Origin of the sequence: Streptomyces sp. NPDC008086 (genome assembly GCF_042957325.1) — a bacterium.
Lineage (GTDB): Bacteria > Actinomycetota > Actinomycetes > Streptomycetales > Streptomycetaceae > Streptomyces.
This window is the reverse complement of the sequence record NZ_JBIBIA010000001.1, coordinates 709,189-766,859: the sequence shown is the minus strand read 5'-3', so window position 1 is coordinate 766,859 and position 57,671 is coordinate 709,189. Positions and strand designations below refer to the sequence as shown.

At 70.1% G+C, this 57,671-nt stretch carries 45 protein-coding genes (2 of these 45 only partly in view); 24 read left to right on the top strand and 21 right to left on the bottom strand.

What is annotated here, in order from left to right; translation table 11 throughout:
* Positions 1–92 carry the 3' portion of an amino acid adenylation domain-containing protein gene (locus ACFZBP_RS03390; protein WP_391409576.1) on the top strand. It extends 4,258 nt beyond the left edge of the window, so only the last 92 of its 4,350 coding nucleotides appear in the window; its start codon lies off the left edge, out of view; the stop codon is at positions 90–92.
* Between the two features lie 325 nt (positions 93–417).
* A complete protein-coding gene (locus ACFZBP_RS03385; RefSeq protein WP_391409575.1) occupies positions 418–1,134 on the top strand; it encodes an LmbU family transcriptional regulator in 717 nt (238 codons plus the stop codon).
* Positions 1,135–1,174: 40 nt separating this feature from the next.
* Here the strand turns inward: ACFZBP_RS03385 and ACFZBP_RS03380 are convergent, their stop codons facing one another.
* Positions 1,175–1,906, bottom strand: coding sequence for a class I SAM-dependent methyltransferase (locus tag ACFZBP_RS03380; RefSeq protein ID WP_391409574.1), 732 nt, complete (start codon positions 1,904–1,906; stop codon positions 1,175–1,177).
* A gap of 270 nt (positions 1,907–2,176) precedes the next feature.
* Here ACFZBP_RS03380 and ACFZBP_RS03375 point away from each other — a divergent pair, with 270 nt between their 5' ends.
* From ACFZBP_RS03375 to ACFZBP_RS03345, 7 genes are all read left to right on the top strand, one after another.
* Positions 2,177–3,532: an AMP-binding protein gene (locus ACFZBP_RS03375; protein WP_391409573.1), complete on the top strand. Its 1,356-nt coding sequence runs from the start codon at positions 2,177–2,179 to the stop codon at positions 3,530–3,532.
* An 8-nt stretch (positions 3,533–3,540) separates the two neighbouring features.
* Complete coding sequence (locus tag ACFZBP_RS03370; RefSeq protein ID WP_391409572.1) at positions 3,541–4,275, top strand: SDR family oxidoreductase; 735 nt, start codon at positions 3,541–3,543, stop codon at positions 4,273–4,275.
* A 48-nt stretch (positions 4,276–4,323) separates the two neighbouring features.
* Positions 4,324–4,599, top strand: coding sequence for an acyl carrier protein (locus tag ACFZBP_RS03365; protein WP_383446739.1), 276 nt, complete (start codon positions 4,324–4,326; stop codon positions 4,597–4,599).
* On the top strand, positions 4,596–9,959 hold the full coding sequence (locus ACFZBP_RS03360) for an SDR family NAD(P)-dependent oxidoreductase (RefSeq protein WP_391409571.1): 5,364 nt from the start codon (positions 4,596–4,598) through the stop codon (positions 9,957–9,959). The genes ACFZBP_RS03365 and ACFZBP_RS03360 overlap by 4 nt, the downstream gene beginning before the upstream one ends.
* Positions 9,956–11,806 (top strand): condensation domain-containing protein, encoded by a 1,851-nt coding sequence (locus ACFZBP_RS03355; protein ID WP_391409570.1) that lies wholly within the window; start codon positions 9,956–9,958, stop codon positions 11,804–11,806. Before ACFZBP_RS03360 ends, ACFZBP_RS03355 begins: the two co-directional genes overlap by 4 nt.
* Positions 11,799–15,875, top strand: coding sequence for an SDR family oxidoreductase (locus ACFZBP_RS03350; protein ID WP_391409569.1), 4,077 nt, complete (start codon positions 11,799–11,801; stop codon positions 15,873–15,875). The genes ACFZBP_RS03355 and ACFZBP_RS03350 overlap by 8 nt, the downstream gene beginning before the upstream one ends.
* An 83-nt stretch (positions 15,876–15,958) precedes the next feature.
* Entirely contained in the window at positions 15,959–19,234 is a 3,276-nt protein-coding gene (locus ACFZBP_RS03345) for an aminotransferase class III-fold pyridoxal phosphate-dependent enzyme (RefSeq protein WP_391409568.1), read from the top strand.
* A 101-nt stretch (positions 19,235–19,335) separates the two neighbouring features.
* Here ACFZBP_RS03345 and ACFZBP_RS03340 read toward each other — a convergent pair whose 3' ends face one another.
* From ACFZBP_RS03340 to ACFZBP_RS03330, 3 genes are all read right to left on the bottom strand, one after another.
* Entirely contained in the window at positions 19,336–21,162 is a 1,827-nt protein-coding gene (locus tag ACFZBP_RS03340; protein WP_391409567.1) for an ATP-binding cassette domain-containing protein, read from the bottom strand.
* Positions 21,159–23,018: an ATP-binding cassette domain-containing protein gene (locus ACFZBP_RS03335; RefSeq protein WP_391409566.1), complete on the bottom strand. Its 1,860-nt coding sequence runs from the start codon at positions 23,016–23,018 to the stop codon at positions 21,159–21,161. The genes ACFZBP_RS03340 and ACFZBP_RS03335 overlap by 4 nt, the downstream gene beginning before the upstream one ends.
* A gap of 441 nt (positions 23,019–23,459) precedes the next feature.
* Entirely contained in the window at positions 23,460–24,062 is a 603-nt protein-coding gene (locus ACFZBP_RS03330; protein WP_391410336.1) for a hypothetical protein, read from the bottom strand.
* Positions 24,063–24,790: 728 nt separating this feature from the next.
* On the opposite strand from ACFZBP_RS03330, the gene gcl reads away from it, so the two are divergent.
* Complete coding sequence (gene gcl, locus ACFZBP_RS03325) at positions 24,791–26,575, top strand: glyoxylate carboligase (protein ID WP_391409565.1); 1,785 nt, start codon at positions 24,791–24,793, stop codon at positions 26,573–26,575.
* A gap of 662 nt (positions 26,576–27,237) precedes the next feature.
* Here the strand turns inward: gcl and ACFZBP_RS03320 are convergent.
* The 3 genes from ACFZBP_RS03320 to ACFZBP_RS03310 all read right to left on the bottom strand — a co-directional run bounded on the left by ACFZBP_RS03320 (position 27,238) and on the right by ACFZBP_RS03310 (position 30,768).
* Entirely contained in the window at positions 27,238–28,695 is a 1,458-nt protein-coding gene (locus tag ACFZBP_RS03320; RefSeq protein WP_391409564.1) for a catalase, read from the bottom strand.
* A 200-nt stretch (positions 28,696–28,895) separates the two neighbouring features.
* Positions 28,896–29,786, bottom strand: coding sequence for a 2-hydroxy-3-oxopropionate reductase (locus ACFZBP_RS03315; RefSeq protein ID WP_391409563.1), 891 nt, complete (start codon positions 29,784–29,786; stop codon positions 28,896–28,898).
* Between the two features lie 142 nt (positions 29,787–29,928).
* Positions 29,929–30,768 (bottom strand): TIM barrel protein, encoded by an 840-nt coding sequence (locus ACFZBP_RS03310; RefSeq protein WP_391409562.1) that lies wholly within the window; start codon positions 30,766–30,768, stop codon positions 29,929–29,931.
* A gap of 133 nt (positions 30,769–30,901) precedes the next feature.
* On the opposite strand from ACFZBP_RS03310, the gene ACFZBP_RS03305 reads away from it, so the two are divergent.
* The 8 genes from ACFZBP_RS03305 to ACFZBP_RS03270 all read left to right on the top strand — a co-directional run bounded on the left by ACFZBP_RS03305 (position 30,902) and on the right by ACFZBP_RS03270 (position 38,417).
* Entirely contained in the window at positions 30,902–31,153 is a 252-nt protein-coding gene (locus tag ACFZBP_RS03305) for a thiamine-binding protein (RefSeq protein WP_217207344.1), read from the top strand.
* Positions 31,150–31,518 (top strand): helix-turn-helix domain-containing protein, encoded by a 369-nt coding sequence (locus ACFZBP_RS03300; RefSeq protein WP_383446774.1) that lies wholly within the window; start codon positions 31,150–31,152, stop codon positions 31,516–31,518. Before ACFZBP_RS03305 ends, ACFZBP_RS03300 begins: the two co-directional genes overlap by 4 nt.
* Positions 31,519–31,650: 132 nt before the next feature.
* Complete coding sequence (gene uraD / locus ACFZBP_RS03295) at positions 31,651–32,163, top strand: 2-oxo-4-hydroxy-4-carboxy-5-ureidoimidazoline decarboxylase (RefSeq protein WP_383446777.1); 513 nt, start codon at positions 31,651–31,653, stop codon at positions 32,161–32,163.
* 3 nt (positions 32,164–32,166) lie between these two features.
* Positions 32,167–32,559, top strand: coding sequence for a hydroxyisourate hydrolase (gene uraH, locus ACFZBP_RS03290; RefSeq protein ID WP_383446780.1), 393 nt, complete (start codon positions 32,167–32,169; stop codon positions 32,557–32,559).
* A gap of 5 nt (positions 32,560–32,564) precedes the next feature.
* Entirely contained in the window at positions 32,565–33,488 is a 924-nt protein-coding gene (pucL, locus tag ACFZBP_RS03285; protein WP_383446785.1) for a factor-independent urate hydroxylase, read from the top strand.
* 136 nt (positions 33,489–33,624) lie between these two features.
* Positions 33,625–35,004: an 8-oxoguanine deaminase gene (locus tag ACFZBP_RS03280; RefSeq protein ID WP_383446790.1), complete on the top strand. Its 1,380-nt coding sequence runs from the start codon at positions 33,625–33,627 to the stop codon at positions 35,002–35,004.
* A gap of 223 nt (positions 35,005–35,227) precedes the next feature.
* On the top strand, positions 35,228–36,628 hold the full coding sequence (locus tag ACFZBP_RS03275) for a solute carrier family 23 protein (protein ID WP_391409561.1): 1,401 nt from the start codon (positions 35,228–35,230) through the stop codon (positions 36,626–36,628).
* Positions 36,629–36,770: 142 nt separating this feature from the next.
* Positions 36,771–38,417 (top strand): serine/threonine-protein kinase, encoded by a 1,647-nt coding sequence (locus ACFZBP_RS03270; RefSeq protein ID WP_383446800.1) that lies wholly within the window; start codon positions 36,771–36,773, stop codon positions 38,415–38,417.
* A 27-nt stretch (positions 38,418–38,444) separates the two neighbouring features.
* Here the strand turns inward: ACFZBP_RS03270 and ACFZBP_RS03265 are convergent, their stop codons facing one another.
* Positions 38,445–38,894 (bottom strand): spore-associated protein, encoded by a 450-nt coding sequence (locus ACFZBP_RS03265; RefSeq protein WP_391409560.1) that lies wholly within the window; start codon positions 38,892–38,894, stop codon positions 38,445–38,447.
* 73 nt (positions 38,895–38,967) lie between these two features.
* Positions 38,968–40,398, bottom strand: a complete 1,431-nt coding sequence (locus ACFZBP_RS03260) for an MFS transporter (RefSeq protein ID WP_391409559.1) — start codon at positions 40,396–40,398, stop codon at positions 38,968–38,970.
* 119 nt (positions 40,399–40,517) lie between these two features.
* Here ACFZBP_RS03260 and ACFZBP_RS03255 point away from each other — a divergent pair, with 119 nt between their 5' ends.
* The gene (locus ACFZBP_RS03255; RefSeq protein ID WP_383446809.1) at positions 40,518–40,913 is read left to right on the top strand and encodes a winged helix-turn-helix transcriptional regulator; all 396 of its coding nucleotides are present in this window, start codon (positions 40,518–40,520) and stop codon (positions 40,911–40,913) included.
* A gap of 190 nt (positions 40,914–41,103) precedes the next feature.
* Here ACFZBP_RS03255 and ACFZBP_RS03250 read toward each other — a convergent pair whose 3' ends face one another.
* The 6 genes from ACFZBP_RS03250 to ACFZBP_RS03225 all read right to left on the bottom strand — a co-directional run bounded on the left by ACFZBP_RS03250 (position 41,104) and on the right by ACFZBP_RS03225 (position 47,135).
* Positions 41,104–41,526: an acyl-CoA thioesterase gene (locus ACFZBP_RS03250; RefSeq protein ID WP_383446812.1), complete on the bottom strand. Its 423-nt coding sequence runs from the start codon at positions 41,524–41,526 to the stop codon at positions 41,104–41,106.
* A 51-nt stretch (positions 41,527–41,577) separates the two neighbouring features.
* Positions 41,578–42,207: a hypothetical protein gene (locus ACFZBP_RS03245; RefSeq protein WP_391409558.1), complete on the bottom strand. Its 630-nt coding sequence runs from the start codon at positions 42,205–42,207 to the stop codon at positions 41,578–41,580.
* A gap of 110 nt (positions 42,208–42,317) precedes the next feature.
* On the bottom strand, positions 42,318–42,917 hold the full coding sequence (locus ACFZBP_RS03240) for a histidine phosphatase family protein (protein ID WP_391409557.1): 600 nt from the start codon (positions 42,915–42,917) through the stop codon (positions 42,318–42,320).
* Positions 42,918–43,042: 125 nt separating this feature from the next.
* Entirely contained in the window at positions 43,043–43,444 is a 402-nt protein-coding gene (locus ACFZBP_RS03235) for a DUF5955 family protein (RefSeq protein ID WP_383446821.1), read from the bottom strand.
* A gap of 11 nt (positions 43,445–43,455) precedes the next feature.
* A complete protein-coding gene (locus ACFZBP_RS03230) occupies positions 43,456–45,810 on the bottom strand; it encodes a hypothetical protein (RefSeq protein ID WP_391409556.1) in 2,355 nt (784 codons plus the stop codon).
* A gap of 116 nt (positions 45,811–45,926) precedes the next feature.
* Positions 45,927–47,135, bottom strand: coding sequence for an aminotransferase class I/II-fold pyridoxal phosphate-dependent enzyme (locus tag ACFZBP_RS03225; RefSeq protein WP_391409555.1), 1,209 nt, complete (start codon positions 47,133–47,135; stop codon positions 45,927–45,929).
* Between the two features lie 87 nt (positions 47,136–47,222).
* On the opposite strand from ACFZBP_RS03225, the gene ACFZBP_RS03220 reads away from it, so the two are divergent.
* The gene (locus ACFZBP_RS03220) at positions 47,223–47,849 is read left to right on the top strand and encodes a winged helix-turn-helix transcriptional regulator (protein WP_383446830.1); all 627 of its coding nucleotides are present in this window, start codon (positions 47,223–47,225) and stop codon (positions 47,847–47,849) included.
* A 48-nt stretch (positions 47,850–47,897) separates the two neighbouring features.
* On the opposite strand, the gene ACFZBP_RS03215 is transcribed toward ACFZBP_RS03220, so the two are convergent.
* The 3 genes from ACFZBP_RS03215 to ACFZBP_RS03205 all read right to left on the bottom strand — a co-directional run bounded on the left by ACFZBP_RS03215 (position 47,898) and on the right by ACFZBP_RS03205 (position 51,562).
* Entirely contained in the window at positions 47,898–48,701 is an 804-nt protein-coding gene (locus tag ACFZBP_RS03215; RefSeq protein ID WP_391409554.1) for a hypothetical protein, read from the bottom strand.
* Positions 48,701–49,969: a VWA domain-containing protein gene (locus tag ACFZBP_RS03210; RefSeq protein ID WP_391409553.1), complete on the bottom strand. Its 1,269-nt coding sequence runs from the start codon at positions 49,967–49,969 to the stop codon at positions 48,701–48,703. The genes ACFZBP_RS03215 and ACFZBP_RS03210 overlap by 1 nt, the downstream gene beginning before the upstream one ends.
* A 78-nt stretch (positions 49,970–50,047) precedes the next feature.
* Positions 50,048–51,562, bottom strand: a complete 1,515-nt coding sequence (locus ACFZBP_RS03205) for an IucA/IucC family protein (protein ID WP_391409552.1) — start codon at positions 51,560–51,562, stop codon at positions 50,048–50,050.
* Between the two features lie 165 nt (positions 51,563–51,727).
* Between ACFZBP_RS03205 and ACFZBP_RS03200 the strand changes: the two genes are divergently transcribed.
* From ACFZBP_RS03200 to ACFZBP_RS03190, 3 genes are read left to right on the top strand one after another with little or no spacing between them, the layout of a single operon-like run.
* Positions 51,728–53,221 carry an IucA/IucC family protein gene (locus ACFZBP_RS03200; RefSeq protein ID WP_391409551.1) on the top strand — a complete coding sequence of 498 codons (1,494 nt, stop codon included), beginning with the start codon at positions 51,728–51,730 and terminating at the stop codon, positions 53,219–53,221.
* A 20-nt stretch (positions 53,222–53,241) separates the two neighbouring features.
* A complete protein-coding gene (locus ACFZBP_RS03195) occupies positions 53,242–54,147 on the top strand; it encodes a HipA family kinase (protein WP_391409550.1) in 906 nt (301 codons plus the stop codon).
* Positions 54,144–54,443: a SelT/SelW/SelH family protein gene (locus ACFZBP_RS03190; protein WP_383446854.1), complete on the top strand. Its 300-nt coding sequence runs from the start codon at positions 54,144–54,146 to the stop codon at positions 54,441–54,443. Before ACFZBP_RS03195 ends, ACFZBP_RS03190 begins: the two co-directional genes overlap by 4 nt.
* Before the next feature lie 4 nt (positions 54,444–54,447).
* Here ACFZBP_RS03190 and aceB read toward each other — a convergent pair whose 3' ends face one another.
* Both aceB and ACFZBP_RS03180 read right to left on the bottom strand, forming a co-directional pair.
* Complete coding sequence (aceB, locus tag ACFZBP_RS03185) at positions 54,448–56,070, bottom strand: malate synthase A (RefSeq protein WP_391409549.1); 1,623 nt, start codon at positions 56,068–56,070, stop codon at positions 54,448–54,450.
* Between the two features lie 210 nt (positions 56,071–56,280).
* A complete protein-coding gene (locus ACFZBP_RS03180; protein WP_383446860.1) occupies positions 56,281–56,883 on the bottom strand; it encodes an NTP transferase domain-containing protein in 603 nt (200 codons plus the stop codon).
* Between the two features lie 185 nt (positions 56,884–57,068).
* Here ACFZBP_RS03180 and ACFZBP_RS03175 point away from each other — a divergent pair, with 185 nt between their 5' ends.
* Positions 57,069–57,380 carry a DUF5955 family protein gene (locus ACFZBP_RS03175; protein ID WP_383446864.1) on the top strand — a complete coding sequence of 104 codons (312 nt, stop codon included), beginning with the start codon at positions 57,069–57,071 and terminating at the stop codon, positions 57,378–57,380.
* A 221-nt stretch (positions 57,381–57,601) separates the two neighbouring features.
* Here ACFZBP_RS03175 and ACFZBP_RS03170 read toward each other — a convergent pair whose 3' ends face one another.
* Positions 57,602–57,671, bottom strand: partial view of an IclR family transcriptional regulator gene (locus ACFZBP_RS03170; RefSeq protein ID WP_383446867.1) — the final stretch only. Its footprint extends 728 nt past the window's final position; the window shows 70 of its 798 coding nt (coding positions 729–798); its start codon lies beyond the right edge, outside the window; its stop codon occupies positions 57,602–57,604.

Genomic DNA, 57,671 nt, shown 5'->3' with positions numbered 1-57,671 from the left:
ATATGGAACGCCACGACTCCGCCGGGCGGCCCGCGACCCCTCGTGCGCACAACGCCACAGCCGCGCGTCGTCGGCAGCGCCGCCGGCAGTGAGAGTCGCCCGCATCGGCCCGTCGGCGCCGGTGAGCTCGGCGAGAACCTGTTGGCATCCTGCCCTTGTTGAAGCGCTTCGACACTGATCGAGAGTCGAGGTTCGTATCGCTCAATTTGGGTGGCAATACTGGGTAGTTGAGCCCGTAATGTCCCCTTGACAAGCCTGAATCTCGATGTGAATCTGGCTCCGATTCAGTATTCAAGCGCTTGCGAGGCAAGGGGAACGACGCCGTTTGAGGGCTGGTGGTCGACGGCTCACGGCGGCCTGCTCGGTGGCGCCCAGGAGTTCGAGTGGCGGAGCATGGAGAGAGCCCAGGGGGTAACGATGCGCAAAGCTGTCAGCCCGGCAGGCCAGACCGCGCGGCATATGGCAGCAAGAGCCGCGCGGCAGCCGCGAGGCTCAGGTGTTCAGCTGTACAAGTCTGGCTTGCTGTTCACGGCCAAGCAGAGCTTCAGTACCTGGGAAGAGCTCGGTACCGAACTGTTCTCTTTTGCCGACTCCTCCACCTGGTGGATCGCCGATTGGCTGGTCTATGGAGAGGCCTTATTCCATGACCGCTACGAGGAAGCCATCAAGCGAACGTCGCTCAGTTACCAGACTCTGCGCAACTACAGCTGGGTCGCGCGCGCGTTTCCGCTGGCCCGCAGGCGTCAAGGTCTGAGCTTCAGCCACCACCTCGAAGTCGTGGCACTGGAGGAACCGGAGCAGGACTACTGGCTGCGGAAGGCGGAGGAACTGCGCTGGAGCAGAAACAAGCTGCGTCGGGAGATTCGCGGCAGTCTGCTCATGCGGCAGAGCGAACTCACGCAGTCAGGCGCCGGGTGTGACGAGGAGTCAAGTAGCCTCACCCGCACGGCAGACGGGTCCACGTCGACGCTGCTCCTGCGTGATGCCACCACCTCCACGGCTGAAGCCCGCTCGCTGATACTGCAGTTCTCGGCCGATGAGCTGGCAGGCATGGGGAGGGCCGCCAGGAGGGACAGTGAGTCGGTCGAGGCCTGGGTGGCGAAGATCGTACGGCGAGCCATCGACTGTTCCTGAAGGGGCTCGCTACCCGGCCCGAGCCGCATGACAAACGGGTTCAAGATACGGAGTCAGATCCAGCCGTATCCGTGCCACCGACGTGGACCGCGAAAAGACGCGCATCGAAGTAGTGGTCATCCGGTGACTGCACCACGGGGCCGAAGGGCACCCAAGGCGCTCGCCCTTCGATGACGGGAACGAGAGCCCGCCCCACCAGGCAGATGACGGCCGGTCGCGGGACGCGCCTGAGGGAGCGCTCGATATTCTCCAGCACCTTTTCTGTCACAGTAGAACTAAAGGGCTCATAGAAGTAGAAAACGCCCGCATCGTCCGGGATTTCAAATGATTCGGCACTCTGGTGGCGTATGTCGATGTCGTCGCACTTCTTTGCGGTGGAGTCGTATTGCGTCACATTCCGTGTGGCAATATCGCAGAGGTGCCCGGAGAGTTCGACCCCGATGATTCTCTTGAAGGGAAACTCGGAAGCCACGAGAAGCACACGGCCCTTACCGGAGCCGAAATCGATGAAGGCCACGTCCTCGTAGTTGACGGGAACCTGCGATATCACCGCCCTCAGGGTTCCGGCAGGTGACGGGGAGTACCGGTAGTTGTTCAGCAGGTCGAAATTGTCGGCCCCGCCGGCGTCCCAGCTTTCGAAGGGGGTACTTGTTTCGACTCCGAAAGACGTGTCGAATTTGTCGATCCGGTCGATCTCGGCGACCTTCGCGTCGAATGCTTCCTGGGCTTCCAGGTAATCGAGGAAGTTCCGCCGCTTGCCCTTGTCGGTCACTACGCTCTCCTGGGAATGGGTCGGCGTCAAAGGTAAGGCGAGTATGGACCTGGAACCGATGACATGGCCACGCTTCATCGCCTGTCTCGCCGGCGGGACAAGCTCGGCATGCCGCTCCCTGCGCGCTGGTGTCAAGAGGGAGCATCTTCGTCGAAAAGACTGCAGGTGTGCGGTTGGATTTGCCCTGGTCCGCAGTGAGAGATTTCATGCCTTGACCGCGGCGTGCATCAAGGTCTTTCGGGGCCTTTACATGACAATGGGGGAGGCGCGATGGATTGGCTGTTGTCGCAACTTCAGGGTCGATCCGACGCCGAGGCCATGGTCGGGCACGGCGGCAGGGTCACGTACGCCGAACTCGCGGAGCGGACCACCGGCTGGCTGGCCGAGCTGAGCCGGCTCGGAGTAGCGGCAGGCGAGAGTGTGGCGGTCGTCGGGAACGCCTCACCGAACACGGTCGCGCTCTTCGTGGCACTCGCCGTCCGAGGCGCCGTCGTGGTTCCCCTCGCCCCCGCCGATCCGCCGAGGGAACAGCGGGAGCACCGGATCGCGGCCGCGCATGCGACCCGTGTCATCGAGTTCAGCGGTCCTGACGAGTGGACTGTTCGGACCGTAGGGGCACCGGACGCGCCGACGCCACGCCTTCTGGCCGAGCTCGCCAGAAGCGGAGACGCCGGGCTGCTGCTGTTCTCCTCAGGCTCGACGGGCGAGAGCAAGGCGGTCCTGCTCTCGCTTCCGCGGCTGCTCGACGGCTTCCGCGCGTCGTCGCGCCCTCGGCGAACGCTGCAGTTCATGGCGCTCGACCACATCGGCGGAGTCAACACGTTGTTCCGCTCGCTCGTCGGCGGCGGCACGGTGGTCACCGAGCCGCGACGCACCCCACAGCACGCGTGCGAGGCCATTCACCGTCATGGCGTCCAGGTTCTCCCGACCACGCCGACCTTCCTCAACATGCTGCTGCTCTCCGGCGCTTACCGGAACTACGACCTGTCCTCGCTCGAACTGATCACCTACGGCACGGAGCCCATGCGCGAGATCACCCTCGCGCACGCGGCCAGAGAGTTCCCGCATGTGCAGTTCAAGCAGACCTACGGTCTCACCGAGACCGGCATCCTGCCCACGCGTTCGCTCTCGTCGGACTCGTTGCAGATGGACGTCGGCGGGCGGGGATTCCGGACGAAGGTGCGGGACGGGGTGCTCTGGATCAAGTCGCCGAGCGCCATGCTCGGGTATCTCAACGCGCCCAGTCCGTTCGACGACGAAGGGTGGCTCAACACCGGGGACGCGGTCGAGGTGGCCGAGGACGGGACGCTCCGCGTACTCGGGCGGCTTTCGACGCTGATCAACGTAGGGGGAGAGAAGGTGTCTCCGGCCGAGGTCGAGAATGTGCTGCTCCGGGCCGGCAATGTCTCCGACGTCATAGTGACCGGACGGTCGAACGCCGTCACCGGGCAGATCGTCACGGCCACGGTCCAGCTGGTCGAGCCGGAGGAGAAGAGGGCGCTGAACAGTCGGCTGCGCCAGTTCTGTGGCGAACACCTACCGCCCCACAAGGTTCCGGCCGTCATCACCGTCTCGGACGCTCCGTTGCACGGCGAGCGATTCAAGCGCATGGGGAGCGCCGTATGAACCGTGCCATGGACCAGCGTCCCGTGGCGCTCGTCAGCGGAGGCAGCCGAGGTTTGGGACTGGCTCTGGTGACGGACTTCCTGGAGCGCGGTTACCGGGTGGAGACCTTCAGCCGGACCGAGTCCGCCGAGCTCACCGCGCTGCGCGAATCCACCGCGTCGGACGCGCTGTTCTGGTCCTCGGTCGACGGAACGAACGACGAGGCGGTCGAAGAGTTCGTCCGTGCGGCCGTGCGTCGCCACCGGCGTATCGACGTGCTGGTGAACAACGCGGCGATCGGGCTGGAGGGTCTGCTGACCCTGACCGCCCCGACGGCCATCGACACGGCGCTGCGGACCAACGTGACCCTGCCGGTTCTGCTCACCCGGGCCTGCCTCAAGCCCATGCTCGCCCGCCGGACCGGCGTGGTGATCAACCTGTCCTCCATCAACGCGCTGCGCGGACAGACCGGCGTCGCCGTGTACGGAGCGGCGAAAGCGGCTCTCGACGGGCTCACCCGAGGTCTTGCCCGTGAAGTCGGTCCTGCCGGGGTCCGGGTGGTCAGTGTCGCCCCCGGCTACTTCGACAGCGAGATGACCGCGGGCATCAGCGAGGGCCAACGCCGCCGCATCGTCCGCCGGACGCCGTTGGGCCGCCTCGGGTCGGTGGAGGACGTGCTCGGCGTCATCAGGTTTCTCACCTCGCCCGGGGCGAGCTTCATCACCGGCCAGACCATCACCGTCGACGGCGGTTACACCTGCTGAACCCCTGCTGCGGGGCCGGGTGGTGCATAGGAACGGAGTGTGATTTCAATGAACAAGCGGGACACGGTCATGGCCGCACTGCTCGAGATCGTGAACGAGGTGGCCGGCCCGGTCGAGCACCTGGACGAGGACCAGCTCCTCGTCGACCAGCTCGGTCTTGAATCGCTGCACCTCGCGCGGCTCGTCGCCGTACTGGAGATGGAGCTGGACACCGACCCGTTCTCCGACACACTGCCCATCACCAGTGTGCGCACGGTAGGTGACCTGCTGCAGGCGTACGACCCCGTCGTCCTGCCTCGCCTCGGTGCCGGCGAGCCGTCATGACACAGCACGAACCGGACGGGCAGCCGATCGCCATCGTGGGCATGGCCGCCCGTTTCCCCGGAGCCACGGACGTGGACCAGTTCTGGGACGCGGTCCTGGCCGGACGCGAGACGATACGCGACCTGGGCCACGAGGAGTTGCTCCGTGGCGGTGCGAACCCGGAGTGGCTGAAGAACCCCGACTACGTGAAGGCGACCGCCTCGATCGACGACGTCGACCTCTTCGACGCGGCCTTCTTCGACATCTCCGGCCGCGAGGCCGCCGTCATGGACCCTCAGCAGCGGATCTTCCTGGAGACCTGCTGGCATGCCCTCGAGCACGCGGGTCTGCGCACATCCGCCGGGACCGGGACCTCGGTCGGTGTCTTCGCCGGCAGCGGAGGCGTTCTCACCAGTTACCTTCCCGAGGTACTGAACAGCGCCGGGCCACTGGAAGATCCCACGGCCTCTCTCGAACAGCTCGGGACCGACAAGGACTTCCTCGCCACCCGGGTGTCGTACAAGCTCAATCTGACCGGGCCCAGTCTGACGGTGCAGACGGCTTGCTCCACTTCGCTGGTCGCGGTGCACTTGGCCGTCCAGAGCCTGTGGCGCGGCGAGTGTGACGCCGCACTGGCCGGCGGCGTGAACATCAGGCTCCCCCGGACCGCCGGGTACTGGCACCGCCGCGGCGGCATCCTGTCACCGGACGGGCGTTGCCGCCCCTTCGATGTCGGTGCCCAGGGAACGATCTTCGGCAGCGGCGTGGGCGCCGTCGTCCTCAAGCCCCTGCCCGACGCGCTGCGAGACGGTGACACCGTCTACGCCACCATCCTCGGAACCGCCGTCAACAACGACGGTGGCGGCAAATCGAGTTACGGCGCCGCGAGTCTGTCCGGCCAGCTGACCGCGATGCGTCAGGCACTCCGGACATCCGGAGCCGATCCCGACACGGTCGGCTACATCGAGGCGCACGGAACCGGGGTACCGCTCGGTGATCCCACCGAGATCGGCGCGCTCAAGCAGATCTTCGGACGAGCCGATCCCTGCGCCATCGGGTCGGTGAAGGCGTTGATCGGGCACATGGAGGCGGCGTCGGGCATAGCAGGCCTGATCAAGGCCGCCCTGTCCCTGCATCGGGGACAGATCCCGCCCAGCCCGTACTTCACGGCGCCGCATCCTCGGCTGAAGCTGGACGATACGGGCCTGTTCGTCAACAGAGCGCCGCTGCCCTGGCCCGGATCGCCCGGAACTCCCCGCCGGGCCGCGGTCAATTCCCTCGGCATCGGCGGCACCAATGCCTTCGCCGTGCTGGAACAGGCACCGCAACTCACGCGGACGGATCGGCGTCCGGGGTACGAGCTCGTCACGATCAGCGCCAAGACCGCGGACTCGTTGCGGGAACTGGCGGACCGGTGGGCGAACCGCCTGCGCGAGCCGGACGCAGACCTACGGGACCTGGCCTATACCGGTCACGTCGGTCGCCGCGCGCTGCGACACCGGCTCAGCGTCATCGCCGACTCCCGGAACGCGGCAGCCGAGCGCGTGGAGACGTGGCTGAGGGACGGAACCGGGGCAGCGGACGAGGGGGAGTCCGCGCGGGCCGAGCCGAGGGTCGGTTTCCTCTTTCCCGGTCAGAGCTCCGAGTACGCCGGTATGGCCGTCGAGCTCCACCGTGCGCATCCGCTGTTCCGCGCCGCACTGGACCGGCACGCGGAAACCTTCCGCCGCCTCACCGGAGTCGGCCCCCTCGACGTGTTCGCCGACCCTGCGGCGCAGCAGCGGGCGGAACTGCTGCAGCCGGCGGTCTTCCTCCTGCAAGTCACGTTGGCAAAATTCTGGGCCTCGTGCGGGGTGCGGCCGGACGCGGTGGTCGGTCACAGCCTCGGCGAGTACGCGGCCGCCTGCGTGGCCGGCGTGTTCGGCGTCGAAGAGGGACTGGAGCTGGTCTGCGCGCGCGGCCGTGCCTTCGCGGCTGTGCCCGGAAGCGGCCGGATGGTCGCCGTCGGCAGCACCGACGAGGCCGAGCTGGAACGGCTGGTCAAGGCCAAGGGTGGTTCAGCGTCAGTCGCCGCGTACAACGCGCCGGAACGGTTCACGGTCTCCGGATCAGACACCGAGACGGGCGAGTTGGAAAGCGAGTTCCGGCAGCGGGGATGGGTCACCGTCCCGCTGGAGACGACGCATGCCTTCCACTCACCGTTGGTCGCTCCGGCCGTCCCCGCACTCGTCCAGGCCGCAGGCCGGATCACCCACCGGCAGCCCGGCGTGCCGATGGCACTGAACCTCACCGGCACATGGGCGGGCCGTGCGGAGATCGGGGCGGAGTACTGGGGGCGGCAGCTCACTTCACCGGTCAAGTTCACGCCCGGTGTACGCGAACTGCTCAGCGGGGGATGCACGCTCTTCCTCGAGATCGGCCCAGGACGGACGCTTACCACGGCCGGCCGTACGCAGTCCGACGGCGATGTCGTCTGGCTGCCCGGACTCGATCCCAGGACCCCGGATCCCGTCACGGTGCTCGCCCACCTGGCGCGTCTGGACCGGGCAGGAATTCCCGTCGACTGGGCGGAGTACTACGCGCCCCTGCAAGCGGGCAAGGCTTCCGCTCCTCTGTATCCCTTCACACGGGCCCGGCACTGGACCGCACCGGCGCCTTCCGGCGCAGAGCCGCCCGCGCGACCGGCCGCAGACCTGCCCGAGCTGACCCGACTCGCGCTGCCGCAGTCCACACAGCGGCGCTACGAGACCACCGTGGCCGCGAGCGCTCCGCGTGCGCTCGCCGATCACGAGATCTCCGGCCGCCTCGTCGTGCCCGGGGCGTACCACACCGCCTGCCTGGTGGAGGCGGTGGCCGCCGACTCCGCTGCGGTGGTCGAGGACCTGGTGTTCCCGCGAGCGCTGGAGGTCGACGAGGCGCGACGCCGACTCCAGCTCGTGCTCACCCCGTCCGGGGACCACAGGTTCGTCGCACAGTCGCTCAGCCTGGCCAACGCGGACGATCCGCTGGCCGACGAGTCCTGGCAGGTGCACGCGGAGGGACGGATCCAGCGGACCGACGCCCCCGCACAGCCGGTGGACCCGTCTGCCCACCGCGCAGGCCGGCCGGTTTCCCCGGCTGACCTCTACCCGCTGTTCGAGGCGGCGGGCTTGCGGTTCGGCCCGGCGTTCCAGTGGATCGAAGAGCTCCGGCTGGACGGTGAGGACAGCTCCGGCGACCTCGGCTTCGCGGCGGACTCGCCTCGGGAGCGCACCATGGCCCTGCTCGACTCCTGCGTTCAGCTGGCCATCGCGGCACGGATCGTCCGTGCCGCCCCCGAGGACGGCGTACTGCTGCCGTTCCGGATCGAGCGGGCCGTTTTCCACCCGTCCACCGACGCCGTGGAGTCAGGAGTCGCACGTATCCGGCACCGCGAGGCCGATGCCTCGGGAGCACTTGCCGATGTCTCCCTGACCGACCACGAGGGCAACCCGCTGCTCGAACTGACCGGCCTCCAGCTGAGAGCGGTCTCCTTCCGTGCGCCCGAGGCCGACATCTACGCGGACGAATGGGAGTTGGCCGAGCCCGCCGGGGGCACCTCGCCCAGCACCGGAACGTGGATCGTGCTCGCCGACCGCCAGGGCCACTGGCGTTGCGCGGTCACGGCGCTGGAGGCAGGCGGCAGCCGGTGTGTGATCGCCGAGGTGGGTACGGCCTTCACCCGTCTCGGCGATCACCGATACGTGCTGGATCCCGCCGACGCGGAACACCTGGCGCGACTGTTCCGCGACACCGGGCCGGCGAGCGTCCTGCATTGCCTCGGCCTGGACCCACGGAACACACGGACCGCCTGTGGCAGCGTGCCCGCACTCGTACAGGCCACCGAGCGCGCGCAGTGGACGCCAGGGTCCGTAGTGCTGCTGACCCGCGGAGCGGTGGCCGTGCACGAGCCCGGAGAGGTCAGCGACCCTTACGGGGCGATGCTCTGGGGCCTTGGCCGGAGCACCGCGCTGGAAGCACCTCAGCTGAACCTGCGGTTGCTCGACGCGGACCCACGCGACCTCACCGGCGCGCCGAGTGTCCCGCCCGAATGGCCCGGCGTCGAAGGCGCGATCCGCGACGGACAGCTGTACCGGCCCACGCTGCACCGACAGTCGGCGCCGCCGCCGAGCCCTGGCCGGCTCGGCACCGACGGGTGCTACCTGATCACCGGGGGGACCGGAGCGCTCGGTCTGCGTACCGCGGCGTGGCTGGCCAGGCGCGGAGTGCGTCACATCGTGCTCGCCTCGCGGCGCGCGCACGAGGCACAGATCGGAGAACAGATCCGCGAGCTGGAGCAGTCAGGGGCGAAGGTCACCCTGGCCGGCCTGGATGTCACGGACGAGGCCGCGGTCAACCACCTCGTCGCGCGGTTGCGCCGGGAGCCGGGCGGCCTCAGGGGGGTCGTCCACGCGGCCGGTGTGCTCGATGACGCGGTGCTGTCGCAGCTGACCTGGGGCCGCTTCCGGTCGGTCCTGGCCCCGAAGGTCGCCGGTGGCTGGCACCTGCACCGCGCCACTGTGGATCTCGACCTCGAACACTTCGTCCTCTTCTCCTCCACGGCCGCTCTGCTCGGTGCGCCCGGGCAGGCCCATTACGCGGCGGCCAACGCCTTCCTCGACGGACTCGCCCACTACCGGCGCGGGTTGGGACTGCCTGCGCTCAGTGTCGGCTGGGGGCCATGGGAGGCGGGTATGGCGGCGCAACTGAGTGAACGCCTGCAGACCCGGCTCGTGGAAGGCGGGTTCACTCCGCTGGAAGCCGATCCGGCGTTCGCCGCACTCGACCGGCTCCTGGCCGGCCCCGGTGGTCACTACGGAGTCTTCTCCGTGGACTGGTCCCGCTACCTGAACCGGTTCCCCACCGGGCGAGCGGTTGGCACGGGCGAGCAAATGCCTGCCGGGGACGGGGCGGAGGCGGGCAGGCGGCTGCGGCGGGACCGGGCCGGCGCCACGCCGGAACGCTGCCGAGAGCTGGTACTCGCCTACCTGCGCCCCATGCTGGCCTCCCGACTCGGCATGCCCGAGGCCGCCGTCGACGAGGACCTCCTGCTCCACGAAGCCGGGCTCGATTCGCTGGTGGCCGTCGAAGTACGCGGGCAGATCTTCCGCGACCTGGACGTCGACCTGCCGCTCACCGGTCTCCTCCAAGGCAAGGCCCTGCGCCTGCTCGTCGATGAGCTGACGGAACGCCTGATGCTCGACGCCCCGGTCCAGGCTGCCGTGTCCACGGCGGTGCCGGCCGCCGTGGAGCCCTTCTCACCCGAGGAGGCGGAACGCCTCCTGGCCAACCTCGACTCGTTGACTGAGGACCAGATCCAGGCCCTGCTGCCCTGGCTGGCCGATCAGGACGGACCTTCATGACCGACGACATTGAGAACTGGGGCATACGGAAGAGGCTGGAGGCGGCACTGCGGTCGCGCGCCGGCCAGGCGCGGAGCGAACACCCTCTCTCGTACACCCAACGCCCCCTCGTGCTGCTGCATCGGATGAACCCGGACAGCGCGTCCTACAACGTCGGGTTCACCGCCCGGTTCACCGGCGGATTCGACTCCGCCACGTTCGGCAGCGCGGTCGCGTCGCTGGTCGGGAGGCACGCGGCCCTGCGCACCACCTTCAGCGGCACCGACGGCCAGACCGTGCACGGGTGGCTCGCACCCGATGTCGCCGAACTGGACGCCCACCAGTGGAACCAGCAGCGGATCGAGGACGCGATACGCCGCGCATATCTCGCTCCGTTCGAACTGCAGACCGGACCGCTGGTCCGGGTGCGGACGTATGCGGTTGCGCCAGGAGAGGCCGTGGTGCTGCTGGTCGTGCACCATGTGGTGTGCGACTTCTGGTCACTCGGTGTCATGGTGGCGGAACTCGAACAGCTCTACCTGGCGGAGGCGGAACGGAGACCGTCCCAGCTGCCCGGAGGCAATGTCCCCTACAGCGATTTCGTCGCCCATCAGCAGGAGTTGATCCAAGGGGAGAAGGGCCGCAGAGCACGTTCCTATTGGCATGCTCAGCTCGCCGGCCGGCTGGAGCCGGTGGAATGGCCGCGCTGCGAACTCGGTCCGGATACCGACGGGGGCGGATCGATCCTGTTCCCCCTCGCCACAGAGCTCGTCGACGGTGTGTTCGCGCTGGCCAAGGAGGAGGGGGCGACGCCGTACGGCATCCTGCTGACCGTCTTTCAGGTCCTCGTCGGCCGCTACACCGGGCGGCAGGACGTCCTGGTGGGGTCTCCCTTCGCCGGCCGGACCAGCCCCGCGATGGCCGAGTGCGTCGGCAACTTCGTCAACCCCGTCGTGCTGCGCGCCGATCTGAGCGACGCGGCGGCGTTCCGGGAGCAGCTGGACCGTACTCGCCATAACGTCATCGACGCGCTCGAGCACCAGGACTACCCGTTCGAGCTGCTTGTCGCCGAGCTGGCGCCGCGCCGGGTGGACGACCGCAACCCGGTCTTCCAGGCGATGTTCAGCTACCAGAAACCCAGCCGGTACCCGGCGCTGGCCGGTCTCTACGTGGCCGACGAGGGGGCGGCCCCGGTCGGCTGGGCGGGGCTGACCGCGGTGCCGTTCCGGCTGGACCAGCAGGACGACCAGCTGGAGCTCGTACTGGAGGTCGTGCACGACGGCGACCGGCTCGTCGGGCTGCTCAAGTACCGCAGGTCCGTCTTCTCGGCACAGGCGGCTCATCAGGTGGCCGAGAACTATCTGGCACTGCTGCGAGCCGCGCTCGCGGACCCTGGCCGCAGTGTGGCGGAACTGCCGATGGCGTCCGAAGTCACCCCCGGCACCAGCCGGCGCACAGCCGCGGTCCATGAGCCCGTCGGCGCTGTCCCACGGAGCGGCACTGCGCTGCGGGGCATCGAGCAGCGGATCACGGCGATCTGGCGGAAAGCGCTCGGGCGCGAGGCGATCGGGCGGGATGACAACTTCTTCGACCTTGGCGGCAACTCCAGGCTGCTGGTGCAGGTGCACGAGATGCTCGCCGACGACACCGCGGGCGCTCCGCTGAAGATCAACGAGCTGTTCCGCTACCCGACCGTGGCCACTCTGGCCCGCCGCCTCGGCCAGACCGCCGCCGGAGCCGGACCGGCCCCTGACCGAGCCCGGGCGTCGAGCAGGCGGGCACAGTTGGCGGCCGGCACGGCCCGCAGCGCACGCCTGCGCGCACGAGAACGTCGTCAGCCGGATACCGACAGGGGCAACGATGACTGACGGGAGCATGGTCAACCCGGCGGTTCGGCCGAACGACGTGGCCGTGATCGGCATGTGCGGCCGATTCCCCGGCGCCGCGAGTGTGGCTCAGTTCTGGAACCGGCTACGTGCCGGAGACGACATGCTGACCACGTTCACGGACGCCGAACTCGTGGCCGCCGGGGTGCCGGAGCAGGTGCTGCGCGATCCCCGCTATGTCAATCGAGCCGCATCGCTGCCGGACGCGTTCGACTTCGACCACGAGTTCTTCGGCTTCACCAGGCGCGAGGCGAAGCTGCTCGACCCGCAGCAACGCATACTGCTCGAGGTCGCGTGGGAACTGCTCGAGACGATCGGCTACTCCGGGGAAACGGACGCTCAGGGCATCGGTGTGTTCGCGGGTGCGTCTATGAACACGTATCTGACGAATGCGGTGGCTCGTTCCTGTGACCCGCTGGGCTACGACGGGACCGAGCTCATGATTGCCAACGACAAGGATTACCTGACCACCAGGATCTCGTACAAACTCGGCCTCAACGGGCCGAGCGTCAATGTGCAGACCGCCTGCTCTACGTCACTGGTCGCGGTGCACATGGCCGTGCAGAGCCTTCTCACCGGTGAATGCGACATCGCCCTGGCAGGCGGAGTGTCGGTGATCGCCAACGACTACCCGGGCTATGTCTACAGCGAAGGAATGATCCTCTCCCCGGACGGGCGGTGCCGACCCTTCGACGCCGACGGAGCAGGGACGACATTCGGTGACGGGGTCGGTCTCGTCGCTCTGAAGCGACTGTCCGAGGCGATCGAGGACGGCGACCAGATCCTCGCGGTGGTGAAGGGCTCGGCGATCAACAACGACGGCTCCGACAAGATCGGATACACCGCCCCGAGCATCGGCGGGCAACGGGCCGTCATCGCCGAAGCGCAGGCGGTGGCCGAGGTGGACGCCGGCACCATCACCTACGTCGAAGCCCACGGCACCGCCACAGCTCTGGGCGACCCCGTCGAGTTCGCCGCGCTGAGCGAGGCCTTCGTCGACGGAGGTGCCCGGCCGGGCCAGTGCGCCTTGGGCTCGGTGAAGGCGAACATCGGGCACGTCGCCGCCGCGGCGGGAATCGCCGGTTTCATCAAGGCGGTGCTGGCGCTGCGGCACCGGGAGATCCCGGGGCACCCGGGATTCACCCGGCCCAACCCCCAGATCGACCTGCTGGGCAGCCCCTTCTACATCAACACCCTGCCGATGGCCTGGCCGGCGGGTGAGAACCCCCGCCGGGCAGGAGTGAGTTCGTTCGGCATCGGAGGCACGAACGCCCATGTCGTCCTGGAGGAGGCTCCGCCCACCACCGGCCGGCCGGCGAGGGCCGACGGCCCGCGGACCCTTGCGGTGAGTGCCCCCAGCGACGAGGCGCTGCGCGAGCTCGCCCGTCAGCTGGCCGACGCACTGGAGGTGCCGGACGCGCCCGACCTCGCGGACGTGGCCTTCACGCTGCGGCAGGGCCGACGCGGCGCCTCGCATCGCTACGCGGTCACCGCGGCGGATCACGCCGACGCCGCGGCCGGACTACGTGCGCTCACCGACGGCAACGGCACCGGCGGCAAGAGCACCGGTGGACGGGTGGCAGAGACCACCCCGCCCGTGGTGTTCCTGTTCGGCGACGTCCCGGCCGAGGAATTCAGTGTGCTGTCCGCGCGGCTGTCCGCAGTCGCTGACATAGCGGAGCGGAACACCGGGTGGGCCGTCCCGAACGCGGGCGACCCGTCGGCGGCCCTGCTGACCGCGAGCCGGGTGCTCGCGACGCTGTGGACGGAGTCCGGCGTTCGGCCGACGGCGGCCGGGGGAGCCGGGGTGGGTGAACTCCTCGCAGCTTGCTTCGCCGGGGTCCTCGAACCGTCTGACGCGCTGGCACTGCTGTCCTGGCGAGCGGGACTGACCGCGCCCGCCCCCGAGGTGCGCCCGAGAGTTCCGGACATTCCCCTCCTGTCGGCCGTCGTGGGCGGCGAACTGCCGCAGGCGCGGGCGCTCGACCCGCTGCACTGGACCCGGGACATCTGGGCGGGCGACCGGCTGTCCGAGGCGTTCACCGGCTGGGCAGCGGAGGGCGCGGCCGTGCTGGCCATAGGAAACCCCACAGTACTCCCGGCAGGTTCCGGCCTCGACGACGAACAAGTCCTGCCGCCCTTGGACCGGTTGCTGACCGCCGCGGGACGGCTGTGGACCGAGGGCGTGCCGGTGGACTGGTCCGCCTGGTACGGCGGGCATCAGCACCGAGTCCCCCTGCCGGTGCACCCGCTGGAGCGCACCTTCCTCCGTCTCGAACCGCCGGCTGCCTCCGTCCGAGCGGAGCAGGAACGTAGGCAGAACCCCGCAGAGTGGCTGTACACGCCGACATGGCAGCGCCTCGACCCAGGTGCCGGTGGGTACACCGAGAGCGCTCTGCCCACCGGCCCGTGGCTGCTGTTCGCGGACTCCGGCGGGGTCGGCGACACGCTGGGAGACTCTCTGCGCGCACAGGGCGCCGAGGTGGTGGTGGTACGTCAGGGCGGCGCCTTCAGCCGAGCCGACGCGACTTCCTTCACCGTCGACCCCATGGACTCCGGCGACCACGAGAAGCTGTTCGACGCCCTGGCCACGGACGGGCTGACTCCCCAGCGGGTCGTACACCTCTGGTCTCTTGACCTCGTTCCAGGGCACCTCACAACCGACAGCCTGGATCACGCCTGCGGTCTCGGGCTGTTCTCCGTTCTCGACGTCGCCAGACAACTGGGCCGCAGTCCGGGCCGCGACGGCGCGTACCTCGGGGTGGTAGCCCGTGACGTGCACGACATCACAGGCGATGAAGTCCTCGCGCCCGCCGCCGCGATGACCGGCGCCGCACTGAACCTCGTCTCCCAGGAATGCGCCGAACTCCGTTGTCGAAGCATCGACATCGGCAGCAGCGCCCTCGCACCAAAAGCCCTCCTCGCGGAGATCGTCGCCCCGACCGGGGTGCCGATCGCGTTCCGCAATGGACGCCGTTGGACGCAGCGGTTCGTTCCCGCGGCGGCTGACCCCGGCCCGTCGATCCCGGCCAGTCGGCTGCGGTCCGGTGGCGTGTACCTCGTCACCGGCGGCCTCGGACAGATGGGGCTGGCCCTCGCCGGCCACCTGGCCCGCGTCGCCGGGGCCAAGCTGGTGCTCACCAGCGACTCCCCGCTGCCGCGACCCGACGACTTCGACCGATGGATCACCGAGTACGGAACAGCCCACCCGGTCAGCCGAGAGATCGAGGCCGTCCGCAACCTCGAACGTCTCGGCGGCACCGTCATGGTGGAATCCGTCGACGTCACCGATGCGGGAGCGATGCGGGAGCTGGTCGGTGCCGCCCGCCAACGGTTCGGCCGGATCGACGGATGGTTCCACTGCGCCGACGCACCACACGACCAGGCCCCTTGCCGGGTCGACCGCACTGACCGGGCCGCCTGGCGGCAGGCCCTGGCTCCCAAGGTCCGCGGGGCGCTGGTGCTGGCCGAGATCTTCGCCGGCACCCGCGTCGATCTCGGCGTCATGATGTGCTCGCTCATCTCGGCGCCGGGCGGAGGCGACCTGTGCCGTTCGGCGGCCGACGGCTTCCTCCACGCTCAGGCGGCGGGCGTGGACGGACTGATCACCGTCTCCTGGGACGAGTCCCTGTCACCAGAGCGGCGCGCTGAGGTCCTTGACCTAGTACTGCGCTCCGATATGCCGTCCCCGCTCTCGGTGTCCCCCACCCACCCGGAACGCCGCGTCCAGGGGCAGCGGGCTCTCCCGGACCCGGTGCGCCCCGCCCTCGCCTCCCCCGGCCGGCAGTTCCACGGGGACGGGCTGAAGGCGGCTCTGGCGAAACTGTGGTCCGAAGTGCTGCGGACGAAGATCGACCGCTACGACTTGAGCGTTCTCGACGTGGGTGGCGACGAACTGCTCGTGGTCAGGCTCGCCCGGCGTATCGAGGAGGAGTTCGGTGTGCCGCTGTCGGCTGTCGAACTCCTCGCGAACCCGACCATCGACCACCTGGCGGCAAGCCTGGGCCCGGTCTCGACCGTTCACGGTGGCGGCCTGCGGACCTTCTCATGATGCCGCTTTCGTTCACCCCGGTGGTCGTGGCCGACATGGCGTCACCGCCAGCACCACGCTGGCGATCACGAAAGGAGAGTGCCGTGGAGCCCCTGCTCCAGGAAATTGCCGAAATCGTCGGTGACTACTTCGACGTTCAGCCCGAACGGCTGTACTCCGACGTCGCGTTCGCGGACCTCGGGGACTCGATGTCGCTGCTCGGCATGGCGCAGCGTCTGGAGGACCGCTATGGCTGCAAAGTGCCGCTTCGGCAACTCTTCACCGACGTCCGGACCGTGCCTGATCTAGCCGCGTACCTTCACGCACACGCGTCGAAGGAGAAGCTGCCGACAGGAGAGGCCATATCGTCTGAAGGGGGGCCAACGGTCACGGCAGCGCCATCAGCCGAGTTGTCGATGGACGGTGCCTTGCCGCCAGGCGCCTCGGCGGCCGTGCAGGGCCTGATCAGGGAACAGCTCATGGTCATGCAGCGTCAGCTGCAGCTGCTGGCGGGCAGCGAGCCGGTCTCCGCGGCTGACCCGGCCACTGGCTCCGGGTCCGGACCCGGACCCGGACCCGGACCCGGAGCTTCGCCGCCCGTGGCGATCTCCCCGGCGCGCCCGGTGTCGGCGAAAACGGTGGTGCCACTCGCGCCCGGCGCGCGGAGCAGCGCGATCAGCCCCGTGGAGACGGCAGAGCGCGCCCGCTATCTGAGGAAACTCGCCGAGCGCCTCAGTACCCGGACCAAGGGCTCGAAGGAATTCGCCCAACGGTTCCGGACGATGGTCGCGGACAGCCGGTCCACCGTCGGCTTTCGCCCCTCGATCAAGGAGATGCTGTACCCGATCGTCGCCGAACGCGGGCAGGGCTCACGGCTGTGGGACATCGACGGAAACGAGTATGTCGACCTCACCCTGGGATACGGCGTCCACCTCCTCGGTCATAATCCGCCGGCGGTCATGTCGGCCATGCGCGAGCGGCTGGACGTCGGTTTCAGCCTCGGGCCGCGCACTCAACTGGTCGAGGATGTCGCCGCCGGAGTGATCGAGCTCACCGGCATGGAGCGCGTCGCCTTCCTCAACAGCGGCACAGAAGCGGTCATGACCGCGGTCCGGCTTGCGCGGGCGGCGACCGGCCGCGACAAGATAGTGGTCTTCTCCACCGCGTACCACGGTCACTTCGACAGTGTGCTCGCTGTGCCGGCCCATGAGAACGGCGTATTCGGCACCCGGCCGCTCGCGCCCGGAATCTCCCCGCATGCGGTGGAGAACGTGTACGTCCTCGAGTTCGGCACGGAGGACGCACTCGACTTCATCGACAAGCACGGTGCGGACCTCGCGGCAGTTCTGACCGAGCCGGTGACCCTGCGCACTCCTGGTGTGCAGAGGCCTGATTTCCTGCGCGCGGTCCGCGAGGTCACACGGGCCCACGGCACGAAACTCATCTTCGACGAGATGGTGACAGGTTTCCGTTGCCATCCGGCAGGCGTTCAGGGTCTGTACGGCATCGAGGCCGACCTGGCCACCTACGGCAAGATCGTAGGAGGCGGCATGCCGATCGGCGTGATCGCCGGACGCGCCGGCGTCATGGACTCAATCGACGGCGGCGTCTGGAACTTCGGTGACGATTCCGGCCCGACGGTGGAATCCACCTTCTTCGGCGGCACGTTCAACCAGCATCCACTGACCATGGCGACGGCCAGGGCGGTCCTTGACCACCTCCGTGCGGAGGGACCCGATCTGCAACGGAGCCTCGACCGCAGGACCGCGATGTTCACGGACCAGCTGAACGCCGACTTCCGCGAGCTCGACGTGCCGATCGAAGTCCACAGGTTCTCCTCGATCTTCAAGTTCGAGCACCAGGCGAACATGGATCCGTTCTATTTCAATCTGCTCGACCGTGGTGTGTTCGTCTGGGAGTTGCGCAACTTCTTCCTCTCCACCGCGCACGAGCAGGCCGATCTCGACCATATCCGCACCGCGGTACGGGAATCGGTCGAGGAACTGCGGGACCACGGCATGCTCGGCGGCAGCGGAACTGGACCGGCGGGAACCCTGCCCCGTGCGGCAGCGCCTCGCAGCACCCACGCCCAGCGGCAGCTACGGGCCCTCGACCAGGGCGGCGTGCCCGCCTTCGAGATGTCTGTCGGGTTCTGGCTGGACGGCTCACTCAACCGCGTCGCACTGCGTGCCGCCGTGCAGGACCTGGTCGCCCGTCACGAGACTCTGAGGACCACGTTCGGCTCGGACGGGGACACGCTCGTCGTCCATCCCGTGCGGGAGACGCCGTTGAGCGGAGTCCTGACCGAGCACACCTGTGGGGACGGGGACGACCTCAACGGCTTCCTGCGGACCTGGGCCGAACGACCCCTCGACCCGGTGGACGGGGAGGTGTTCCGCGCCGCCGTGGTGGAGGTCGACCCGCAACGGCACCTGCTGCTCATGACGGTGCACCACGCGGCAGTGGACGGCTGGTCCTACAGCGTCCTGCTCGACGACCTCGCCGCGATGTACAACGCCAGGTGCCGCGGCACGAGTCCCGAACTGCCCCCGGCCGTGCAGTTCCGGGACTATCTCACCTGGCACGAGCGAGTCACCGCCGGCCCGACCGCGGCCAAGCACCGTGACTTCTGGCATTCTCGCCTGAAGGACGTTCCCGCGCCGGAACTGCCGTCGGCGGGACAGCCGAGCCAATTCCCTTACCGCGCGGTACGCCACCGTATTCTCCTCGACCCCGAGTTCTGCGGGAAGATGCGCGATGCCGCCCGCAACGAGGGGGTCACGGTCTTCGCCTATCTGGTGGCGGCCTGGGGGGCCTTGCTGCAGCGGCTCACCGGGCAGGACGAAATCGTGGTACCGGTCGCGTCCGCCCGGCGCCCGCAGGAACTGGACCGGACTGTCGGATATTGCTCGAATCTGGTGCCGTTGGTCTTTCGCCGACCTGCGGACACGCTGGTCGCGGACTACGTGAGCGAGGTGCTGATGCAATTGGTCACCGGGCTCGAGCGCCAGGACTACCCCTTCGCGGATCTGGTCACCGAACTCGCGCCGCCGGGGGCGGGCTTGCGAAGCGAGTTGTTCACCACGGCCATGTCGTTCTACCGCCAGGTCGTGGTACCCCCCATGGACGGACTCACGGTCTCGGAAGCCGACTCGTCGCCGATCACGCACACCGGAAATCCTCTGGCGTTGAACATCGTGGACAGTGCGGACGGCTTCCGGTGCGAATTCGACGCCGCGGTCGATGTCGTCGATCCCGACCTCGTCGAGCGCCTACCGCGGTACTACCGAAGCCTGCTCAGCGCCATGGTCGCCAACAACGAGCGCCCGTTGGGAGAGCTGGACCACGAGGACGGGGAAGGCCTGGACGGGAGCGACTGACCTTCACAGCATGGTCGGTCACCGGACGGCCTGCGGGCGCCGGCCTCGAAAGGGGCCGGCGCCACTTGCGCTGTGCGGGCGACGTCGGTGTGCCCGGTCGGTCATGCGGAGTAGGCATCGGCCTGGATACCGTAGAGATCGGCGTATCGGCCTCCCACGATGCCGACCAGTTCGTCATGGGTGCCCGCCTCGATCAGTCGGCCCTTGTCGAGGGTGAGGATGAGGTCTGCCCCGGTGGCGGTCGAGAACCGGTGGGTGACGATCACCGTGATGGCGCCGGTCCGCCCCGCGACCTCCCTGGCACGGGCGATGTAGCGCTCGAAGATCTGCTGCTCGCTCGGGGCGTCGAGAGACGCCGTGGGTTCGTCCAGCATCAGCAGCAGCGGGCCGGGGCGCATCGACGCCCGGGCGAGGGCGACCTTCTGCCACTGTCCCTCGGACAGGTCGACGCCCCCGAAGTCCCGGCTGAGGTGGGTCTCCAGTCCGTCGGGAAGCGCCCCCACCAGTTGCTCGGCGTCGGCTGCAGCCACGGCACGGCCGACCCTCTCGGCATCCTGCGCGTGCGGCAGGTCACCCAGGCCGACGCTCTGCCCGAAGGTCGTACGGAATCGGCCGAAGTCCTGGAACGCCGCACTCGACCGCGCACGCCAGCCCTCCGTGTCCAGGGTGGCGAGGTCCACGCCGTCGACGAGAACGCGGCCACCGCTGGGCCGGTAGAACTTGCAGAGGAGCTTGACCAGTGTCGTCTTGCCCGACCCGTACTCGCCGACCAGCGCGACCACCGAGCCCGCCGGCAGATGGACGCTGACGTCGTGCAGGGCGGGGCGTCGAGAGCCGGGATACCGGTAGGTGACGTTCTCGAAGGTGATTCCCTCGCGCAGGATCTGGGGCGAAGGTTCCGTTCCGGCCGCGTCGGACCGTGCCGAGGCGGCGTAGTCGCGCATCCACAAGTAGGGCTCGATGAGCCGTCCGGCCCGGGCGACGTTCGTCGCGTAGTGCACGCCCGTGAACACCGACTGGCGCAGGCTGGTCGCCACGGTGATCGCCAGCACGATGTCTCCGGCCGAGCCATGCCCACGCAGCGTCTGGACGACGATCAGGGTCAGTCCGGCGCCGAAGCCGAGCGTGAAGACGGTCCAGCCGCCGAGCTTCCAGGCCGCCGCGACCAGTCGCGCCCGGTAGCGGCCGGCCATGGCCGTGTCCCACGCGGCGGCCTGTCTGCGGGCCAGCTCGGGACCCGCCCCCGACACACGGATCTCCTTCCCCGCGGCTGCGTCCGTACCGAGGTCGAAGAGCCGGCGCTGGAGACGGAAGGGTTCGGCCGTGGCGGTCTCGGCCCGGATGATGGCGTTGCTGCCCTTCTGGTCGAACCAGAGCGGCAGCGCCGCGCATACGAGCAGCAACAGCAGCCAGGGGTTGATCGTGCCCAACAGGAAGAGGGCGACGACCAGTTCGATGACGATGAAGAGGACACCGACCGCCGACCACAGGCTGAGCACGAGTTCCCACGCGGAATTGCGTACGACGGTCAGCCGGTCGAGGTAGTCCGGGCGCTCCAGGTGTTCCAGGCCTTCGAGGGTCGTGATGTCGCGGTAGATACCGGGATTCACATCGAGCACCGAGACCTTGCCGATGAGGATGCCGGCGGTGTTGCCGTCGAGTGCCCCCAGCACCATCAGCATGGTGCAGGCGAGTCCCGCCCCGGCCGCCCAGGCCACGGCGGGCCAGACCTCTCCGCGCAGCGTCGCGTCCACGGCGCCGCGCAGGGCCAGGGCGTTACCCGTGACGGAGGCCACCATCAGGGCGGGGATGACGAACTGCAGGGACGTCAGCCACGGCGAACGGCGCCAGGACAGCCGTAGCAGTTCGTACCAGAGGGAGAAGTACCGCCGACGGCGAATCGGTTGTTCACTGGCCAGCTCGGTCATCGGTACTGGTCCTCCTCCAGCCGGTCCTCGAAGCCACGCCTGAACCGCGCGGCCTGGATCGTGAACATGGCCGCGTACCGGCCGTCGGCCGCCATGAGCTCGTCGTGCGTGCCCGATTCCGTGATCCGGCCGTCCTCCAGCAGGACGATCCGGTCGGCCTGCCGCACGGTGGACAGCCGGTGCGAGATCAGGACGACGCTCGCACCCGACCTGCGCTCGCCGAGCCGTGCGAAGACGTCGAACTCCGTCCGTACGTCGAGGTGGGCGGTGGGTTCGTCAAGAACCAGAATCCTCGCCCCCCGGCGCACCGCGTAGAGGACGCGGGCCAGGACGACGTGCTGCCACTGCCCGCCCGAGAGGTCGGCGCCCCCCTTCGCGTCGCGGGTCAGCGGGGTCTCCCAGCCGGACGGCAGACCGGCCAGCACCGCTTCCAGCCCCGCTTCCCGGGAGGCGGCCTCGGCGTCCGCCCGTTCCGCGGGCCCGTCCGCCCTGCCGATCACCACGTTGCCGTGGACGGACAGGGGGTAGCGCACGAAGTCCTGGAAGGCCACGGCGATCCGGCGGCGCCAGGCGTCCGGGGCGAACGTGGCGATGTTCCGCCCGTCCGCGGTGATGGCCCCGCCTGTCGGCAGGTAGAGCCCGCAGAGCAGTTTGATCAGGGTCGACTTGCCCGCTCCGTTGAGTCCGACGACGGCCAGCAGTTCACCCGGCCGGATCTCCAGATCCAGACGGTCCAGAACCTGGCGTTCCGTCTTCGGATAGGCGAAGGAGACCTGTTCGAACCGGATGAGCGGTGGACGCTCGCGGTCCTCGGGTTCCAGTACCGCCCGGCCGTCGGGGCCGGGCACCGCCGCTCCCTCCGGCGCGAGCAGCTCGCGCAACTCCTGCGTGGCCCGCAGGCACTCGGCGGAAGCTGCCGCGTTCCTGAGGTCCTCGCTCCAGCCGAGGGCCTGGAACACCGTCCATCCGGTGACGAGCACCGCCGTTTCCACCGCGATGGTCGTCTCCTCTCGGACCGCGCTGTGCGCCACCAGGGCGTACACGGCGCACAGCGGGACGCCGACGAGCAGCAGCTGGCTCCACTCGGCGCGCAGCATCCGCCCGATCGCCGCCCAGATGGGTTTCTCCATGGCCAGGCTGTGCCGCTGGATCTGCTCGACCGACCAACCACCCAGTCCGAAGACACGGATGTCCTTGCCCTCGGCCGGGGAGATCGCCGAGTCCTGCCACATCTGCGCCTTCGCGCCCTCCACGGTGCCGGAGCGCCACGTCCGGACGTACCGCAACGCCTGTCTCTGCCGCAGCACCCAGTTGATCAGTGCGGGCACGAGCACCACAGGGACGAGCCACCAGGCGTACCCCGCGAGGACCACACAGGAGCCGGCGACGCCCAGGAGGCCCATGAGGATGCGGAGGAGGGCCACGGCGCCCTCACCCGGAGTGCGTTCCGTCCAGTTGTCCGGATCCGCCTTGGCCGCGCGGATCAGCGCGCGCGCCTGCGGGGTCTCCAACTGGTCGATCGTCGGGGTGGACGAAACCAACTCGGCGATCGACGCCCGGTGTGCGCCGTCGATGGTGGCCTGGACCAGGAAGCCCAGGGGCTCCAGAACGGTGTCCATGACGTGCCCGAGCAGGAGGACGGCGACAAACGCCGCCAGCGGGGCCAGGGCCTCGGCCAGGGGTGGCAGCGTCGTGCCCCCCGACTCGAAGCGCCGTACCAGTACCGCCAGAATGACGGCTGTCGCGGCTGGGAGCAGCCTGCTCAGCGCCATCAGCGCGGCCAGAAGCCAGCTGTGGGACCGCTTGGCGCAGCTGAGAGTCCGCAACAAGCGGAGCCCGTCGGCAAGGGTGGTCACGTGGTCCTCTCTCCGGCGACGGTCCACCTCCGGGGTGGGTCCGCGCAGCCCGGTCCAGACGGGGACGTGGGGCCGCTACGGGCCTTGGCAGGAAGCAGACCCGGTCTCAGTCGCCGCGATGATGTCGTTCCAGGGCCGGCTGGGACAGGACAGGACTCCCTTACGTGTGGTGCGCACGGGGTGAAGAAGGGGGTGCGGATTGACGGCACTGTCGAATCGCTTCGACTCCAACGATCGTTGAAGCTAACAGCAAGGCCGTTCTCGCGACAAGGCACATGTGCGGCACAACCGAGCCTATGTGGCCAGGCGTTGAGTGCTTCGGTCATGGGCGCGCCTAGGAGGCCCTTTGCTCGTAGCTGGACCCGATCAAGCCTCTTCGCTTCTCATATTTCGAAGCGCTTCAACGAACGGGACACTCAACGGCCCCCCGGCGCGAACGGATTACCGCGCACCCTCCGCGTCCAGGTCGTCAGCGAGGCTGTTGACCGGCTGGGGCGTGCCCGTGAGGTCCAGTACGAACAGCGGGACGCCCAGGGAGTCGGCGCGGGCGCGGGCGTCGGGGGCGTACCCGGCGAGGGAGAAGTAGACGCAGTCCGCGGATTCCGTCATCGCGGTCAGCCACAGACACTCCACGTCCCGCAGCGAAGCCGGCGCCACGGTCGGATCGACCTGCGCGAGCAGCCCGTGCGCGGCGATCCCGATCCCGCTCGGTGGCCGCTGGTCGGCACGGCGGATGTCCCGGTAGCCGAGCCAGCGCAGATAGACGGCGGCGGCGGTTACGGCGTCGCGGGCGGTGCGGATGGTGATGGGCTGGAAGGGGCGGCGGGGGGTTGGGCGCTCTGGGGCGTCGGCACGCGGGCTCGCGCCCGCGCTCGTGCCCTGGGGCACGTCCGTGTCCGGGGCGGCGCCCGGCTTCTCTCCCGAGCCCGAGCCGGAGCCGGAGCCCGAGCCCGAGCCGGAGCCCGAGCCGGAGCCCGACCCCGGCGTCGGGCCTGCGTCAGCGCCCACGTCTGCGTCAGCGCTCGTGTCTGCGTGTGCGTCCACCTCCGCGCTTGGGCCCGAGCTCGCGTTCACGTCCGTCCCCGGGTTCGCGTCGGCGCTGGGGTCCGTGCCCGGGGCTGGATGTGCTTCCGCACCCGTCACCGCGGCCGTGGCTCCGCCGACGTCTCTTTCGCCGTCAGGGCCAGGCCTCGCGTCCGCGCTGGGGTCCGCCCCCACCGTCCCGGCACCCGCGTCTCCGGCGTCGCCTCCACCCGTGCCCTCATCCCCGCCCCCGCCCCGACGCGTCGCCAGCACCCCCACCCGCAGCAGCACCCCGCAAGGGCAGCCCAGTTCCGGGTGGGGCCACTCGTTCTCGCGGTCGCAGGCGGGGCAGTGCACGGGGACCCATTCATCGTCCCAGGAACGGTGGACGACGGTCGTCGCGACGCCGCGGGGGTCGAGGGGCGGGGCGACAGGCGTGCCGCAGGCGCAGGGGTAGACGGGTGCCGCGTACAGGTGCTCCCGGCGGCAGGCCGGGCAGCGCAGCGGCACGCTCTCGGACATGGCCCACTCCAGGACGACCTCGTAGGGGGACAGCGCTCCCATCGTCCTCCAGGGGCGCCCGGTTGTCCGCCCCTTGACGGTCTTCGGCGACCCACCTACATTGCTTCCAGATAGTAGAAAAGTGTTTCCGCAATGCGGAAAGCAGTGCGGAACCGACATCGTCACGGAATTGCTCACCGCGGGGCGCGACGGGAGTGCGAATCCGACAGCCGAAGCAGGAGTACTCAATGGCTCGTATGACCGCTGCCCGAGCGGCAGTCGAGATCCTCAAGCGCGAGGGTGTCAGCAACGCGTTCGGCGTGCCGGGCGCGGCGATCAACCCCTTCTACGCGGCCCTCAAGGCCTCCGGGGGCATCAACCACACCCTCGCCCGCCACGTGGAGGGCGCCTCGCACATGGCCGAGGGCTACACGAGGACCCACCCGGGCAACATCGGCGTCTGCATCGGCACCTCCGGCCCGGCCGGCACCGACATGATCACCGGCCTGTACTCCGCGATCGGCGACTCCATCCCGATCCTGTGCATCACCGGCCAGGCACCGACCGCCGTGATCCACAAAGAGGACTTCCAGGCCGTCGACATCGCCTCGATCGCCAAGCCGGTCACGAAGATGGCGGTGACCGTCCTGGAGGCCGCACAGGTTCCCGGCGTCTTCCAGCAGGCCTTCCACCTGATGCGCTCCGGCCGTCCCGGCCCCGTCCTCATCGACCTGCCGATCGACGTCCAGCTCACCGAGATCGAGTTCGACCCGGAGACGTACGAGCCGCTCCAGGCGTACAAGCCGGCCGCGACCCGTGCCCAGATCGAGAAGGCGATCGCCCTCCTCAACGAGTCCGAGCGGCCGCTCATCGTCGCCGGCGGCGGTGTCATCAACGCCGACGCCGCCGAACTCCTCGTCGAGTTCGCCGAGCTGACCGGCACCCCGGTCGTCCCGACCCTCATGGGCTGGGGCCTGCTGCCCGACGACCACGAGCTGAACGCCGGCATGGTCGGCCTGCAGACCTCGCACCGCTACGGCAACGCGACCTTCCTGGAGTCCGACTTCGTCCTCGGCATCGGCAACCGCTGGGCCAACCGCCACACCGGCAAGCTCGACGTCTACACGGCCGGCCGCAAGTTCGTCCACGTCGACATCGAGCCCACCCAGATCGGCAAGATCTTCGCCCCGGACTACGGCATCGCGTCCGATGCGAAGGCGGCCCTGGAGCTGTTCGTGGTGGTCGCGCGGGAGCTGAGGGCGGCCGGCAAGCTGCCCGACCGCTCGGCGTGGGCCGCGTCCGCGCAGGAGCGCAAGGCCACCCTCCAGCGCCGTACGCACTTCGACGACATCCCGATCAAGCCGCAGCGTGTCTACGAGGAGATGAACAAGGCCTTCGGCCCGGAGACCCGGTACGTCTCCACCATCGGCCTCTCGCAGATCGCCGGCGCCCAGATGCTGCACGTCTTCAAGCCGCGGCACTGGATCAACTGCGGCCAGGCCGGCCCGCTCGGCTGGACCATCCCGGCCGCCCTGGGCGTCGCCAAGGCCGACCCGGAGGCGCAGGTCGTCGCCCTGTCCGGCGACTACGACTTCCAGTTCATGATCGAGGAACTGGCGGTCGGCGCGCAGCACAAGATCCCGTACGTCCATGTCCTCGTCAACAACTCCTACCTGGGCCTGATCCGCCAGGCGCAGCGGGCGTTCGACATCGACTTCCAGGTCAAGCTGGAGTTCGAGAACATCAACTCGCCCGAGCTCGGCGTCTATGGCGTCGACCACGTCAAGGTCGCCGAGGGCCTCGGCTGCAAGGCGATCCGCGTGACCGACCCGGCGGAGCTCGGCGCGGCCCTGGAGCAGGCCAAGAAGCTCGCCGCCGAGCACCAGGTGCCGGTCGTCGTCGAGGCGATCCTGGAACGGGTCACCAACATCTCCATGTCGACCACCAACGACATCAGCAACGTCGTCGAGTTCGAGGAGCTCGCGACGGAGCCGGAGCACGCGCCCACGTCCATCAAGACCCTGAAGGTCTGACGCGCCCGCTCCGTCCGCCCGGACACAGAAGGGGCGGTCCAGCCGAAAGGCTGGACCGCCCCTTTTCCGTGCTCCCCCGTGACACTTGCTCCCCCGTGGAGGCCCGCCGCCCCCGTGTCGGCGGGCCTCGTGTGAGAACAATGTGCCCGGCACCGGGGACGGTTGAAGCCTCCCGGCGTGTGTTCAGAGGTTGATTTGAGGGTTGCGTAGCCGGCGTACGACCACTGGCGTACGCCGGCAGGCTCGGGAGACCGTCCACCGGTCGGGAGCCGACGCCTCGCCGGTCCGCCCACCCGGAGGGGTACGCCGAAGAGCGCCGGGTACGGGACCGTCCGTACCCGGCGCTCTTCGGCCGGTGAGGTATGCGGTTGTGGCCGTCCGACGGTGCGAGGCTGGGCGCGACAGGACGTTCGCGCCGCCGGACGGGGTCTGGAGAGGCTCGGGACCGCGGCGGCAGCGACGGAACCGGGGGCTCCTTCCCTCTGGTCGAGAAGGAGGCCCGGACCTTCACCACCGCACTGGCTCGCACGCCGCCGCGGTCCTCACGTTGCCCGCGTCCCGTTGCCGGTCGACCACCCCTCATCCGGGTCGATCGGCGGTGTGGCGCGGGCGATGCGTCCGGCTCATGACCTCCCGTCAGGAGACGGACGCAGTCTGGTGGTTCAGTCCTCGCGCAGGGCGCGGACCGCCTCCTCCACGCGCTTGCCGTACTCGGGGTCGGCGGCGTGGAAGTGGGCCAGGTTCTTCTCGATCACGTCGTCGCGGGACACCTGGGACAGGCCGCCGGCGATGTTCGCGATCAGGCGGGACCTCTCCTCGACGGACATGAGGCGGTACAGCTCGCCCGCCTGGAAGAAGTCGTCGTCCTTGGTGTGCAGCGGGGTCTCGTGGGTGCCGGTGTGGCCGGTCACCGCCAGCGGGGCCGACAGGGGGCGGCCGGTCTCCACCGGGCCGTCGTAGGAGTTCGGCTCGTAGTTCTTCGCCCCGCGGCCCTGGGAGTTGGTCGCCATGAGACCGTCACGGCCGTAGTTCTGCGCGGTCGTCGCCTTCGGGGCGTTCACCGCGAGCTGGGTGTGGTTCACGCCCAGGCGGTAGCGGTGCGCGTCCGCGTAGGCGAACAGCCGGCCCTGGAGCATCTTGTCGGGGGAGGGGCCGATGCCCGGCACGAAGTTGTTCGGGGAGAACGCGGCCTGCTCGACCTCGGCGAAGACGTTGTCCGGGTTGCGGTCGAGGACAAGACGGCCCACGCGCCGCAGCGGGTAGTCCTTGTGCGGCCAGACCTTGGTGAGGTCGAACGGGTTGAAGCGGTAGTCGGCGGCCTCGGCGGCCGGCATGAGCTGGACGTACAGCGTCCACGAGGGGTGCACGCCCCGCTCGATGGCCTGCAGCAGGTCCGTCTGGTGGGAGCCCGGGTCCTTGCCCGCGAGCTCGGCGCCCTGCTCGGCGCTCAGGCAGCGCACGCCCTGGTTGGTCTTGAAGTGGTACTTGACGAAGAAGGCCTCGCCGTCGGCGTTCGTCCACTGGTAGGTGTGCGAGCCGTAGCCGTTCATGTGGCGGTACGACGCCGGGATGCCGCGGTCGCCCATCAGCCAGGTCACCTGGTGCGTGGCCTCCGGGGCGTGCGCCCAGAAGTCCCAGACGTTGTCCGGCTCCTGACGGCCCGTGAACGGGTCGCGCTTCTGCGAGTGGATGAAGTCGGGGAACTTGATCGGGTCCTTGATGAAGAACACCGGGGTGTTGTTGCCGACGAGGTCGTAATTGCCCTCGGCCGTATAGAACTTGACCGCGAAACCGCGCGGGTCGCGCACCGCGTCCGCGCCGCCGAGGCTGTCGGCCACGGTCGAGAAGCGCAGGAACACCTCGGTCCGCTTGCCCACCGCGCTCAGGAAGTCGGCGTGGGTGAAGCCGGTGACGTCGTCGGTCACCTCGAAGTGACCGTACGCGCCGGAGCCCCGGGCGTGCACCACGCGCTCCGGGATCCGTTCGCGGTTGAAGCGCGCCAGCTTCTCCAGCAGGTGCTGGTCCTGGAGGAGGAGCGGGCCGCCGACGCCGGCGGAGGCGGAGTTCTGGTTGTCGGCGACCGGGGCGCCGGCCTCGGTCGTGAGCACGCGCTTCGACATCGTGGACCTTCCGTGCGGTGGCACTTCCGTGCTGGTGGCAGCGGAAAACTATTTCCGCTTGATGGAGCCTAGAAGTGGGAGAATCTGAACGTCAACAGTTTGTTGAAGTTGTTTGCAGCGGTTGATTCCGGGCGGCGCCCCCGCCTGGGCGCGACAGGACAGGTGTCAGCGGGGGCGCCGCCCGGAAGTCTCGGAGTGGGTCAGACCTGGGCGCCGGAGAGGCGCTCCACGGCCCGCAGCAGAGCCGAGTGGTCCAGGCCGCCGTCGCCCTGCGCACGCAGGGACGCGACCAGCTGGGCGACCACGGCGCCGACGGGCAGGGCGGCGCCGACATTGCGGGCGGCGTCGGTGACGATGCCCATGTCCTTGTGGTGCAGGTCGATGCGGAAACCGGGCTTGAAGTCGCGGTTCAGGAAGTTGTCCTTCTTCCGCGTCAGCACGGTCGAGCCGGCCAGGCCGCCGTTGAGGACGTCCAGCGCGGCCGTCAGGTCCACGCCGGACTTCTCCAGGAAGACCACGGCCTCGGCGCACGCCTGGATGTTCACGGCGACGATCAGCTGGTTGGCCGCCTTCACGGTCTGACCCGAGCCGTGCGGACCGCACAGCACGATCGTCTTGCCGAGGGCGTCGAGGATCGGCTTCGCGGCGTCGAAGTCGGCCTGCTCGCCACCGACCATGATCGACAGCACGGCCTCGATGGCGCCGGCCTCACCACCGGACACCGGGGCGTCCAGCACGCGGATGCCCTTGTCCTTGGCGGCCTTCGCCAGGTCGACCGAGGTCTGCGGGGTGATCGAGGACATGTCGATCAGCAGCGCGCCGGACTTCGCGTTCTCCAGGATGCCGTCGGGGCCGTAGGAGATGGCCTCGACCTGCGGAGAGGCCGGCACCATCGTGATGACGACGTCGGCGTCCCGCACGGCCTCGGCGATCGAGGCGGCGGCCTTACCGCCGGCGGCGGCGAGTCGGTCCAGCTTGTCCTGCTCCAGCGTGAAGCCGGTGACCTGGTAGCCCGCCTTGATCAGGTTCTCGGACATGGGGGAGCCCATGATGCCGAGGCCTATCCAGGCGATCTTGGGGAGGTTGCTCATGATGGGGTACCTCTCTGAACTGCTGTGGTGCGCAAACGAATAGATGCCGGTCAGCGAAATGCAGCCCGTCCGGCGTTTGAGGACGAGGCCCTTTCGGGCCGAAGCGGGGGTCTGGGGGCGGCAGCCCCCAGGGACGGCGCCGTCAGCGGCCGGCGCGCTGCTCGACCGGCAGCCAGTCGAACGCCTCCGCGCTGGGCTTGTCGCCGGGCTTGTACTCAAGGCCGACCCAGCCCTCGTAGCCCGCCTTGGCCAGCTGATCGAGCAGCTCCTCAAGCGGCAGCGCCCCCGTGCCGGGCGCGCCGCGCCCCGGGTTGTCGGCGATCTGCACATGGCCGGTCTTCGCGGCGTACTTCTCGATCACCGCCGGCAGGTCCTCGCCGTTCATGGACAGGTGGTACAGGTCCATGAGGAACTTCGCGTTGCCCAGCCCCGTCGCCCCGTTGACCTTGTCGACGATGCCGATGCCGGCCGGGGCGCTGACCAGCGGGTACAGCGGCGACTCCGGCTTGTTCAGCGTCTCGATCAGCAGGATCGCGCCGATGCGGTCGGCCGCCCGGGCCGCGAGGACCAGGTTCTCCAGCGCGAGCGCGTCCTGCTCGGCCGGATCCACGCCCTCGACGCGGTTGCCGTACAGGGCGTTGAGCGCCTTGCAGCCGAGCGACTGGGCGAAGTCGGCCACCACGTCGATGTTGGCGCGGAACCTCTCCGACTCCTCGCCCGGGACCGACAGGGCGCCGCGGTCGGGGCCGGGCAGCTGACCGGCGTAGAAGTTCAGCCCGGTGAGCTGGACGCCCGCGTCCTCGATGGCCTTCCTCAGGGCGTCGAGCTCGGACTGCTCGGGGGTGGGGGAGTCGACCCAGGGCCACCACAGCTCGACCGCGGTGAAGCCGGCCGCGGCGGCGGCCGCGGGACGCTCCAGGAGCGGGAGTTCCGTGAAGAGGATCGACAGGTTGACGTTGAAGCGCTGCTCTGCGAATCCCATCGCCGGCGCTCCCTTCCGTGTCGAGATTCCATATTGCGGAAGTTAGTTTCTGCGTACTGGAAGATTGCCGTTGTGTGTCCCGGCTTGTCAAGAGGGCTCGGCGGAAGGCGGTACCGCGCGTTAGGTTGACCGCGTGCGATTGAGAGTGGAGTTCACGACCGAGCCCTTCGATCTCGACGAGGCGCCCGCGCACGCGCTGGCGGCCCGTGAGGTCATCGAGGCGGCCGCGCTGGACGCGGTCGACGTCGGTCCGTTCGGCAACACGGCGGAGGGCGGTGCCGACACCGTGCTCACCGCGGTGGACGCCCTGCTGCGCAGAAGCCTGGAGGCCGGCGCCACCCGGATCTCCCTCCAGCTCAACGTGGTCGGGGAGGGCGAGGAGTGACCGGCGCCGGGGACGAGCCCTTCATCGCGGCCGTGAAGCCGCTGGTCGACGCCATGGGCGGCGAGATACTCCCGCCCGACGAGGCCGGCCCCGAGGACGTCGTGCTCTCCTGGCAGGGCGCCGACGTCGTCGCCGTACGGCTGCCCCAGCTCGCCGACTCCCTGGACCACATCCTGGCCGCCATGGAGCGCAGGAAGGGTCGGCCCTTGGCCGACCTGGACCGCAAGGCCAAACAGGAGGTCGTACGGATACTGGAGGCGCGGGGTGCCTTCTCCGTGCGGCACGGCGTGGAGACCGTGGCGAGCGCCCTCGGGGTGAGCCGCTTCACCGTCTACAACTACCTGAACCGGGACAAGAACGCCTGACGGGTACCGGCAGGGGCCCCCGGTTTCGTAACCGCGAATTTTCAACAAAGTGTTGACGTCTCGTCGTCGTAGGGCGTTAGCTATCGGCACGCCCGTTCAGTACGAAGGCCCTGCGCGGCCACGGAGGCTCCCGTGACGTCGAATTCCACGCCCCCGGGCCTGACCCGGTTCAACGCCCTGGAGGAGCACGCGGCGTTCGCCGCTCTCCACGAGGCGTGCGCCTCCACGGCATGGGCGAAGCGGCTGCTCGCCGCCCGCCCCTACGCCACCGCCGACGACCTCTACGAGGCCAGTGACGCCGCCATGGCCGAGCTGACCGCCGAGGACCTGGCCGAGGCGATGGCCGGGCACCCGCCGATCGGCCGCCCCAAGCCGGGCGACCCGACCTCGGCCCGGGAGCAGCGCGGCATGGCCGGCGCCTCCGAGGAGCTCAGAGCGGAGATGCTCGAACTCAACCTGGCCTACCAGGACAGGTTCGGCCATGTCTTCCTGATCTGCGCCACCGGCCGGACCGGCGAGCAGATGCGCGACGCGGTCAAGGAGCGGATCGGCAACTCGCCGGAGCAGGAGCGGGAGATCGTCCGCGCCGAGCTGGGCAAGATCAACCGTATCCGGCTCGCCCGCATCGTCGAAGAGGAAGCCTGACCCATGAGCACCAGCACCACCGCTTCCGTGTCCACACACATCCTGGACACCAGCGTCGGCCGCCCCGCCGAGGGCGTCGCCATCCAGCTCGCCGCCCGCTCCGGGCGTGCCGAGGACTGGCAGGCACTCGGCGGCTCCGCGACCGACGCGGACGGGCGGTGCAAGGACCTCCCGGCGCTGCCGGAGGGGACCACACACGTACGGCTCGACTTCGCCGTCGAGCCGTACTTCGAGAAGAAGCAAGCCGATGCGCAGCAGGACGCCCCCGCGAATCGGGACAGCGGTGCCGTGTTCTTCCCCGAGGTGGCGATCACCTTCGCCGTGACACCCGGGGAGCACTACCACGTGCCGCTGCTGCTCAACCCGTTCGGCTACTCCGTTTACCGAGGGAGCTAGCAGACATGCCCACGATCCTGGGACAGAACCAGTACGGCAAGGCCGAGAACCGAGTCGTAAAGATCACGCGGGACGGCGCCACCCACCACATCAAGGACCTGAACGTCTCCGTCGCCCTCTCCGGCGACATGGACGAGGTCCACTACTCCGGCTCGAACGCCAACGTCCTGCCGACCGACACCACCAAGAACACGGTGTACGCGTTCGCCAAGGAGTACGGCATCGAGTCGGCCGAGCAGTTCGGCATCCACCTCGCCCGTCACTTCGTCACCTCGCAGGAGCCGATCCACCAGGCCCGGATCCGGATCGAGGAGTACGCCTGGGAGCGGATCGAGGCCTCTGACGCCAACTCGCAGTTCATCGGCGCAGACGAGGTCAAGCACTCCTTCGTCCGCAAGGGCCAGGAGACGCGGGTCACGCAGATCACCTACGACGGTGAGAAGTGGGAGGTCGTCTCGGGCCTCAAGGACCTCGTCGTGATGAACTCGACCAACTCCGAATTCTGGGGCTACGTCAAGGACAAGTACACGACGCTCAAGGAGGCGTACGACCGCATCCTGGCCACGCAGGTCTCCGGCCGCTGGCGGTTCAACTGGACCGACGACGACCAGCGGATGCCCAACTGGGAGAAGTCCTACGAGCAGACCAAGAAGCACATGCTCCAGGCCTTCGCCGAGACGTACTCGCTCTCCCTGCAGCAGACCCTGTACCAGATGGGCTCGCGCATCATCAACAACCGCAGCGAGATCGACGAGGTCCGCTTCTCACTGCCGAACAAGCACCACTTCCTCGTCGACCTGGAGCCCTTCGGGCTGAAGAACGACAACGAGGTGTACTTCGCCGCCGACCGCCCCTACGGCCTGATCGAGGCCACCATCCTGCGGGACGGCTGCGAGGCGAAGATCCCGATGGACCTCACCAACCTCTGATCCATCCCCTTTCGGCACCCGTGACCGGGGAACCCGCCTCCCCGCGGACCCGGCTCCCCGGTCACGGCACTCAAACTCCCGGGGTCCTGCCGTGCCCTCTCCGATCAGCACAACTCCCGTGAAAAAGGGGCGAACCATGGCAGCAGCCCAGCGCATCGTCATCGAGAACTGTTCGATCGCGACCGTCGACGCACACGACACCGAGTACGCGACCGGGCACGTCGTCATCGCCGACAACCGCATCGAGTCGCTCGGCGCGGGCAAGGCTCCCGAGGGCCTGGAGAACGTCGTACGCCGTATCGACGCCACCGGGCACCTGGTCACCCCCGGCCTGGTCAACACCCACCACCACTTCTACCAGTGGATCACCCGGGGCCTGGCCACCGACCACAACCTCTTCAACTGGCTCGTCGCCCTCTACCCGACCTGGGCGCGCATCGACGAGCAGATGGTGCGCTCGGCCGCGCAGGGCTCGCTGGCGATGATGGCCCGCGGTGGCGTGACGACCGCCATGGACCACCACTACGTCTACCCGCAGGGCTCCGGCGACCTCTCCGGCGCCATCATCGGTGCCGCCCGCGACATGGGCGTCCGCTTCACCCTGGCCCGCGGCTCCATGGACCGCAGCGAGAAGGACGGCGGACTGCCCCCGGACTTCGCCGTCGAGACCCTCGAAGGCGCGCTCGCCGGGACCGAGGAGACCGTCAAGCGGCACCACGACGCCTCCTTCGACGCGATGACCCAGGTCGCCGTCGCCCCCTGCTCCCCCTTCTCCATCTCCACCGAGCTCCTGAAGCAGGGCGCCGAGCTCGCCCGCCGCCTCGGCGTGCGCATGCACACCCACGGTTCGGAGACCGTGGAGGAGGAGAAGTTCTGCCACGAGCTGTTCGGCATGGGCCCGACCGACTACTTCGAGTCCACCGGCTGGCTCGGCGAGGACGTGTGGATGGCGCACTGCGTCCACATGAACGACTCCGACATCGCCGCCTTCGCCCGCACGAAGACCGGCGTCGCCCACTGCCCGTCCTCCAACGCCCGCCTCGCGGCCGGCATCGCCCGCGTCCCCGACATGCTCGCGGCCGGCGTCCCGGTAGGCCTCGGCGTCGACGGCACCGCCTCCAACGAGTCCGGCGAACTGCACACCGAACTGCGCAACGCCCTCCTCATCAACCGCCTCGGCGCCCACCGCGAGGCCGCCCTCAACGCCCGACAGGCGCTGCGGCTCGGCACGTACGGCGGCGCCCAGGTCCTCGGCCGGTCCGCCGAGATCGGCTCGCTGGAGCCGGGCAAGCTCGCCGACCTCGTGCTGTGGAAGCTGGACACCCTCGCCCACGCCTCCATCGCCGACCCGGTGACCGCCCTGGTCTTCGGCGCGGCCGCCCCGGTCACCGCATCGTTCGTCAACGGCCGGCAGATCGTCGAGAACGGGCGGCTGCTCACGGCCGACGAGGACGCCATCGCCCGCTCGACGCGGGACGAGGCCCAGCGCCTGGCGCGGATCGCCGCGCGGGCCTGAGCCGTCGAAGAACTCCGGTCGGGAGGGACGGCTCCCGACCGGTGGCCGTGGACCCGAGCGGGGTCCATGGCGGCCGTCTCCGGGGCGCGCGTGAACGCGTGCGCCCCGGAACGGTCTCCGTTTCCCCCCGGAACGGGCCCGTCCCCCGGTCCCGCACGACCGCGCACCACCTCCCTGAAACCCACGTCAGAGACGCCGTGTAACCGACCGGAGGAGATCCGCTGTGCCCGCCCACCCCGTTCACCCCGTCGACGAGAAACTCCCCGCCCTGAAAATGGCGACCACCGGCCTGCAACACGTGGCCGCCATGTACGCGGGAGTCGTCGCCCCACCCCTGATCGTCGGCGCCGCCATCGGCCTCAGCGCCACCGACCTGACCTTCCTCACCGGCGCCTGCCTCTTCACCGCGGGCCTGGCCACCTTCCTGCAGACCCTCGGCATCTGGAAGATCGGCGCCCGGCTGCCGTTCGTCAACGGCGTCACCTTCGCCGGCGTCGCCCCCATGACCGCGATCGTCGCGTCCACCGACGACAAGTCCGACGCGCTGCCGGTCATCTTCGGCGCGGTCATCGTCGCCGGCCTCCTCGGCTTCCTCGCCGCCCCCTTCTTCAGCAAGGCGGTCCGCTTCTTCCCACCCGTGGTCACCGGCACGGTCATCACGCTGATCGGCATCTCCCTCCTGCCGGTCGCCTTCGGCTGGGCACAGGGACCCGACCCCGCGGCCCACGACTACGGTTCGGCGACGAACCTGGGCCTGGCGGCCGGAACCCTGCTCATAGTGCTGCTGCTGCGCCGCTTCACCACCGGCTTCGTCAAGCAGATCGCCGTGCTGCTCGGCCTGGTCGCGGGCACGCTGATCGCGATCCCGTTCGGCGTCACGGACTTCGGACCCGTCGCGAACGCGGACGTCATCGGCTTCCCGACCCCGTTCCACTTCGGCGCCCCGCAGTTCCAGCTCGCCGCGATCGTCTCGCTGTGCGTGGTCATGGTGGTGTCGATGACCGAGTCGACGGCCGACATGCTGGCGCTCGGCGAGATCGTCGACCGCCCGGCCGACGAGAAGACCATCGCGGCCGGCCTGCGCGCCGACACCCTGGGCTCGGCGATCAGCCCGCTGTTCAACGGCTTCATGTGCAGCGCCTTCGCGCAGAACATCGGCCTGGTCGCGATGACGAAGATCCGCAGCCGGTACGTCGTCGCCGTCGGCGGCGGCTTCCTGGTGCTGATGGGCCTGTGCCCGATGGCGGCCTCGCTCATCGCGGTCGTACCGCGCCCGGTGCTCGGCGGCGCGGGCGTCGTCCTCTTCGGTTCGGTCGCCGCGAGCGGCATCCAGACCCTCGTCCGGGCCGGCCTCGACAAGGACAACAACGTCCTGATCGTCGCCGTCTCGCTCGCCGTCGGCATCGTCCCGATCACCGCGCCGGAGTTCTACCACGCCTTCCCGGAGACGGCGCGGATCGTCCTCGACTCCGGCATCTCCACGGGCTGTGTCGCGGCGGTCCTGCTCAACCTGGTCTTCAACCACCTCGGCAGGGGCGGCCGGGACGCCCAGGACGTCACCCACCCGATGGAGGCGGGAGAGGAGATCACCGGGACGACGACCCGGGCCCCCGCCACTCCCTGAGGGCGGTGAACGGCTCCGTCTGCCAGGTGGCCGGAGCCTTCCCCATCCGAATTCCGCTTAGGCTTCTCTCTCGGTCAACTCATGGTTGACCCGGGGTTCAGGGGACTGAGGGGAGCCAGGGGATGAGGGGGGACGCGGGCCGATGAGCAACGCGACCGAGGTGTTCCAGCCACTCCAGGCGGACGACCCGTCCGTAGTGGCCGGATACCGTCTCGTCGCCCGGCTGGGCGCGGGGGGCATGGGCCGGGTCTATCTGTCGCACACCCAGGGCGGCCGGCCGGTGGCGATCAAGGTGGTACGGCCGGAGCTGGCCGACGACCCGGCCTTCCGGCGGCGGTTCCGCCGGGAGGTGGAGGCGGCACGACGGGTCCGCGGCGCGTACACCGCCGAGCTGATCGACGCCGACACGGACGGCATACCGCCCTGGCTGGCCACGCTGTACGTGCCCGGGCCCTCCCTGACGGAGGCCGTGGCCCGGAGCGGCCCGCTGCCGGTGTCCGCCGTGCTGTGGCTGATGGCGGGGGTCGCCGAGGCGCTCCAGGCCATCCACGGGGCGGGCATCGTGCACCGGGACCTGAAGCCGTCGAACGTGCTGCTGGCCGCCGACGGGCCCCGGGTGATCGACTTCGGCATCTCGCTGGCCGCGGACCTCAGCTCCCACACCGCCACCGGCTCCACCGTCGGCACGCCCCACTTCATGGCTCCCGAGCAGGCCGCCGGGGGCGAGGTCACGGCCGCGACCGATGTCTTCGCACTGGGCCAGACCGCGGCGTTCGCGGCCCTGGGCCGACCGCTGTACGGGGAGGGATCAGCGGTCGGCGTGCTCTACCGCATCGTGCACGACGAACCGGACCTGTCCGTCCTGCCCGAGCCGCTCCGCCCTCTGTTCGCCCGGTGCCTGGCCGCCGACCCGCAGGAGCGGGCCACCTTGGCGGAGGTCGTCGAGTGGTGCCGACGGCGACTGGGCGCGGACGCCGACGCGGGTGCGGGGCCCACCGTCTGGCGGGACGTCATGGGGCCGGAGGTGACGGTCCCGTCGCCCGTGCCGGACCCCACCCGGATGCTGCACACGCGGCCGTTGGTGGTCACCCGGCCGCAGCGGACGGGGCCAGACGATCGACGGGCCCGCAGACGGCGTACGGCACTGGTCACGATCGCGGCCGTGATGGCAGGGGCGCTGGTGCTGACGGGCTTCGCGTGGATGGTCTCGGAGGCGGGGGGCAGGTTCCGGGACTGGGTCGCGGGCGCGCAGGCGACGTCCGGCGCGGGGGAGTCCGAAGGGTCGCCGGGGGACGGGCCGGAGTCGTCGTCATCGGCCTCCGCGCCGAGGTCGTCGGACGGTGCCGGGGCGGCGGGAACCGGTGACAGGACGCCGGAACCGTCGAAGCCCGCCCCGACGAGGTCCGCTTCACCGCAAGTCCTCACTCATGCCCCCGCGTTGCTGAACACGGAGACATCACTGAGCTTCGAGAGGCCGCTCTGGCGCGAGGACCGCAAGGGCGACATCCGTCTCGACTGCGAGGGCTCCAGCTGCGCGATCGAGAGTGACACCAGCGTGTTCCTCCAGATGTTCGGCAGTTCGGGCACCACCCTCGACGAATGCCGTCTCCTGCTGGGCGGTGCCGACAAACACCGCTGGACGCTGGCCTCCGTGGCGGCCGGCACCGAGATCTGCGTCAAGCACCCGTCCGGGGACATCGCGCTGCTCGTGGTCCAGACGAAGTCGACGGCGCTGCCGGAGCTCGCCTTTCTCAGCCTGGACATGACGGTCTGGAAGAAGGCCGCCTAGTCGCACCGCGATGCCCCCGCGGTCGGGTCACCGGGTGAAGGTCACCCGGTTCTCCTTCAGGGCGCCGCAGTTGGAGCCCGTCACCTGCACGTACACGTTCTTGATGTGACCGCCCCAGTCCACGCAGTGCGCCTTGCCGTAGACGTAGGTCGGTCCCGCGTACGACGTGTACTGACCGTAGTCCTCGTCGTACTCCTCGGTGTCGGACACGTAGATCCACGCCGACATGTCCATGACGGTGCCCGGGTTGTTGCGGATGGTCGCCACGCAGTTCTTGCCGTTGGACGCGTTGTACGTGAGGTAGATGGTGCCCAGCGAGCCGACGGCCGCCGAGTTCACCGTCTTGTAGCTGCTCCCGCAGACCTTCTGCGGGGTGGTGTTGGGCGCGGCGGAGGCGGGCGCCGTGAGGGCGGCCGTGGTGCCCACCGTCAGGGCCGCCAACGCGGCAGCGGACAGGACAGAACGTGCGTATCGCATATTTCCCCCTGGTCTCCATTGGAGGTGGTTGCTCCTGCATGGTGTGACCCACCGGGTATGCGAATGGTTGTACTCAGTTCTGACGCTTCCTCAACAGGGTCGCCGCCAGCACCAGTGCTCCCGCCGCGATCAACGTCCCTACCTGGAAGGCGAGTTGGTAACCGGCCGCCGTGGCCGCCACCGGCTCGGCGCCTCCCGCGAGCAGACCATCGGTGTGACTGGCCGCCAGCACCGACAGCACCGCGAGGCCCAGCGAACCACCCACCACCTGTGTGGTGTTGAAGACCCCGGACGCCAACCCCGCGTCCTCCGCGCGGGCCCCCGCCATCGCCAGCCCGGTGAGCGCGGGCATCGCGGCGGCGAACCCGGTGGCGAGCAGCAGCAGCGGCGGGAGTACGTCGATGGCGTACGAGCCGTGGACCGGCGCCCGGCTCAGCAGCGCCATGCCCGCCACGATGAGCGCCAGCCCGGCCAGCAGCACCCGGTAGGCCCCGAACCGGCCGACGGTACGGGCGGACAGCCCCAGCATCAGCACCCCGATGGCGACCGGCGCCGGCAGGAACGCGGTGCCGGTGAGCAACTCGCCGTAGCCCAGGACGCGTTGGAGGTAGAGCGCGCCGATGAACTGGAAGCCGTACATCGTGGCGATCATCAGCATCTGGACGGCGTTCGCACCGCTCAGCAGCCGGGAGCCGAACAGCCCCAGCCGCAGCAGTGGACGCGCGGCCCGCGTCTGGCGGAGCGTGAACGCCACGAACAGGGTGAGGGCCAGGGTCGCCAGGAGGAGAGTGGCGGTGAGATCGCGGTCGCCGGCGCCGACGATGACGTACACCGTGAGCATCAGCGCGCCGGTGATCAGGGCCGCGCCCGGGTAGTCGGCGCCCTTGCCGAGTCCGGCGCCACGGTCAGTCGCCAGGACGCGCACCGCCGCGAGCCAGGCCGCGACGCCGATCGGCAGGTTGATCAGGAAGATCCAGTGCCAGTTCAGCGCCTCGGTCAGCGCCCCGCCGAGAAAGGTGCCGAGCGCCCCGCCCGCCGCGCCGACCGCGCTGAACACCGCGATGGCACGGGCCTGTTCGCGCGGCTCCGGGAACAGGGCGACCAGCATGCCGAGCACCACCGCCGACGTCATCGCCCCGCCCACGCCCTGCAGGGCCCGCGCCGCGATCAGCACGCCCTGCTCGGTCGCCACCCCGCACAGCACGGAGGCCGCGGTGAACACGGCGAGCCCCGCCGTGAACATCCGCTTGCGGCCGACCAGGTCACCGAGCCGGCCGACGAGCAGGAGCAGCCCGCCGAACGGGATCAGATAGGCGTTGACGACCCAGGCGAGACCCGGCCCCGAGAAGCCGAGGTCGCTCTGGATGGCCGGCATGGCGACGGTGACGATGTTGCCGTCCAGGATCGTCATCAGCGTCCCCGCGCACAGGACGACGAGGGACGACCAGCGGGAGTACGTCCGGGGGGACGCCGTGGGCGCCGGTGCTTGCAGCGTGGTCGACATGGCCGGTTGGCCTCCGCATTCTCCGTAGAACCCGCGGTGCACCGTGGAGCCCTTGGTGCACGACTTGTAACGGGGTTCATCGTGGGTGACCATGGAGAGCGGCATAAGGAGGCAGTTCGATGTCCCAGAGGAACACCGGTGTTACCGTCCAGGCAGTGAACGCGCACGCGTGCCCGGTCCGTGAGGTTCTTGACAGGGTCTCCGGGAAATGGAGCGTCCAGATCCTCGTGGCGGCCGCCCACGGACCCATCCGGTTCACGGAGTTGGAGCGCAGCATCGAGGGCATCAGCCGCCGGATGCTGACCCTCACCCTGCGCAACCTGGAGCGCGACGGCCTCGTGACCCGCACCGTCCATCCGACGGTGCCGCCGAAGGTGGAGTACGAACTGACCCCGGTGGCCCGGGAGTTGCACGAGACCCTGCAACGCCTCACCGACTGGGCCGAGCGCAACAGGGTCTACATCGCCGAGGCCCGCGCCGCCTACGACGAGGAGCACGCACCTGAGTTGGTGTGACTAGGGGGGTGTTTCGAAAGTCCCGCACAGCACCCACGGCGCCCGGCACGCACCCTCGCCGCACCGGCCAAAGGCCCAGGTACGTCCAGTACGAGGGCCTTCGTCCGGCGCGCCGAGGGCACGCACCGGCTACGACACCAGCCGCTGCCGCGGCGGGCGCGGGCACCGCACGGGACTCTCGAAACACCCCCTAGAGCCCGAACAGGCTCGGGTCCGTGGCCAGTTCCTTGAAGTAGTCCTGCGGGTTGGCGACCATCCTGCGCTCCTTGAGGTCCAGCAGGCCGCCGATCGCCGTCAGTTCGGCGGCCACCGTGCCGTCCGTCTTGCGAACGATCTGCTGGATCCGGAACGTCTTGCCGCCCGACCACTCGAAGGCGCAGGTCACATCGACCTCGTCACCGGCGAGAAGCTCCCGCTTGTAGCGGATCGTCGTCTCCAGCGCGACGGGGCCGACGCCCTTGCCTATCAGGCCCGCCTGGCTGATGCCCGCGGCCTGGAGCAACGACCAGCGGGCGTGCTCCGCATAGTTGATGTACACGCTCTGGTTGACGTGCCCCTGCACATCCGTCTCGTAGCCGCGGACGGTGACCCGGACGGAAAACGGCTCGCTCACTGCTTCCTCTTCTCGCCTTCGATGCCCTGTGCACCGATCTTGGCATGCCCGTCATGCCCGGCGCGGGGATGCCAGCAGATATCGCGCTCTTGTACGAGGTTCGGTGTGCTCGCCGACCTGCCACCCCGCCCCTTCCAGTGTGGCGGCGCAGTCCCGCAGCCGCGCGCCGTCCGGTTCGTGCACGGCGACCGCCTCCGGCTGCGGGGTGGCCCGCACCCGGTACCCCGCCTCCAGGTCCGGCCCGGCCGGACGGTGCCCGGCGGCCTCCAGGGCGAGCGCGGCGGCCTGCACGAGATGCGTTCGCTCCCATCCGCACGGCCGGTCCGTCGCCCCGTCGGGGTTGGTCATCCGGCGCAGCTCCAGCAGCCCCTGCCAGGCACTGTGCACCTCGCGGACCCGGCCCGGCCCGCTCCTCGGCGGGTCCTCCTCGCCACCGATCCGGGCCGCGAACACCCCGCCGGCCGCGGGAGCCTCGGCCTTCGCGGGCTCCACCGGCTCCGCCTCCCGTATCCGATGCCCGGTCGGTGTCAGAAAGTGATCGTGCGGCGGCCGCGGGTGCCGGAAGGCGAGCCCGCGCTTCACCAGCGCCGCGAGCTGCGCCTCAGTACCCCTGAGCCGCCCCGTGACCGGGTCGGCGGCGTCGATGACACGCCGCTGGGCGGCGGTCGGCGGTCGGGTCACGGCGTGCTCCTCCCCGGGCGGCGTCGACGCGGGCGTGGGCGTCGACGGGGGCGTGGGCCTCGGCCGCACCGGCCCCTTGCCGGCAGGCACACGCCCTGTCTGCGGGAAGGCTACGACCCGGGTCTGACATTCCACCCGGCGATCACCGGCCGCCCGTGCTCGGTGCCCAGCCGGCACACCGTCCCCGTCGCCAGCTGGAACAGCGCCCCGTTTGCCGCCGGCAGCCCGAGCCGCCGGGCCGTGAGCACCCGCAGGAAGTGCCCGTGCGCCACGAGCACCACGGCCCCCTCGGTCTGGGCGAGCGCCGCGTCCACCTTGCCCAGCATCCGGTCGGCGCGCCGGCCGACCTGCTCGGGGCTCTCCCCGGGACGGTCGGGCGGACCGGGCGCGACCCCGTCCGTGAAGAGGAACCACCCCGGCCGCTCCCGTTGGATCTCGACGGTCGTGGCCCCCTCGTACCCGCCGTAGTCCCACTCCCGCAGATCGACGTCGACACGTACGTCGTGCAGCCCGATCAGCTCCGCCGTCTCCCGCGCCCGCTGCAAGGGGCTGACGAAGGCGGCCCCGATCCGATGGGACCGGATCAGCGGGACCAGCCACCGCGCCTCGTCCCGGCCGTGCTCGGTGAGCGGCACGTCCGTCCGGCCGGTGTGTCGCCCGGACCGTGACCACTCGGTCTCGCCGTGCCGGACCAGAAGGAGATCACCCACGTGCGTGCCTTCCCGCTCGCCTCCCAGCACCGTGCCACAGCGTCGCCGACGGCCGCAGGGCGGGTTGGGCCGGACGGCCCGCGCCGGGCCCGTCCGGACGGCCGTCGTCGTACCTCACGGCCGGTTCAGACCCCCGGCAGGCTCTGCACCGACTGCGCGAGCTGTCCGACCGCGACGACGAGCGGGGCTACCGGCTGGACGAACTCGTTCAGCCGGTGGAGGGCGCGCCGCAGGACGGTCGGCTGGGGCTCCTCCTCCTGGAGTTCCTCGCGCAGCCGGCGCAGTTCCCTGCTGGTGGCGTCAGGGTCGGCGAGCGCGGTGCGGTGCTCCTCCAGCAACCGCTCGACGACGGCCAGGAGCCGGGCGGTGCGAGCGGCCTGCTCCGGGTCCTGCGTCTGGAAGGAGACGGGGCCGGAGGATGCCTGGGCGCCGTCTCCCACGGCCTGGTTGCCCACGTACTGGGTGCCGCCGCTGATCATGACGCCCTTGTTGACGGGAGGGCCCTGGCGCCCGTCGTCGTTTCGCATGAGAGAGTTCCCTACTTGTCGGAGCCGCCGGCGGCGCTGAGGGCGGAGCCGCCGGACTGCTGCGGGATGTTCTGGGTGGCGGTCGCGCCCGCGCCGATCGCCTGGTTGCCGATGATGCTCATCCCGCCCTGTTGGATGAGCCCCTGGTTGAGGATCGTCTGCTGCTGGGTGCGGAAATCGGCGATGTCGTAGCCGTGCGCGTCGAGGAACTCCCGGATGGCGGCGAGGGTGTGACGTTCCACCAGGGAGACGATCCGGCCGGAGTCCACGACCTGGAAGTAGTTGTGGTAGTCGGGGCTGAGCGCCATCTCCCTGATGCTCACCCGGGCGCCGTAGTCGAAGACCGGGTCCTGCTCCATGGCCTTCAGCTCGTCCACCATGCGCCTGGTGTGCCGGGTCTCGAAGCGGGCGTGGCGCAGTGCTCGGTACGGCGCGGCGAAGAAGGCGCCGCCGGTGCGGGCGAGGGAAGCCAGGAGCAGGCCACGCCTGCCGTCGGGGCCGAGCGGGCCGCGCAGGCGGTCCACGACGTGGTAGTCCGCGGCCACCGGGCCCAGCACGTGGTTGTCGCAGTGCAGGTGCAGCGTTCTGCCCGCGGTCGAGAAGTGCAGGAACACGCTCGGTACGACGTCTCCGCCCCACATCGGGACGTGCACCGCCAGATAGTGGCGGACGGTCCCGGTCGGACGCAGCATGATCTGCTCGACCTCTTCGGGGGACAGCCGGACGGTCGGGGTGATGCTTCGCTCCGCCTCGATGAACCGCTCGTCGTCACCGATGGTCGTGCCGTTCGCGAAGACGCGGTCCTCGATGACGAGGGATCCGAGCGCCTCCTCGCCGGGTTCCGTCTCCTCGCCTGCTTTCGCCGCCCCGTCGGTGACGCCGCGCTCGGCGACCGCGCGCAGTCGTGCGCGGACGTGGTCGATGAGTTCGGCGACCGTGAAGGGCTCCGGCTCGGCGGGGCGTGCGGTCAGGCCGGCCCGGTCGTCGGCGGGCAGGAGCGGCACCGCGAGCGACCACTTGGAGCTGGTCTCCGAGTAGCCGACGAACGGGGTGTACCCGCTGTACACCGTGACGTTGCCGACCTGGGCCTGCCGGACGGCCCTGAGCCGCTCGGCCATCCACTTCCGCCGCGGGACGGTGGGGCGGGGCTGCAGCGCGAACGTGTCGCGGGTCATGGTGGTGCGCAGCAGCTGGTCGATGTCCCGGTCGTGGTCCACGACCGTCATGTGGGCGAACACCACCGCCCCGATCGACGCCAGGACGGCCGGCACCCCGCCCAGATAGGAGCCGAGCAGCCAGCCGAAGAAACCCGGCACGGGCAACGACGAGACCAGGGAGGCGAAGTAGAAGGCCAGCAGCGCCACCACTCCGGCCGTGACGGCGCCGGACACCAGCGCCCTGCTGCCGGGCTGGTGGTGGCCGCGGGTGGCCAGGCTCGGCTGGACGCCGGGGCGCCGGGTGGTCGACAGGAGCAGCGCGACGTACAGCAGCCACAGGGGTGCGAGCAGTGCCACGACGGCGAACGCCCCCGCCAGGCGCAGGTCGCGCCGGTGACGCAGTTCCTGTGCCGTCAGGCAGTGGCGTGCCACCGACACCAGGTCGACATCGGGTGAGGGGGCCACAGCGCTGGCCTCGTCGGCCAGAACCTCTTCCACCACCCGGTCGGCGAAGCGTTCGTCCACGTAGGCCGCGGTGCACAGATAGCGGGTGACATCACCCGGTGCGCTCCCGACCGGCATGCGTACCTGTGGGGTCGTCATGCCGAGCCCTCCCTTTCTCCTCCTGGCCGGTGACGTCCTCGGGGCGGTGACGGACCTCGGGGCGGTGACGGACCTCAAGACGTGGGTGCCGGGTGGCCCTGAGGTCAGCAGCGCGAGCAGTACGCCGACCGCCAGGCCGAAGACGAGGGCCGAGAGCGTGAGCTCCTTCAGCAGGGTGCCGGCCGGTGACACTTCCGTGTCCGGGATGAAGGTCTCGAGCAGCCCGACCCGCAGCAGGGCCTCGACCTCGCTCGCCAGCACACCCACGGCCAGACAGCGGATCCAGCCCGCCCCGTGGCGCAGCAGTCGCGAGGCGAAGAGGGCGAGCCCCGCGAGCAGCGCGACGACGCAGACGTTGTCGATGACCAGGAAGGTCACGCCGGCGTACCGGTCGGGGGAGTACTCCCAGCCGGGGACGAGGGCCGCTTCGGTGAGCGTGCGTACGGTCTCGTTGTCGGAGAGCTCTATGTAGAACTTCTCGATGTAGAAGTCCCAGACCGGACGCTGCGCCCACGGGCTGCCCCCGACGACGACGAGCAGGAGCAGCAGGGCTGTACGGCCGCGTAAGAAGGATGGCGAGTCGGACCCACTCCGAGACAAGAACACCTGTCGGTTCCCCCATCCCTGACCTCAGAGATCAGTGGCCGCACTCTATGACATCCCCCTCCTCTGTGATCGCGAATCGGCGAACATCGGCCAACCCGGCTCAGCCGCCTCGGCGGTTACTGCCGGTACCCGCTCAGGAACCGCCCGATCCGCCCGATCGCCGCCTCCAGGTCGTCCGCGTAGGGCAGGGTCAGGATCCGGAAGTGGTCGGAGGTCGGCCAGTTGAAGCCGGTGCCCTGGACGACCTGGATCTTCTCCCGGAGCAGCAGGTCCAGGACGAACTTCTCGTCGTCGTGGATCTTGTAGACCTTGGGGTCGAGGCGCGGGAAGGCGTACAGCGAGCCCTTCGGCTTCACGCACGACACCCCGGGGATCTCGTTGAGCTTCTCCCAGGCCACGTTGCGCTGCTCGTACAGCCTTCCGCCCGGCGTGGTCAGTTCCCGGATCGACTGGCGGCCGCCGAGCGCGGCCTGGATGGCGTACTGCGCGGGGGCGTTGGCGCACAGCCGCATGGAGGCCAGCATCGTCAGGCCCTCCAGGTAGTCCTTCGCGTGCTGCTTCGGGCCGGTGACGACGAGCCAGCCGGAGCGGAAGCCCGCCACGCGGTACGTCTTCGACAGGCCGCAGAAGGTGAGGACGACCAGGTCGGGGGCGAGGGTCGCGACCGAGTGGTGCACGGCGTCGTCGTAGAGGATCTGGTCGTAGATCTCGTCGGCGAAGACCATCAGGCCGTGCCGGCGGGCCAGGTCGAGGATGCCCTCCAGGATCTCCTTGGGGTAGACCGCGCCCGTGGGGTTGTTCGGGTTGATGATGACCACGGCGCGGGTGCGGTCCGTGATCTTCGACGCCATGTCGTCCAGGTCCGGGTACCAGTCGGCCTGCTCGTCGCACAGGTAGTGGACGGCCTTGCCGCCGGCGAGGGTCGTCACCGCCGTCCAGAGGGGGAAGTCCGGGGCGGGGATGAGGATCTCGTCGCCGTCCTCGACCAGGGCCTGTACGGCCATGGAGACCAGCTCGGACACGCCGTTGCCGAGGAAGACGTCGTCGACGCCGACCTCCAGGCCGAGCGTCTGGTAGCGCTGGGCGACGGCGCGGCGGGCGGAGAGGATGCCGCGCGAGTCGGTGTAGCCGTGCGCCTGGGGGAGCATCCGGATCATGTCCTGGAGGATCTCCTCCGGCGCCTCGAAGCCGAAGAGCGCGGGGTTGCCGGTGTTCAGGCGCAGCACGCTGTGGCCCGCCTCCTCCAGTGCGTTCGCGTGCTCGATCACCGGGCCGCGGATCTCGTAACAGACCTCGCTCAGCTTGCTCGACTGCCGGAACTCCATGCGCGCTCGCCCCTCCGGTTTCGTGTGTTGCTTGGTTTTACCAAGTTCGAGCTTGGAAAGTCCAACAACATGTCTAGACTGCGTCGCATGTCACCTCGCCGAAGCTACGACCAGTACTGTTCCACCGCCCGGGCGCTCGATGTCGTCGGCGACCGCTGGACCCTGCTGATCGTCCGGGAGCTGCTGGCCGGCGCGCGTCGCTACACCGACCTCCACGCGGACCTGCCGGGCGTCAGCACGGACGTACTCGCGTCACGGCTGAAGGACATGGAACGCGACGGACTCACCACACGCCGCAGGCTGCCCCCACCCGGCGCGGCCTACGTGTACGAACTCACGCCCCGGGGACGGGAGTTGCTGCCCGTGCTCCAGGCGCTGGGCGCGTGGGGCCAGGCCGAGCTGGGGGAGCGGCGGCCGACGGACGCGGTGCGGGCGCACTGGTTCGCGCTGCCGCTGCTGCGCGGCCTTCAGGGGCAGGGGCTGGTGGAGGTCCACCTGGAGGAAGGCGTGTTCCACCTCTGGGCCGGTGCCGAGGAGGATCCCGTGTATCGCGAGGGGCCCGCACCGACCGAGCCCGACGCCCGGCTCGTCCTCGACGCCGACACGTGCGGGGCCGTCGGCCGGGGGGAGTTGAGCGTCGCGGACGCGGTGCGTGCCGGTCGTGTCGAGGTGACCGGCGACGGCGTCCTGGCGAAGGCGTTGCGGGAGGAGTGAGACGCGAAGGCCCGCCGCACCTCGGTGCGGCGGCCCCTCGACGAACCGTCAGGCGCCCGGCGGCACCCGCGTCGGCCGCCCCGCCCCGCGCGTCAGCGCATACCCGCCGACACCCGCGAGCGCGGCCAGCACGCCGCCGATCGCCGTCCAGACCCAGCGGTCGGACCACCAGCCGGACGCCCAGCCGTCGCTGGGTTCGAGGCTCGCGAGCAGGGCCTCCTTGGTCGACTCCTCCTCGCCGCCCTGGGTGATGGCCCCGGCCCCCGGCACCAGCGGCGCCGCCAGTGAGCCGTCCACCGCCGCCGCACCGCCGACGTCCTTCGAGTCCACCCGGACCTCGGCGCCGACCGGCAGACCGAGGTCGGAGGTGGGAACGTCCACGACCGTCAGCCGGATGTAGTACGTGCCCGGCAGCGGGTCATCGGCCCACGGCTCCGACCAGGCGCGCACGGTGCGCAGCACGCAGTCCAGCTCGACGGAGGCGGAGTTCGCCGCGGCGGTCCGCGTCTGCGCCCCGTACTGACAGGCCTGCCGGCGCCGCAGACCGTCGTACACGTCGATCTGCCAGGTCTCGGCGGCGTGGGTGTCCGGCAGCTTCACCGTCGCCTTCACGGTGGGGCGCTGTCCGGCGTCCGCGGGGAACGACCAGTACAGGTAGTCGCCCGTGGAGGCACTCGCCGTGGCCGTCTGCCCCTGCTCGAACTCGGCCGCCGTACGGAAGGAGGTCCCCGCCCGGGTCGGCGCGCCGGAGTCCTCCGACGCGCTCGGCGACGGCGAGGAGTCGGCGACGGCCGGGGTGACCGCCAGCCCGAACAGCAGCGCGGTCGCGCTCAACACTCGTGTGATCCGCATCAGTTGGTCCTCCAGACCGCGACCCGCCAGCGCGACAGCCAGCCCCAGACGAGACCGGCGAGGAAGCCGGTGAGGATCAGCGCGCCGAGCAGCCACCAGCCGCGCCCGAGCCCGAAGGCGGCCACGTCGCTCGACGCGTCCGGCCCGTGCACGACGTCGACGGTCACCTCGAGCGGCAGACCGGGGGTGGTCTTCACCCCGCCCGCCGCGGAGAAGGAGTGCGTGACCTGGAGGCACACCGTCTCGGGCGCGGTCTCGCCCTCCATGTCCTCGCGCTCGGCCTTCGGGTAGCGCAGGCCCGTCGAGATCACGTCGGTACGGCCGGTGCCGGCCGCCTCGCCGCGGACGATCTCCCGGCCGCGCTCGGTCGTCGCCCGCAGCAGCAGCCCGTACGACGGGTTCACCGCACGGTCGGCCGCCGCGCTCACGGAGGCGCGCAGTTCATAGCCGTCCGGGACGTCCACGCGGTACCAGCGCTGCTGCCCGAACTCCTCGCGGTCGGTGTACAGGCCGGACTTCAGCGTGGGCGCCTTCGCGCACTGGTCCGCGCCCGTCGTCGCGACCGGCGTCACCACCGGGTCGGCCGCCCGGTCCACCAACTGGTTGACCTTGTCGGCGAGTTCGTCGGTGTGCTCGACCGAGGTGAAGGTGCCGCCGGTCGCCTCGGCGATACAGCTGAGCTGCTGGCGCAGCTTGGTGTTGGGGACCAGGCCGAGCGTGTCGATGGTCAGGCCGATGCCCTTGGCGGCGATCTCGCGGGCCACCTCGCACGGGTCGAGCGGGGCGCAGGTGTCCTCGCCGTCGCTGATCAGCACGATCCGCTTGGAGCCCTCGCCGCCGTCCAGGTCCTCGGCGGCCTTGAGCAGCGCCGGACCGATCGGCGTCCAGCCGGTGGGCGTCAGGGTCGCCACCGCCGTCTTGGCCTCGGTACGGTCCAGCGGGCCGACCGGGTAGAGCTGCGCGGTGTCCTTGCAGCCCGTCCTGCGGTCGTCGCCCGGGTAGTTGGCGCCGAGGGTGCGGATGCCGAGCTGGACCTCCTCGGGAGTGGCGTCCAGCACCTCGTTGAAGGCCTGCTTCGCCGCGGCCATCCGCGACTGGCCGTCGATGTCCTTCGCCCGCATCGAACCGCTGACGTCGATCACCAGATCGACCTTCGGAGCGGTGGCGGTGGTCTCGTCGGCGCTCGCCCCGGCCGGGAAGGCTATCCCGGCCGTGAGCGCGGCGAGCAGGGCGCAGACCCCGACCGCCAGCCGTTGTGTTCTGATCATCGGCGGATCTTATTGATCAGAGGTGTCACGCTTCAAAACGAGGCCGGCACACCTTCCGCAACACCTGCCGGCCACCGGTCAGAACACCTCGGTGACCAGCGGGTTGGGCAACTCCGCCCACTGGTCCCCGGGCGTCCCCGGCGACAGCCGCATCAGCGACAGCGCCTTCGTCGGCAGCGGCTCTTCGCACAGCGCGGCGAGATCCACGGTGGCGGGCAACTCCCCTACGACCGCCTCCAGCGCCCCGCGCAGTGCCGCCCCCGAGCCGGCCGTACCCGCCAGCGCCCCGGCCACCAGCGAGCCGAACAGCTTGCGGCGCAGGGTCGGCACGTCGTCCGTGACGATCCGGCCCGTCAGCTCCGGCATCGGGACGCCGTGCCGGGCCAGCCGCGCCGGGCTGATCCGGATGTCGGCGAGGTCGCGGTAGACCAGCCGCACCGGGGAGCCGTCCGCCGACAGCACCACGAGCAGGTTCTGGCCGTGCGCCTCCAGCGCCACACCCGATTCCAGCAGCCGCAGCCCCACGGTGAGCGCCAGCCGCGTGAACTCGGCCAGCCACGCCGGGGACTCGGGCAGTCCGGTGGTGACGAGCGCGGCCACCGGCACGACCCGCTCGCCGGGCCCCGCGTACGCCTGCGGCGACTCGCGCAGGACCGCCGCCAGATCGGGGGAGTCGGCGGTGGCGGCCCCCAGGGTGCGGGTCATGTGCAGCAGCCCGTCCGTCCGCGCCGCCAGCGTCTCCGCGAAGTCGGACAGGGTCGCCGACAGCGAGATGGAGTACACCGAGATGTCCCGCACCGAGGACGTCAGCCGGGCGCTCAACGCGGTCTTGACGTGCGGTCCGTCGGGCAGGGCGAGAGTGCGCAGGGACATCAGCGGGTGCGCGGCGAGTCCGTCGCCGCAGGGGTCGTAGGGCCGCTTGAGCACATGCTCGGCCTGCCATGGATGCACCGGGATCAGCAGCCGCCCCCCGTCCCGCATCCCCTCCGGCCACCCGCCCTTCACCAGGCACTCGTCCGCCCGCACCGGCACCAGCCCCAACGTCACCACCGGCCGGTGCTCCGGCCCGTACGCCAGCTGCTCGGTGACCGAGAAACCCGGCCTGGAACGGCAGTTGGGATGGAACGGATGCCCGTCGACGACCCGCTGCTCCCACTCCCAGTCACGCGCCGGCCACTCCTTCGGGTGAGCGTCCCGCCCGGCTCGCGACAGGGCCAACGAGGCGACGCTGTGGCCGAGTTCGGTCGCGTAGGCCGTCCCGTGCGGCACGGACAGGTCCGTCAGCAGCCGGGCCGGATCGTCGTACGACACCCGGCCGAGCCGTACGGCCGTGACATACGCGGAGGTGGCGTACGGGTCCGCGCGCGGGCCGTGCAGCAGGCGGCCGTCCGAAAGGCGCAGGGTGAGGCCCTCCGGGCCGCGCTCGCGTCGGGCGATCCAGGGCAGCGGCTCGTGCGCCAGAGCCCGCCACAGCCGGGTCAGGACGGCCGCCCGGGCACCGGGGAGCTCGGCGGCGTACCGCGACGCGAGTCCAGGGCGTACGTCGGCCAGTTCTGCGGCGACCTCGGCCTCGGCGCTGGGGGGACGGTGCACGGGCGGGCTCCTCGGGTACGAGTAGGGCGTCGGGCCAGGCGCCGACGACAGACATACTGATCGTCTTCCCGCCCGGAACGGACCGTAGAGACCGTCCTGCACGGACTTGTAGAGACCGTCCTGAACGGACCGTAGAGATCGTCCTGAACGGACCGTAGAGAACGAGTGGATCGCGTGCACCTCACCCCGCCCTCCGCCGCCGACGTCGCGGACCGCGCCGACGCCCACGCGGTCGCGCCCCTGCTGAACTGCCTGCTGCGCGAGGTGGCCGAATCCCACGGTGCGTACGGCGAACGGCACGTGTACCGCCTGCCCGGCTCGGGCCGCCTGCTGCGGGTCCTCGGCACGCGGCGGCCCGCCGAGCCCGAGGTCCGCGCGGAGGACACCTGGCGGCGGGTCGGACACACCGAGCTCGTCAAGCTCGTCGCCGACGAGCTGCGCCGCCACACCGGTCTGTCCAACCACGAACTGCCCGCCGAGATGATCGACAGCCGGGACGCGGTGGCCGCCCTGCTCACGGCACGCGCGCGTGCGACGCCGCCGCAGGACCCCTACCTCCGCTCGGAGCAGTGCCTCCTCACCGGCCACCCCTACCACCCCGCCCCCAAGGCCCGCGGCGGCGGTCCGGTCGCCGCCTGGCTGCCGTACGCCCCCGAGGCACACGCCCGCTTCCCGCTCACGCTGCTCGGCCTGCGCGAGGACGCCGTCGTCGAGGAGGGCGACACCACCGCCCTGGACGCGCTGGGCGCCGCCCCGCCCGGCTATCGGCTGCTGCCCGCCCACCCCTGGCAGCTCGACCTCGTGGACCTCGTGCCCGCCTTCGCCGACGGCCGGCTGATCCGGCTCGGCACGACCGCTTTCGACGCCTGGCCCACGGCGGCGATCCGCACGCTCTACGCCCCCGAGCGCGACCTCTTCCTGAAGTTCAGCCTCGACGTGCGGATCACCAACGACATCCGCCGGCTGTGGCGCCACGACCTGCTGAAGCTGCGCCGCACCGACGCCGCGGCCGGCGCCGCCCTCGCCACCGGCCGCGGCGCCTGGCTGTCCGACCGCGGCTACCGCACCGCCGACTTCGCCTTCGAGGAACTCGCCGTCCTGGTCCGCGACGGCTTTGACGACCGTCTGCCGCCCGGCACGACCCCGCTGCTCGCCGCCGCCCTCGTGGAGGGCTTCGACGGCAGTCCGCTCGACGCCGCGGCTGACCCGGCGGCCTGGTGGGAGGCCTACCTCCGCGCGGTCGTGCCACCCGCCCTCACGGCCTTCGCCGAGCACGGTGTCGTACTGGAGGCGCACCTGCAGAACACACTCGTCGCCGTCGACGGCGACGGCACCCCCGTGCGGGCCGTCTTCCGCGACGCCGAGGGCGTGAAGCTGCTGCCGGAGGTGTCCCGGGCGGCCGGCTGGGAGCGACTGGTGTACTGCCTGGTCGTCAACCACCTCGTGGAGATCGCCGAGGCCCTCGTCGAACGCCACCCCGCCCTGGACCCCTGGCCCGCCGCCCGCCGAGAACTCGCCCGCCACGACCTCCCCGAGATCCCGGCCCTGCTGTCCGCCCCCGCCCTCCCCGGCAAGACGAACCTTCTCCTGCGCTGGACGAACGCCGACGGCGCGGACGCCCGCTACCTGCCTCTCCCGAACCCGCTGGCCGGCCCATGATCTGAATTACCCTGGCCGGTGTGCTGCGCGACGTGACTGCTGTTCGATACGTGACCCCACTGCGGTCCGGCGGCTCCGTGCCCGGAGTCGTCGAGGCCGACGACCTGGGCACGTACGTCGTCAAGTTCACCGGCTCCGCACAGGGCCGCAAGGCGCTGGTCGCCGAGGTGATCGTCGGTGAGCTGGCCCGTGCGCTCGGTCTGCGCTTCCCCGAGCTGGTCCTGGTCCACTTCGACCCGGTGATCGCGGACAGCGAGCCCCACCAGGAGGTGCGCGACCTCCACAGCGCGAGCGCCGGCGTCAACCTCGGCATGGACTATCTGCCGGGCGCGAAGGACTTCACCCCGGAGGTCGCCAAGACCTTCCGCGTCGACCCGGTGGAGGCGGGCCGGATCGTCTGGCTGGACGCCCTGACCGCGAACGTCGACCGTACGGTCCACAGCTCCAACCTGATGGTCTGGCCGACCCTCGGGACCGTCCCGCCCCGCCTGTGGCTGATCGACCACGGCGCCGCCCTCGTCTTCCACCACCGCTGGGACGGCTCCGACCCCGAGAAGGCGTACGACTTCCGCCACCACGCCCTCGGCCACTACGGGCCCGACGTACGCGCCGCCGACGCCGAACTCGCGCCCAAGGTCACCGAGGACCTCCTGCGCGCGATCGTCGCCGAGGTGCCGGACGCCTGGCTCACCGACTTCGCCTCACCCGGCGAGGCCCGGGAGGCCTACGTGACCTACCTCCACGCGCGCGTGCGAGCGTCCGAGGCCTGGCTGCCCACAGAATTCCCCAGCCACGCGGAACTGGCGGCCGAAGAGGCCCAGCGCGCGGCGAAGACCCAGCAAGGACGGCCGAACTGGCTCAAGCGGGTCCCCGACCTGCACGGCAAGCCGGCCGCGGAACAGGATTGGTCGGTGCACCTCGGATGACAGAGGCTTCTTCGCGCGGGTCGGGCCGGGTCGAGATCGAGTACTGCACCCAGTGCGGATGGCTGCCCCGCGCCGCCTGGCTCGCGCAGGAACTGCTCACGACCTTCGAGACGGAGCTGTCCGAACTGGCCCTGAAACCCGGCAAGGGCGGTGTCTTCGTCGTCCGCGTCGACGACGAGGTCGTCTGGGACCGCCGCGACCAGGGCTTCCCGGAGCCGACGGCCGTCAAGCGGGCCGTACGCGACCGAGTGGCCCCGGGGAAGCCCCTGGGCCACTCGGACAAGCCTGCTTCCTGAGGGCTCAGCCCTTGAGCTGCTCGTACGCCGGCAGCGTCAGGAAGTCCGCGTAGTTCTCGTCGAGGGAGACCTCCAGGAGCAGGTCGTGGGCCTGCTGCCAGTGGCCGGCCGCGAAGGCCTCCTCGCCGATCTCGGTGCGGATGGCGGACAGTTCCTCGGCGGCGACCTTGCGGGCCAGCTCCGGGGTGGCCTGCTCGCCGTTCTCGAACTCGACGCCCGCGTTGATCCACTGCCAGATCTGGGAGCGGGAGATCTCGGCGGTGGCCGCGTCCTCCATGAGGTTGAAGATGGCGACCGCGCCGAGGCCGCGTAGCCAGGCCTCGATGTAGCGGATGCCGACCTGGACGGCGTTGACCAGGCCGGGGTAGGTCGGCTTGGCGTCCAGCGAGTCGACGGCGATCAGGTCGGCCGCCTGGACGGAGACGTCCTCGCGGAGGCGGTCCTTCTGGTTCGGCTTCTCACCGAGGACCTTGTCGAAGGACTCCATCGCGATCGGGACCAGGTCGGGGTGGGCGACCCAGGAGCCGTCGAAGCCGTCGTTCGCCTCGCGGTCCTTGTCGGCGCGGACCTTCTCGAAGGCGACCTTGTTGACCTCGGCATCGCGCCGGGACGGGATGAACGCCGCCATGCCGCCGATCGCGTGCGCGCCGCGCTTGTGGCAGGTACGGACGAGCAGTTCGGTGTACGCGCGCATGAACGGGGCCGTCATCGTCACCGCGTTGCGGTCCGGCAGGACGAACTTGGCGCCGCCGTCACGGAAGTTCTTGACGATGGAGAACAGGTAGTCCCAGCGGCCGGCGTTCAGCCCGGAGGCGTGGTCGCGGAGTTCGTAGAGGATCTCCTCCATCTCGTACGCCGCCGTGATCGTCTCGATCAGGACGGTCGCGCGGACGGTGCCCTGCGGGATGCCGACGTAGTCCTGCGCGAAGACGAACACGTCGTTCCAGAGGCGGGCCTCCAGGTGCGACTCCGTCTTCGGGAGGTAGAAGTACGGGCCCTTGCCGAGGTCGAGCAGACGCCGGGCGTTGTGGAAGAAGTACAGGCCGAAGTCGACGAAGGCGCCGGGGACCTGCTCACCGTCGATCTGGAGGTGACGCTCGTTCAGGTGCCAGCCGCGCGGGCGCATGACGACCGTGGCGAGCTCCTCGTCGGCCTTGAGCGCGTACGACTTGCCGGACCTCGGGTCCGTGAAGTCGATGTTGCGGGTGTAGGCGTCGGCCAGGTTGATCTGGCCCAGGACGACGTTCTCCCAGGTCGGGGCGGAGGCGTCCTCGAAGTCGGCGAGCCAGATCTTCGCGCCCGAGTTGAGGGCGTTGATGGTCATCTTGCGGTCGGTGGGACCGGTGATCTCGACCCGGCGGTCCTGGAGCGCGGGCGGGCACGGGGCCACCCGCCAGGAGTCGTCCGCGCGGATCGCGGCGGTCTCCGGGAGGAAGTCGAGGGTGGAGGTGCGGGCGATCTCGGCGCGGCGCTCCGCACGGCGAGCGAGGAGTTCGTCACGCCGGGGCGTGAACCGGCGGTGCAGCTCGGCCACGAAGGCGAGGGCCGCGTCCGTGAGGACCTCCTCCTGCCGGGGCAGGGGCTCGGCGTCGACGATGGCCAGCGGGGACGGCGCTGGTGCGGACATGAGCTGTCACTTCCTTCAGCGAGCTACGTGGACGAGCTGTCGAGCTTCTGGCACCGGGTGCCAGTCTTCCCGGATACGGCTAGCGGCGCCCGCGGAGCAGGCGGGCGCTTCTGAACAGTGGATACTAGTTTCCTCATGGTGGAAGTTCAATCGTTTGTTGATATCGAGATTCTCTGAGTCGAGGCAACGTGGCTCTGGGTGCCACCGCACTTACTCAAGGTGGGCGAGATCGGCCTCCGTGTCGATGTCGTACGGCTGAGCCACGTCCCCGCACTCGACGAGCCCGATCGCCTCCTCCCGCTCCCTCAGATAGGCGCGTGCCCCTCGATCGCCGGTCGCAGTCGCCGCGATGCCCGCCCAGTGGGCGGCGCCGAAGAGCACGGGATGGCCGCGTACGCCGTCGTAGGCGGCCGCGACGAGGGACGTCTCGTCCTCGTACGCCGCGAGCACGCGCGCGACCGCTTCCGCGCCGATTCCGGGCTGGTCGACGAGTGAGACGAGCGCCGCCCCCGCTCCCGTGCCGGTCAGCGAGTCGAGCCCGGCGCGCAGCGAGGAACCCATGCCCTCGGTCCAGTCAGGGTTGTCCACCAGCACGCAGCCACCGAGTTCCGCCTGCTCGCGTACGGCGGCTGCCTGCGCGCCCAGCACCACGTGCACGCGGGTGCAGCCGGCGGTGCGCAGCACCGCGACGGCGTGCTCGACGAGCGGGCGGCCGCGGTGCCGCAGCAGGGCCTTGGGGCGTCCGCCGAGCCGTCGTCCGCCTCCTGCGGCGAGCAGCAGACCGGCGACCAGCGGGGCTTGTTTCTCCGTCATGCGTCCTGCATACCTGACGCCCGCAAGGCCACCAGGTCTCCTTGGGCTGAATTTCGGTCCGCACGGTGGCGCGCCCGGCAGTGGTGGCGTTTACTGACCCGCGTCCCCGGCGCCCGACCGGCGTCAGGGGGGCTCGACGGGGGACGCGTACTGCTGGCGCACAACGGCGTGCGAGGGGGAGTGCTTTGTTGCGGAGCTTGGGGCAGAGGCCGGTGACGAGCGGTGACGAGGACCTGAGGGTGGTGCAGCTGCGGGCGGCGGTGTCCCGCCTGCGCCGCGAACTCGCCGCGCATCCGGTCGAGTTCCCCGACCGTGGTATCGCCGAGGACGAGCTCGCCGCGTTGGCCGCGATGGCGCTCGGCGGGGCGCCGGAGACGTCGCGGCTGCGGAGGTCGCTGCTGTTGATCGCGGGGGCGATCGGGTCGGTGAGTGCGCTGTCGCCGGGGCTTACGCGGGTGCGGGACGCGGTGGAGTCGTTCGGGGAGCCGCGGCGCTAGGGGGTCCCGCACGGGACTTTCGAAGCACCCCCTAGCTCCGCGCGCTGCCTTGCTCGCCCCCGCCGCCCCTCCCCGTCCCATCCTGAAGGGGCTCCGCCCCTTCGACCCCGCCGGGCTCCGCCCCTTCGACCCCGCCAGGGGGCTCCGCCCCCTGGACCCCCGCTGTCGGCCCTCCGGGCCTCGTCCTCAAACGCCGGACGGGCTGAGAGCGCCTGGCCGCGTCAGGCGTGGTTCTGGGTGGCCAGTGCCTCGGACAGTTCGCCGGCGACCTGCTGCAGTATCGGCACGATC

Coding starts and splice junctions, on each gene's coding strand:
- ACFZBP_RS03350 (WP_391409569.1), top strand. CDS start 11,799: ATGACTGACGGGAGCATGGTCAACCCGGCGGTTCGGCCGAACGACGTG.
- ACFZBP_RS03280 (WP_383446790.1), top strand. CDS start 33,625: ATGGCAGCAGCCCAGCGCATCGTCATCGAGAACTGTTCGATCGCGACC.
- ACFZBP_RS03210 (WP_391409553.1), bottom strand. CDS start 49,969: ATGATCAGAACACAACGGCTGGCGGTCGGGGTCTGCGCCCTGCTCGCC.
- ACFZBP_RS03315 (WP_391409563.1), bottom strand. CDS start 29,786: ATGAGCAACCTCCCCAAGATCGCCTGGATAGGCCTCGGCATCATGGGC.
- ACFZBP_RS03365 (WP_383446739.1), top strand. CDS start 4,324: ATGAACAAGCGGGACACGGTCATGGCCGCACTGCTCGAGATCGTGAAC.
- ACFZBP_RS03260 (WP_391409559.1), bottom strand. CDS start 40,398: ATGTCGACCACGCTGCAAGCACCGGCGCCCACGGCGTCCCCCCGGACG.
- uraH (WP_383446780.1), top strand. CDS start 32,167: ATGAGCACCAGCACCACCGCTTCCGTGTCCACACACATCCTGGACACC.
- ACFZBP_RS03360 (WP_391409571.1), top strand. CDS start 4,596: ATGACACAGCACGAACCGGACGGGCAGCCGATCGCCATCGTGGGCATG.
- ACFZBP_RS03355 (WP_391409570.1), top strand. CDS start 9,956: ATGACCGACGACATTGAGAACTGGGGCATACGGAAGAGGCTGGAGGCG.
- ACFZBP_RS03385 (WP_391409575.1), top strand. CDS start 418: ATGCGCAAAGCTGTCAGCCCGGCAGGCCAGACCGCGCGGCATATGGCA.
- ACFZBP_RS03225 (WP_391409555.1), bottom strand. CDS start 47,135: ATGGAGTTCCGGCAGTCGAGCAAGCTGAGCGAGGTCTGTTACGAGATC.
- pucL (WP_383446785.1), top strand. CDS start 32,565: ATGCCCACGATCCTGGGACAGAACCAGTACGGCAAGGCCGAGAACCGA.
- aceB (WP_391409549.1), bottom strand. CDS start 56,070: ATGTCCGCACCAGCGCCGTCCCCGCTGGCCATCGTCGACGCCGAGCCC.
- gcl (WP_391409565.1), top strand. CDS start 24,791: ATGGCTCGTATGACCGCTGCCCGAGCGGCAGTCGAGATCCTCAAGCGC.
- ACFZBP_RS03180 (WP_383446860.1), bottom strand. CDS start 56,883: ATGACGGAGAAACAAGCCCCGCTGGTCGCCGGTCTGCTGCTCGCCGCA.
- ACFZBP_RS03265 (WP_391409560.1), bottom strand. CDS start 38,894: ATGCGATACGCACGTTCTGTCCTGTCCGCTGCCGCGTTGGCGGCCCTG.
- ACFZBP_RS03320 (WP_391409564.1), bottom strand. CDS start 28,695: ATGTCGAAGCGCGTGCTCACGACCGAGGCCGGCGCCCCGGTCGCCGAC.
- ACFZBP_RS03215 (WP_391409554.1), bottom strand. CDS start 48,701: ATGCGGATCACACGAGTGTTGAGCGCGACCGCGCTGCTGTTCGGGCTG.
- ACFZBP_RS03310 (WP_391409562.1), bottom strand. CDS start 30,768: ATGGGATTCGCAGAGCAGCGCTTCAACGTCAACCTGTCGATCCTCTTC.
- ACFZBP_RS03255 (WP_383446809.1), top strand. CDS start 40,518: ATGTCCCAGAGGAACACCGGTGTTACCGTCCAGGCAGTGAACGCGCAC.
- ACFZBP_RS03220 (WP_383446830.1), top strand. CDS start 47,223: ATGTCACCTCGCCGAAGCTACGACCAGTACTGTTCCACCGCCCGGGCG.
- ACFZBP_RS03270 (WP_383446800.1), top strand. CDS start 36,771: ATGAGCAACGCGACCGAGGTGTTCCAGCCACTCCAGGCGGACGACCCG.
- ACFZBP_RS03340 (WP_391409567.1), bottom strand. CDS start 21,162: ATGACCGAGCTGGCCAGTGAACAACCGATTCGCCGTCGGCGGTACTTC.
- ACFZBP_RS03370 (WP_391409572.1), top strand. CDS start 3,541: ATGGACCAGCGTCCCGTGGCGCTCGTCAGCGGAGGCAGCCGAGGTTTG.
- ACFZBP_RS03235 (WP_383446821.1), bottom strand. CDS start 43,444: ATGCGAAACGACGACGGGCGCCAGGGCCCTCCCGTCAACAAGGGCGTC.
- ACFZBP_RS03375 (WP_391409573.1), top strand. CDS start 2,177: ATGGATTGGCTGTTGTCGCAACTTCAGGGTCGATCCGACGCCGAGGCC.
- ACFZBP_RS03190 (WP_383446854.1), top strand. CDS start 54,144: ATGACAGAGGCTTCTTCGCGCGGGTCGGGCCGGGTCGAGATCGAGTAC.